The following is a 54509-nucleotide window of genomic DNA, read 5'->3' as shown; positions in this document are numbered from 1 at the left end:
CCGGTAATTTCATCGATTTTGGAGGTTAAATCAAATTCGGTAAATCCGAGTTGTTCTTCAGAGAAATCACATTCAGAAAAAAGTTCAGGCTCGTTAATTTGTGGGGGGATTAGGCTTTCAATTTCAAACTCACTTACCGCAAAACAATTGTCGTCAAATCTTCTTACAAAGAGGCTTTCTATGAGTTCGGTGGGGTTGTAATCTGCTGGGTTTTCAATGGGGTTTTCACCTTCCTCTGCATCTTCTTGGCTTAGGTGGAAACTTATTTCGTCTTCGGTGTCTTCAGCATTTTCCAGAGCTTCTTCTAAGTTGAAAAAAGATTCAGATAAGTTGGCGCATTGGGTGAGGTTTTGGGTGGTGAGAGGTTCGGGAGAAATAGGCAGGAAAAGTTCCTGCTCAAAATCGTTGTTGAGGATATTACTTTCGTTGATGGGGTTTGAGCCATCGGCAAGGGTGTTGACTTTGGCGATTAGTGTGGTGTTTTCAGGAATTTCATCAGGGATGCTAATGGTGAAAAATTGGGTTTCTGATTCATCGATGGCAATTTCAGCTTGGGTAAAAAAAGTTTCTAAAAAGACTTCTTCATCATTTTCGTCTAAAACAAAAAAGGAAATGGGCGTGTTGGCAGGCAAGATATCACTTGCATTAAAATTCCCAACCTGGGTTTCAATAGTAAAATCCCGTTCATCACAATCGGCTATTCCTGAAAAATTGATAAGCTCTACGGTAGCATCTGGTAACTCAGAGCGGATGACGGTGACTACGTTTTGGATATATCGATTGAAACCAGAGGTAAAAGTAATGTTAGCACTCGTATCTCCTTCTTCAATATAGTTAGAAATATCAAAAAAATCTAAATCCATATTCCATAAATCGGTAGCTCCTGTGTAAGAGTTGGTACCGTTAAATGGATTATCAACTGGATTTAATGGTGGATTGCTCAATAAATTTCCATTAAATGAAATACTTTCATTAAAGAATAAATTAGGGCTTCCATTCCAAGCTAAAAAGCCCATTCGAGCATCTTGTGTATCGACCACGTTTAAGCTACCTACTTCAATTGTGGCTGAGGAATTTAAACCAAAACCATAAACAGATGCAAATCCATTATAAACGTTTACCTGCTGTATTGGTAATGTATTGTCTTCATATATAACAAAAATTGACCAACCACTAAATTGTGTGCCACCAGAACAATCAGCTCCTATAATAGGGTTTAAATCTAAACCTGAAAAAATATATGTACCACTTCCATCTTCCTGAACAAGTTGAGTTATGTCTTTAAATGATCCATAATAAAAAAAGGAGCCAAATTGTTGCGGATCTACAACGTTAATTATATCTGCAAAGATGGTCTCTCCATTAAGTTGTATTTCAGGATCAAATAAACCATTTCCTACACCCGACCAGTATAAATAAGCTAAAACAATATTTTGATTATTTTCTAACTCTAGTACTGCAGATGATTGAGTCAGCATCTCACAAGGTGGAGGTGGATTAGAATTATTGTCAAATTCATTATGTGTGTTACCAAGAATCTTATAATCATACTGACCATTATATTGAGCAGACAGTTCAAAGGGAATTGTGGTTGGTTGAGCAAATGTTATATTTGACATTATAATAATCAAAAACAATATGCTTAAAAAATTGAAATTAGTTTTCATAATATCAAATTTAAAAGTAATTAATTTTGAGTTAAATAAACAATTGTTAAAAATATATTCATTAAACAAAAAAACTGATAATCAATGTTTTAAATTTGTAAACAGTTGTTTGATGTGTTTTAAGAAGAAATTTAGGTTTTAACTTTTATAGCTTAAGGTATTGATGATTTTTTTAATTCTTTCTTTATGGTTTTCCGAACTTTCTACTTCCTTTTGTCTTTCCGCACAAGAGCTCACTTCGATACAATTGAATGTTTTTTAATGAAACATTCAATCACTCAGTGACCACACTTTATCGATACAATTTCAACTCCACTCTCGATCGTTGAAATCACTCAGTGACCCCGCTTCGATACATTTTCTTTTCCCTTATTGCTCAAGAAAAAAACTCGAACTGACATAGGTTTTCATTACGGGGAGATTCCGCACTTCCCCTTCCTTTTGACATTCCGCACGAGCGATAACGAGACGCGGAATCTTATGATTTGGAATTCTGATCATGTCTTTGGTTAGGTAGTTTGTTTGTGTTTTCATAACGGTAAGATTCCGGATAAATTTCTTAGGAAATTTTCCGGAATGATAGTTCAATGAGCATGGGGGATTTTCCAGAATGACAGGTCGATGAGGGTATTGGAAAATTTTTTGCGGTATGACAGGTTAATGAGGGTGTTGGGGAATTTTCCGGAATGACAAGTTAATGAGGGTTTTGTCACACCGAGGGACGAGGTGTCCCCATCCAGCTAATCACGTCCTGTTTTTAAGCTCCCTTCCCACTTGTGCTGCTTGCACTGAGTATAATCGAAGTGAGCCAAGTCGAAGTATCGGGGAGATTTAGAGGGGCTTTTTTTTCTTCAAAAAATAAGCCACGGGACCAGCAATGACAATTCCCATAGAAACATTGAATAAAATACCGTTTTTAATATAGGCTTCTAAGCTGTGAAAGTTTTTGGCTTCGGCTTCTTTACCTCCGCTCATAAGGTAGCGATCTATGGCTAAATCAATAAAATCTGGTGATAAAAATCGGTTCATGTAATACACCACTGCTGGTGAAAGAGCTGCGATTAACAAAGCTAAAACTCCACCAGAAACAAAAAGTTGTTGCCAGTTGGCTTCGCCTTTAAAATAGTCATCACGTTTTGCTTTGATGCATAAATAAAAAAACACTACCTGCGGAATTATGATGAGCAAGGAATAAAAAGCATGTTGTTGAATAAGCTCATCATGCCAACCCAAAACTTTCTCTAAAGAAAGCCAAAGGGCATTGAATGCTGTAAAATACAGTGCCCACTTAAACTCAATTTCAAACTTACTCATAAGTGTATTATGCTTTTTTTGCTAAAACCCACTCGCCTTTTTCAATTAAGGGTTGAGCTTGCTTGAACTTTAAGGTTTTTTCTTCACCATTAGTTACATTTTTAACAACCACCTTGTCATTTCTGCCAATTTTTGGTTGCTCCCTAACAATGGTTTCAGTTACTTGAGGTTGTTGTCTTCCTGCTTGTTGACCAGCGGCTCTATTTTGTGCTGCTTGCTCGTCAAGGTTTCTCACCTCTTCTTTTTTGGTTTGTACACGTTCTTTTGGCCTTGTTTGGGAAGCTTCTTTAATACTTGAGGTATCGCGTTGAGGAATTTCACCTTTAAACAAGAAAGAAATCACATCTCTATTCACCTCATCTAACATCACTTTAAATAGCTCTAAAGCCTCAAACTTATAAATCAACAAAGGATCTTTCTGCTCGTGTACCGCCAACTGAACACTTTGCTTCAACTCATCCATTTTTCTAAGGTGGTTTTTCCAAGCTTCGTCAATAATGGCTAAGGTAATATTCTTTTCAAAATCGGTTACTAATTGTTTTCCTTGAGATTCGTAAGCCGATTTTAAATTAGTAGCTACTTGTAGGGTTTTTGTTCCATCGGTAAAAGGAACAGCAATACGCTCAAAACGTTCTCCGTGTTGTTCGTAAACTTGCTGAATTACAGGAAGAGCAACTTCTGCATTTCTGCTCATTTTATCTTCGTAGCTTTGGTAAGCCAATTGATATAGTTTTCCAACAATTTGTTGCTCATTCATCTTCTTGAATTCTGCATCATTAACAGGAGGTTCTACAGAGAAAAAGCGAATGCATTCAAACTCAAAGTTGTCAAAATCGTTGGTTAATTTATTGTTAGCAGTAATTGATTCAGAAATATCGTAAATCATATTAGCAATATCAATTCTTAATCGTTCACCAAAAAGTGCATTGTATCTACGTTTGTAAATCACCTCACGCTGGGCGTTCATTACATCATCATATTCTAAGAGACGTTTTCTTACCCCAAAGTTATTTTCTTCCACTTTTTTCTGTGCGCGTTCAATGGATTTTGAAATCATGGAATGCTGGATTACTTCGCCTTCTTCAAGTCCCATTCTGTCCATTAATTTGGCAATTCGTTCAGAGCCAAATAAACGCATTAAATTATCTTCTAAAGAAACATAAAACTGAGAACTTCCTGGATCTCCTTGACGTCCGGCACGACCTCTTAACTGTCTATCTACCCTTCTTGAATCGTGTCTTTCTGTGCCAATAATGGCTAAACCGCCAGCTTCTTTTACTTGTTTAGAAAGTTTAATATCCGTTCCACGTCCCGCCATATTGGTAGCAATGGTAACAATTCCTGCGTTTCCTGCTTCGGCTACAACATCAGCTTCTTTTTTATGCAATTTAGCATTCAAGACATTGTGCTTGATGTTCTTTATTTTTAACATTCTGCTTAAAAGTTCAGAAATATCTACGGATGTGGTACCAATTAAAACAGGTCTTCCTGCTTCAGAAAGTTGCACTACCTCATCAATGATGGCATTGTATTTTTCGCGTTTGGTTTTATACACCATATCTTGGCGATCGTCTCTAGCTATTGGGCGGTTGGTAGGGATTTCAACCACATCCAATTGATAGATTTCCCAAAATTCGCCTGCTTCTGTTACGGCTGTACCCGTCATTCCTGAAAGCTTGCGGTACATTCTAAAGTAATTCTGTAAAGTAACCGTAGCAAATGTTTGGGTAGCATCTTCTATCTTTACACTTTCTTTGGCTTCAATAGCTTGGTGAAGACCATCACTATATCTACGTCCGTCCATGATACGTCCAGTTTGTTCGTCAACAATTTTTACCTTGTTGTCCATCACTACGTATTCCGTATCTTTTTCAAATAAAGTATAAGCCTTTAAAAGCTGGCGTAAGGTGTGAATTCGTTCACTTTTCACGCTGAAATCTCGGTACAATTCTTCTTTTTTTGCTACTTCATCTTCTTTGGGAAGTTTTTGCTTTTCAATTTTTGCGATTTCCATTCCAATTTCAGGCATCACAAAGAAATCTGGGTCTTTCTCTCCAGATAAAAATTCTACTCCTTTATCGGTTAAATCAATTTGATTCGATTTTTCTTCAATTACAAAGAACAAGTCGGCATCTACCTTAGGCATTTCCCGATTATTATCTTGCATGTAAAAGTTTTCTGTTTTTTGAAGAATTTGTTTTACTCCATCTTCCGATAAAAACTTAATTAAAGCTTTATTTTTAGGAAGCCCTCTATAGACTCTTAAGAGTTGAAATCCACCTTCTTTAGTATCTCCTTCTTTAATTAATTTTTTTGCTTCAGCTAGCACGCCTGTTAAATATTTACGCTGTGCTTCCACAATTTGAGCTACTTGAGGTTTAAGCTGATCAAATTCGTGTACATCACCTTTTGGCACAGGACCAGAGATAATTAAAGGAGTACGAGCATCATCAATTAACACGGAATCTACCTCATCAACAATGGCGTAATTAGGTTTTCTTTGCACTAAATCATCAGGCGCGTGACTCATGTTATCACGCAAGTAATCAAAACCAAATTCATTGTTAGTTCCGTAAGTAATATCGGCATTGTAAGCGTTTCTACGTTCAGGCGAATTCGGTTTATAATAATCTACACAATCTACACGAAGTCCGTGAAATTCAAAGATGGGAGCCATCCAAAGGCTATCACGTTTAGCCAAATAATCATTTACGGTTACTAAATGCACTCCTTTTCCGGTAAGTGCGTTTAAGTAAACCGGTAAGGTAGCTACCAAAGTTTTACCTTCCCCCGTTTGCATTTCAGCAATTTTTCCTTGGTGCATGGCCACCCCGCCAATCAGCTGAACATCATAATGAATCATATCCCAAGTTACTTCTTTACCAGCGGCATCCCAAGAATTTTTCCAAAGGGCAAAATCACCATCTAGGCTAACGTAATCTTTTTGAGCTGAAAGTGTTCGGTCAAATTCAGTAGCTTTCACCTTCATTTCGCTATTATGAAAAAAGCGTTTGGCAGTTTCTTTTACAACGGCAAAAGCTTCAGGTAAAATAGTGTTTAAAACCGCTTCAGAAGCTTCATAAATTTTATCTTCTAAAGCGTCCATTTCTGCGTAAATGTCTTCCTTTAGGTTAATATCTTCTTCTTGTTCGGCTTTCTGGTTTAAACTTTCTTTTTCCTCTTCAAAAGCTTTGGTTGCTTCAAAAATATTTACTTTAAACGAATTCGTTTTTTCACGTAATTCATCTATAGTTAAGGCTTCAAATTCATTTTCAAACGACTTGATTTTATTAACTATAGGGGTAATTAATTTAATATCTTTTTTGGCTTTATCGCCAACAAATGCTTTTAGTACTGAATCTAATAATCCCATAATGGATACTTTATTATTTAAATGGCTAATTACTTAGCGTTAAATTTGTTTTTTTATTGTTTTTCAAGTCCAAAGGTAAGGAAAAAAAAAAGTCTCTAACCGAGACTTTTAAAAGCTTTTATAAGTGGAAGATGTTAATATTCATCTTCATTCCATAAATAATCCTCATCGGTTGGATAATCCGGCCAAATTTCTTCAATAGAATCATACGTATCTCCTTCGTCTTCAATAGATTGAAGATTCTCTACAACTTCTAAAGGCGCACCTGTTCTAATGGCATAATCAATTAATTCATCCTTTGTTGCAGGCCAAGGTGCATCGCTCAAATAAGAGGCTAATTCTAACGTCCAATACATATATATTCGTATTACAATTTTTGCAAAAGTATGTTTTTTGCCGAAATTTACAACTTATTTTTAATGAATTTAAAATTAATTTTTCTGCGCTTTGTGTTTGAGCGCTAAATAGTTGCTATGGCAAGTGTGTTTCTATGAGCTTCTAGAACAGCTTTGACTCTTATTCTTGTTTGCATACAATGTATAAATTTAGCTTATTAAGCACTGGCAGGGCTTTCTACTTGTTTATATTTGCATAAAAAAGCTAGTGCCTAACAACTTATATATTAAAGCTTTTGAAAGCATTTCCGCTTTGGGAAATTCGGCTGCAGCGATTTGGGAAAATTATAGCCAGGCGCAACCCTTATTTGCTGAAAAAAAAATAAATAATGAAAACTATTGGGTGAGTTCGTTAACTTTAGTCCAAGAAGAAAGTTTACGAGAACTTCAGCAATCAGATAAAAGATATAGGCTGTTAGACCCCTCAGTTTTACAAAGTTTGTACTTGGCTAAAAAATTACATCAAAATACCAAGATTAATTGGACTAATACTGGTGTAAATATAGGTTCTTCACGAGGAGCAACCACTACTTTTGAAGCCAGCCACCATGATTTTATAACCACCGGTAAAGTACCGAGTTTAACCTCTCCAATTACTACTTTAGGCAATATTTCTTCTTGGATAGCTCAGGAATTAAATACTGAAGGTCCTTGCATTTCTCATTCCATTACGTGCTCTACGGCTTTACACGCCTTACTCAATGCCAAAGCTTGGTTGCATTCTGGCATGGCAGAAAGTTTTGTGTTTGGCGGCACAGAGGCTCCGTTAACGCCCTACACTATTGCGCAAATGAAGGCTTTAAAATTATACAGTAAATCAACAAGTAAGTGGGCTTGTGAAAGTTTGGCTATGGATAAAAAATCAAATTCCTTAGTGCTTGGGCAAGCGGCAAGTCTTTTTGTTGTTGACACAAAGCCTGAAAATGCACTTGCCAAAATTGCTGGTGTTGGTTTTGCTACTGAAAAAATTCAACATAATATTGCGATTTCTAAAGAAGCTAAATGTTTTCAAAAATCCATGAAAATGGCTTTAAATGAAGCCAACTTAAAACAGGTAGATGCTATTGTAATGCATGCGCCTGGAACAGTAAAAGGCGATTTAGCAGAACTAAAAGCCATTGAAAAAAGCTTTGATCAACGGCCTTTTTTAACCACTAACAAATTTATGATAGGTCATAGCTTTGGCGCCTCTGGAGGCATGAGTCTAGAGATGGCCATTTTCATGTTACAACACCAACAACTCATTGAAAATCCGTTTTACAAAAATCAAAAATCTCCAAAAGAAATTAAAAACATTATGGTAAATGCCGTTGGTTTTGGAGGAAACGCTTGTAGTGTAATTGTGAGTTTATGAGAAAATTAATGCTGTTATTAACCTGAAGGTTATTAAAAATTTCTTTTTACCTCACTTAAGTGTAAACTCCGCAACACAATTTTTCCTTCTTGATTAAGCAAAAAATAAGTTGGAAAAGCTTCTAATTGAAGTTGTTTGATTTGTTTTTGGTCTTGGGTGGGGTGCAAGTGAAAGTTAGTCCATTCCATTTTCCTTCTTACTTGCATTCTGTGGGCAGCACCCGCATTTTCATCTACAGAAAAACCTAAAATGGCTACCTTAGAAGTGTCTATTTCTTTTAAATCCGGAACTTCTTTTAAGCTTCGCTTTTCTTCTAAAGACCAAAAATAAAGTAATTGAAATTCTTTTTCAGTGGAAGGGAAAGTGGTTTTTTCGCCTTGAAAATTAGCCACTTCATTCAGTGGAAAATAATTCCCCATTCTGCTGCCTATGGGATTTTCGTTTTTACCTAAATAATCCATACGTAATTCTTTTCCGTCTTCAGCAAGCCATTTAATCTTAAAATCGTAGTTGTTTAAATTTATGGTGTCTCCAATGGAATAAGGGCGCTTGTTTAAAGGTGTTTTTTCTTCTTCAGCAAGCTTAAAAAAATTGAATTTAGTGTCTTGCATTGTGTAAAATGCTTGCAAAAACTGATTGGCGACTTCTACCTGATAAGATTGATTGGCAACTTCAAAATTAGTTTTCATCACTTTGGGGAAACTCACGGCTATAAAATAATCTTCTTCGGCGGGGTTGTCTGCATAAAAACTCACCTCGGTTTCCATTTGATAAGGGTTTACAACCACAACTATTTCGCGCTCTTCAACTTGTTTTTTATTTACATAATCTATTTTGAAGTTGGTTTTGGGTAAAAATTGTTCTTGATTTTCTTCAAAAAACTCTTCGTCATCTTCATCAATAAATTCAAGTGGAAATTCAAATTGAAGCGGTTCATCATCAGAAAAATCAAAGTTTTGATTGCTGTCTGGAATGATTATTCGTTCTCCGCTTTGGTCTGTTCCCAATAAAAACAAAAGGTCGGTTTTAGGATTTTCCTCGCTTAAAGTTTCTACATCAATATTAAAAATTGTTTTAATCTGCTGAAAACGCTCTTCTGAAATTTCGCCTTTTTTAAACTGATTGTAGTAATGCTGATGCTTTTGAAGCACAAAAGACCGAACGACATAATTTTCTAAATTAGCTGGCACTCCTTGATAAGCAATAGTCCTATTTAAGGGAAACAAAATCTCTCTATTAGGCAAAAAGCTTCCGTAGCCCAGGTTACTTTGTAAGTCTAGGCTTAATGAATTTACTTCAACCGTTTTTTCAGGTTGATTTATTGTTTTCTTATCCTCATTACAAGATTGAAAGAGGATGAAACAACAACCCCAAAAGCCTATTAATTTTAACGATTTCAAATATTTTTTAATCCACTGCTGTTTCATGAAATTTCTCTATTTTCTTTTATTATTGAAAAATGCTTGTAATAAATCCTGCGCTTCTTTAGCCATAATTCCGTATTTGATTTTTATTTTTGGATGCATTTGTGTGCCCATTTTCCGAAAGCCTCTTTTGGGGTCTGAAGCGCCATAAATTACTTCATCAATTTGCGACCAATACAAGGCGCCTGCACACATTTGGCAAGGTTCTAAACTTACATATAACTTACATTTTTTCAGGTACTTTCCGCCAAGGTAATTGGCTGCTGAAGTAATAGCCAACATTTCGGCATGGGCGGTAACATCATTTAATTGCTCGGTAGAATTATGGGCTCGAGCAATAATTTGCTGATTACTCACCACCACTGCACCCACAGGAACTTCGCCTTTTTCAAAAGCTAGCTGAGCCTCTTCAAGGGCTTTCCTCATAAAATAAACATCATCAAAAACTTGCATCATTTTACAAAAATATTAATAAACTTCTATGCTGTTAGGTGTTTTCAAAAAAGTTTTGAGCATCAAAAAGGCAACTTTAATTGTTGTTCTTTGAGGTAATCTATTTTTTTGGGTGTTTCATTATTTAAATTAGATAAACTAATGCCTAACAAACGCACTGAGTCTTTCAGTTTCTCTTGGTACAATAGTAATTTCGCCTCCTCAAAAATAAGGGATTTACTAGCAATGAAAAAGGAAAGTGTCTTACTTCGAGTTTGTGTATTGAAATCGGAATACTTAATTTTTAAGGTAATGGTTTTTCCTGCAACTTTCGATTTTTTGAGTCGCTTTTCCACCTCTTCAGCAATTTGAAGTAACTTTTCTTCCATAAAAACTTCTGAACTAAAATTTTGAGAGAAGGTACGTTCTGCACCAAGCGATTTTCGAGTTCTGTTGGGTTTGACATCGCTTAAATGAATACCGCGTACAATTTGGTAATAATGTAAACCGCTTTTACCAAAGTTTTTTTCCAATTCATCAAGGCTCATTTTTTTTAAATCGGCTCCCGTGAAAATGGCCATGGCATACATTTTTTCTTGGGTTTTCTTACCAACGCCATAAAATTTTCGAACATCTAAATTTTCTAAAAATGAAATTACCTCATCCGGCGGAATAGTTTTTTGTCCGTTTGGTTTATTGATATCACTAGCAATTTTAGCCACAAACTTGTTAATGGAAATCCCTGCTGAAGCATTTAAACCTGTTTTTTCTTTTATTCGCTGCCTGATTTCGGTAGCCAGCAAAGTTGCGCTAGGATGATTTTTAGTGTTCTGCGTTACGTCTAAATAAGCTTCATCTAAAGAAAGTGGTTCAACTAAAGGCGTGTATTCAAAAAAAATACTTCTAATGCGTTGTGAAATTTCTTTATAGCGATCAAACCTAGTTTTCACAAAAATTAAATCGGGACAAAGACGTTTGGCTTGTCTTCCGCTCATAGCACTTTTCACTCCGAATTTTCGAGCTTCATAACTAGCGGCAGCTACTACTCCACGATCAGAGCTCCCGCCAACGGCAATTGGTTTTCCTTGCAATTCTGGAAAATCCAATTGCTCTACCGAGGCATAAAATGCATCCATATCTACATGAATGATTTTTCTGATGTGTTCTTTAAAATCTGTTACCGGTTGCATTTTTGTAATTCCTACTTCAAAATTAAGCAATAATACCGATTTGATTTTTTAAATGTCGTTAATAAATCAATAGCCACCATCTTCAGGGGGAAAATAATTCGGAAATTAATAGTCAAATGTTTTCATAAAAAAATCAATAGCCCCATCTTCAGATGGGGGAAAAATAATTCGGAATTCCGCATGGGCTTTAGCCCAATTCTTTGCTATGATGATTTCCAAAATTATTCATTAAAAAAAATTCGGCTAAAGCCTATTTGCGCTTTCGAGCTATGAACGGGATAAATCCCGTTCCTATTGAATTACGAAAATTAAATCCTAAATTCGGTTGAATCAATTAAAATTCAAAACCATAAACAGAATAAATTCCATTCCTATTGAATTATGAAAAAAATCAAAAATCGATGGTCAAGGTGTTTTCATAAAAAATTAATAGCCCCCATCTTCAGATGGGGGAATGATTCGGAATTCCGCATGGGCTTTAGCCCAATTCTTTGCTACGATGGTTTCCAAAATTATTCATTAAAAAATTCGGCTAAAGCCTTTTTACGCTTTCAAGCTATGAACGGTATAAATCTCGTTCCTATTGAATTACAAAAATTAAATTCTAAATTCGATGGTATTAATTAAAATTTAGAACCTTCAATAGTGCAAATTCAATTATTTAAAATGGGTTGTTCTTGATGAAGTTTGTGATTTCTTCTTCAAGTTTTAGTCCTAAATAGTAAGGTAAATTGAGTAGTTTGTATGTTTTTCCTCGTTTTGTTTTGCCTTCTTCAACCGAATATTTTCCAGCGTATAGTCTAACCGCATAAGGATGTTCAGATAAATCAATAAACTCATGCAAGGATTTAAGTGTGCCCTTTTTTCCTGATTTTATTTCTATAGGTATAAGTAGTTCATTAATACGTATAAGCAAGTCAACTTCAGCTGATGATTGCTTTTTGTCTCTTACCCAGAAATAGGGCAATTGATATGCATTTGTATTTTTAGAAATTAGCTCCTGTGTGATTAGATGCGGAATTATTGCTCCTCTGTAAGCATCACTTAAATCGTTTAGTTGAATTAATTGATCTTGAATTGATAGACAAAAATTTAAAATTCCGGTATCTAAAAACTGAAGTCTTGGTGACTTTCTCAATGATGGTATAATTGGAAAGTCAACTTTTGTACATGGATAAATTAATTGAATAATTTTAGCATCATTTAGCTGTTTAAAGGCTTCAGAGACTTCTCTTGATTTATAATTAGAATTTCCAAAATTTTGAAACTTTATTCGCTGGTCTGCATACAATGGAGCAGTATCCACTAAAAATTGAATTATTCTATTTTGACTCGTATTTTTTGCATATTTCAAAATGTCTTCTTTGTAGGTAGTCCATATACTTTCATAAATCCTTGGTAAACTTGAAAGTTGATTTGTTACAGCGTAATTAGTTACTACTTCCGGCATACCACCAATTATGGCATAACGGTTAAACCATTCTAAGGCTAATTCATGTAAGCTTACTTTCCAGTCCTTGTCTAAGATAGCACTAGCCAAGATTTTTTTATTATTCGCTATAAGAAACTCACGAAAATTAAATGGAAATAAATATAAAAACTCTACCCTCCCAACAGGAAAATTAGAAATATCCTTCATTTTATGTTCTAAGAGCGACCCCGCACCAATTATGCTTAATCCAGGATGGTCTTCATAAAAATACCGGAGTTGAGCAATTGCCCTTGGCTCTTCTTGGATTTCATCAATAAAGAGTAGCGTATTATCTATATTCTTACTATTAATATTGTTTCTCAAAAAAAGAATATCAATTAACTCGCTGGCTTCAAGATTCTGCTTAAAAAGAGAGGCGTCTTTACTTTTCTCTAAATTTAAATGAATAAAATAATCATACTCTTTTGAAAACTGCTTAATAAGCGTGGTTTTACCAACTTGTCTTGCTCCTCTTATAATTAATGGCTTCTTATTTTCTTGATTTTTCCAAACCAATAAATCAGCATATCTATCTCTTTTTGTTAACTGCATAACCTCAACTTTATCATTTAATGCGTAACTTCTTATAAATGATGCTAATATAAACTATTTTGCAACAAAGTCAGGGTTATTTTGTTTAAATTTTGTAATAAAGTCAGGGTAATTTTACTCAAATTTTGTAACAAAGTCAGGGTAGTTTTTGTTTTGAACATACTGAAAAACCCTTGGATCACCTCAAATACTTAGAAAAATCAAAAATATTTTTTTAAAAAAAACTCTTCTGTTCTATATTTGTATCTCATTTAATTTTAAATCGAAATATTTTAGCCCCCGTCTTCAGATGGGGAAAAATAATTCGGAATTCCGCATGGGCTTTAGAGCTATGAACGGGATAAATCCCGTTCCTATTGAATCAAAAAAATTAAATTCTAAATTCGGTTGGATCAATTAAAATTTAAAACCATAAACAGAATAAATTCCGTTTCTATTGAATTATGAAAAATTAAAAATCGATGGTCAAGGTGTTTTCATAAAAAATTAATAGCCCCCATCTTCAGATGGGGGAAAAATAATTCGGAATTCCGCATGGGCTTTAGCCAAATTCTTTGCAATACTGGTTTCAGCTTAATTCTACATTTGAAGCTATTTCCTGAGCTAAATCACCAAGTTCCTCTTGATTCATTTCAACCTTGTGCTGAAAGGTCATTTCCTTCATATCGTTTAAAGGAATTAAATGCACGTGCACATGAGGGACTTCTAACCCTACCACCGCCATCCCAACACGTTTGCAAGCAATGGTTTTTTCAAGAGCGTGAGCTACTTGCTTCGAAAATTTCATCAAGGCTAAATAGGTTTTTTCGTCTAAATCGAAAATTTTATTTACTTCCTTTTTTGGAATACACAAGGTATGTCCTTTGGCATTAGGATTAATATCCAAAAAAGCTAAAAAATCATCATTTTCTGCTATCTTATGCGCAGGAATTTCTCCGTTTATAATTTTTGTAAAAAGTGTAGGCATATTTTTAATTTTGGCTAAAGTTAGTGGATTTTTCAAAGCTATGAAAGCTATGCAATGCAAATTAGGCTTAGAGTTTTGATGTGATATTGAATATTCCTTTCCTTTGGAATCGTAATTTGTTCGGTCGGGATTAGCTAAAAACCTATGCCCCAAGCGGGGTCGAATTAATTCTGGATTTGCATTAAAAATACTAAACCAAAATCACGATTCTTAACCTAAAACACATCTCTAGGTACTCTGGGTAAGCAACTTTGCTAACTCTGCGTGAAAATGAACAAATCGATTTATTAAAATAAAAATTCAATCGATTTTCCTTATTTTCGCTTTCATTTATAACTGATGTGGTACCCCATAAAATCCTATTTGCCGTATTTGCTGAATTCTCAAAATCAGCATGGTTTGCATTCGCCTTTTGTGTATAAATTAGTGACCGAATGTTTTTATGATACTTCGCATCGAGAAGCATATTCCGTTTGGAAAAATCTTCAAAAGCAACTTTTTAAATCGCATGGAGTTATTCAGGTAAAAGATTTAGGTGCGGGTTCGCGAGTTTTTTCTTCCGCAGAGCGAAAAATTTCTTCCGTTGCTAAAAATGCAGGAACCACTTATAAACGAGCTAAATTTTTACATCGTTTAACCTATTATTTAAAAATTGAAAACGCTTTAGAATTGGGAACTTCCTTAGGTTTAGAAAGTGTAGCTATGGGCTTAAACAAACAAATACAACTAACTACCATTGAAGCCTGTCCAGCAACTGCTAAAGTAGCTCAAACTAATTTTAAGCAACTTAAGCTTAGCAACATCAATTCAAAAATCGACACATTTAATGCTTTTCTGAAGAATTTAAACCAAGACACTAAATTCGACTTAGTCTTTATTGATGGCCACCACGACGGAGAAGCCACTTATAATTACTTCCTTCAGCTATTGAAACATCAACATAACGAAAGTGTTTTTATTATTGATGATATTTATTGGAGCAAAGACATGCATCAAGCTTGGAAGAAAATTATACAACATCCAGAGGTCACTGTTAGCATCGACACATTTTTCTGGGGAATGATTTTTTTTAGAAAAGAACAAGCTAAACAAGATTTTAAAATTAGGTTGTAGAGGTTCCTCTAACCTTCTTGCCGCAGCGAGAGCATAACTATATTCTATCTGTGAACCAATGAAATACAATTTAAAGTCTTATATTCGTTTTATGAAAACGGTTTGGCTATGAACAGTGGCGTGCAAATAAGCACTTTCGTTATTGTTCAATCGTAAAATTAGTAAAAAAAACCGAACCTTTCATTTCAGCCCAAACCCAAGCCATTGTGTATAGCTATTGTTGGGTGTAGTTTTTATTATTCGGTTATTCTTTTTTCAAATCCATTCGCTCGTGTAAAATTCTCGTTATTTCGATTGGATTTAATTCTGATTTTCGATAAAATATTACGTGTCGATTTGCTTTCAGTCCGAAAAGGTCAGATTTAATTCCATCATAATTTTTTCCAAGTTCAGGATTGTCGGCAATATCTTGGCAAATATCCAAGAGCATATCGTAATATCTGTCAGCTTGGTTTTCAGACCAATTTTCGAGTGTATACTCCCAAATTCCGTTTAAGTCAGCTACAGCCTTATTGGTCAATTCGTATTTAGCCATTCTTTCTGCGTTTCGCTTTTAGTTCCTCAAGATTTTTTTTAGGGTCGAAATCGTGAGCAATTCCGCTATCAATTCCTTCTTGAATAGCATTCCTTAACGCAATAACTTTACTTTCTTCATTTTCCAATAGTCGAAGTCCAGCTCTGATAACTTCGCTTACGTTTTTGTAACGTCCAGCAGAAACCTGAGTTTGTACAAACTGGTCAAAATAATTTCCGAGTGATATTGATGTATTTTTCATTTCGTTTTAAATTTATTCAAATATACCAAATTTTGGTAAAATAGTCAAATTTGCAGATTTTCGCTCAAATTACACCCAACTTTATATTATGAAAAATAAACTTTATATATTCATCCTTTTATTCCTTATTTTAGGATGTAGTAGTGACGACGATAGCTGCGTTGGTATAGATTGCCTACCCGAAGCCACTCAAACCGGAGCAGGCACCTTTGGTTGCCTTGTTAATGGAGAACCTTTTGTTGATAACTCTGGTGATTTTAATTGCTTTTACCAACTGGTGGATGGGGAATATTATTTTTCAATTAGTGGTAGAAAAGAAGGATTTATACCACGAGGTATTAGACTAAGCACAACATCCCTTGAATTAGCCAATGGAGAAACTTATCAATTAGTAAATAATGAAGAGGGACAGGCTCATGCAGCAGTTATTTTTTATACTACTGGAAATTCGAATAATACAAACACAACCAATCAAAATTTCAATGGTAGCATAACCATAACAAATTTGGATTTTTCCGATAACATTGTCTCTGGATATTTTGAATTTAATATTCAAGATACACTAACAAGTGAAATCTATTCAATAAAAAATGGTCGATTCGACGCTCAATTTAATCAATAACTTTTAACCCAATAAATTACAATTATGAAAAAACTAATTTACTTGCTATTAGTAGCCCCAAGCTTTATGTTCTCTCAAATCAATCTGGATATGGGATGGGCAGCACAAATCAACCCAATATGTGATAACCTAGAAAAACAACGTATTGAATCGGGTATGTTGTTAGATTATGCCCCTGCATCCGACGACCAATAGGGAGAGGAATGCACGTTTACAGATGTTGCTGCTTACAATGGAAGAATCACTGACTCTACTTACATCAATGCCAATGTATTGGGAGATATTTATAAAACCTTATTTATGAGTAAAGTTGTGGCAGATGACTATTTAAACATGCTTTAATTCCACAAAACTCCTTTCTTTTGCTAAATTTGTATTTCAAAAAAAAGCGAAATGCACCACATAGAATTAGAAAATATTCGTTGCTTTACCAATCATGGATGTTTGGAAGAGGAGAAAAAAATTGGTAGTGAATACCGTGTCGATTTAAAAATAAAAGCCGATTTAAGCAAGTCGGCAGCAACAGACGATTTAAAAGATACGGTAGATTATGTTCACCTCAACACCATCGTTAAAGAAGAGATGTCCATACGCTCAAAACTATTGGAGCAAGTGGCTAACCGTATTTTGAATCGCATTGCAAATGAATTACCTCAAGTAGAAAATGCCAAAGTAAGCGTAGCAAAAATTAATCCTCCAATTGGTGGAGATGTGGCTTCGGTAAAGATTATCATGGAACGTGATTATAAATAGGAAATTAAATCTAGACTTATGCAGTAGTCCGTAAAGAATGAGCGGAACTATTTGTATTTGGTTGGGTTATACCATTTATCAATTGAAAATAGTATTTTTGTAAAAACACACAGCAACAGATTAAATACGCATGTATAAAAATTCTAAACACAGGGAAAATGAGTACACGTGTTATACCTGCCCGAGATGAGTTGATCAGGTGTGTCTGAAAGCTAAAAAACAAATCATATAAACACATGAAACCTGTAACCGACATCAACGAGTTGGATTTCAAAAAACAATATACTTATGCCGATTACCTAACGTGGCGGTTTAATGAGCGTGTAGAATTAATCAAGGGCTGGTTGTATAAAATGAGTCCAGCACCAAGGCGTTATCATCAAAAAATAGAGGGTATATTATTCTATGAATTCTTTAATTTTTTGAAATTAAACTCATGCGAAGTTTATCAATCACCTTTTGATGTTCGCCTTAAAAAAAATATAGAAAAAAACGATGAAATAGACACCGTAGTGCAACCCGATATTTGCATTATTTGCGATTTAGAAAAATTAGATGATGCTGGCTGCTTAGGTGCTCCAGTTTTAATTGTTGAGGTACTTTCAGTTTCAACCGCTAAAAAGGACTATAATGAAAAATTTAATCTTTACGAAGAAAATAGCGTAAAAGAATACTGGATAGCTGATCCTGCCAACAAAAGCATTGAGATTTTTAGCCTGATTAACAGTAAATATGAATCCTTAGGTTTGTTTAATGAAATAGAAGGAAAACAGGAAGTAGTAGGTAGTCTTTTTCCTGAGTTAAAAATCCCTTTAACTTCCATTTTTACAGAGTAAGGAGATGAGCAAATGTTTTAATGAATAACTTGGGATAAAGAAAGGTGTTGGGAAAACTAATTTGACAAATGCCCTTGGAATTCTGATTTTATTTTTAACTTTGCGCTTCCTAAGAAATGGTCTCGTGGCCGAGTGGCTAGGCAGTGGTCTGCAAAACCATGTACAGCGGTTCGAATCCGCTCGAGACCTCAAAATAAAACCCAAGTGCTTTATTTTTAAGTAGTTGGGTTTTTTTTGTTCGATGCCTAAATTTTATGAACTCGCTATATTATTAAGTTTAAAGTATGAAAATTCGTTTACTCAGACAGCATAAAATTTAACGGCTCTCTCACTTCAAATTTAACGATAAATTTTTGTAGTCCATTTTGAACTCCTTGTAAAATAGAGTAATTTTCCACTTATTGAAACACTAAACTTCCGTGGTCTCGAAATGAATTAGCCTCGTAATTTTAGATAAAAACCAATTCTTCATTTATTTTCAATACTTTTGTTGAAGAACTTGTTTGATTATTACATGTTGTTTAAAACAGCTTAATTGCTTATTTTAATGTAGGAAATTGTGCATATTTTCCCTAGCTATGCTTGGAAAATAACGAACAAAGAAAACAAAAAAATTGAATTAGATCTATACTCACCTATGAGTTTTAAATTGGAATTGTTGGAGCGTAAAAAAAACACAAATGAAAAAGAAACTTTTAGCACTAGTACTTGGAGGAGTAATTGCATTAGGCAGTTTAGGCTTTAATTACCGTTCAGACTTCTTTGAAATTGCCAAACAAATAGAAATTTTTACCAACCTCTACAAAGAGGTTAATATGAATTATGTAGATGAAATTAATTCGGCAGAATTAATGAACACGGCTATTGTTGCTATGTTGAAAGATTTAGACCCATACACACAATTTTATTCTGAGCAAGATGTACAACGTGCACGTATTCAGCAATCAGGTTCAGTTTCTAGCGTAGGGGCTAATTTTAAATTAATTAATGAACAGGTGGTTATTGCAAAAGTGAATCAAAATGGGCCAGCCGATAAAGCAGGCTTAAAAATTGGTGATGTAATTACCCATATAGACGGAATAGAACTAGCTAATTTTCAGCAAGATGCTTCAGAGTTGCTAAAAGGTGGAGCGGGAACAAAAGTTGAACTTCAGTTTATTCGTCAAGGAAAAGAAAAAGAATTGGAAGTAGAACGCGCTTCAGAAGAACAAAAAGCCGTTCCTTTTTACTCCCTTTTAGAAGACAAAACCGCTTACATTGCTTTAGCCAAATTTACTAAAACGGCCTCTAAAGAAGTTGGAGAAGCCTTGAAAAAATTGAAAGAACAAGGAGCTGAACAAGTTATTTTAGACCTTAGAGGTAACCCTGGCGGATTGCTTGGCGAGGCGGTGAATGTAACTAACTTGTTTGTTCCTAAAGATGTTTTAATCACTTTTACCAAATCGGCAATAGAAAAGTACAACCAAACTTACGTCACCCAAAATCGACCCATTGATGACCAACTACCTATGGCGGTTTTGATTAATGAACGTAGTGCTTCGGCAAGTGAAATTGTTTCTGGAAGCATTCAAGATTTAGACCGTGGTATAGTAATTGGCGCGCGAAGTTTTGGAAAAGGTTTGGTGCAACGACCTAAGAATTTGAATTATGGAACTTCAGCTAAAATTACTATTTCAAGGTATTACACTCCTAGTGGAAGGTGTATTCAAGCTTTAGATTACCAAGAAGGAAAAGCCATAAGAAAAAATAAAGAACAATACCAAGAATTTAAAACAAGAAACGGTAGAAGTGTTTTTGATGGCGGTGGAATTAGACCTGATATTGAAGTAGAAAGTGCACAAACTGAAGGTTTAACAAAGGCCTTATTAGAAAAAAATATGATTTTTGAGTTTGCAACTCAATTTTACTACACTCATTCGTTTGAGAACTTAAGTGATTTTAATTTAACTAATCAAGACTACAAGGCCTTTATCAAATTTGTTGAACAGTCTAATTTTAGTTATGAAACAGCTACAGAAAAACAACTTCAAACATTAAAAGAAGTAGCTGAAAATGAAAAACTAAACCAGCTATTTAAAAAAGATGTACTAACTATAGAAAAGTCAATAGACGCTTACAAAGAAGAATCATTTAACCAACGAAAAAAGGCGATTGAGCGTTTGCTTGAAGAAGAAGTGATTAGACGCTATTTTTATGACGAAGGAGTTTTTGAATTCGACACTAAAAATGCTGAAGAAGTAAAAGAAGCGCAAGAAATACTAAATAACAAAAAACGATACAAAGAGATTTTAAAGGCCTAATTATACCTAATTGAATATTAAAAATAGTAAATAGAGCACCATTTGATGGTAAAATTGATATTACAGCTTAAACAATTTTAAGATATTCATCTTCTGTACTAAAATCTCTTAAAATAGCTTTCGCTTGCTCAAGGTCGTTGGGGTGAACTTTCAGAAAAATCCCGCCTAAAGCGTTTGAATAAAAAGGAATCATACCAATAACGGTTTCATTTTGGAAGAAAAATCGGATGTTGTTTTTTTCTAAAACTAGCTTTAGCACCGTATATTCATGCGGATAAGTAAAAATAGCTATTTTAATAAAATCGGTCATGCTTTTATTTTAGTTCAAAAATAAACTTGTTTTCGTATGAATTATTTAAATTTTTGGTAAAAAATTAAACCTAGGCTAGTCTTAAACAGAAGTGCTTTTATAAGTTAAAAGGAAAAGTCGAAATTCAATTTATGATTTAAAAAACTAGTAAGATAAAGGTAAATCAATAACACCCCAATAGCTAGGATGCTTAAAAAGAAAATAAATATGGTTTTTGGCTTAAACACGCTTTTAAATTTAAAACAAAATTATAAAATTATTAACAAACTGAAAGCCAAAAAAGTTAATTTTTTAAGATTTAACACTCAGGTAATACTTGATTAAATAGCTGATTTTATATTGATTAAAGACATTAATTACAAATTCATCATTTTTTAAAGCACAAACTAAGAATTTAGTGGTATTGTTTCCAAATTAAGTGTTTTTTTAAGAATTATTGAATGTTGTAAATTGTGTGTGGTCACTGAGTGATTTCAACGAACGAGAGTGCAGTTGAAATTGTATCGAAGTGAGGTCACTGAGTGGTTTCGAACATAATTGGAAAATTAAATTCAATCAGCTTAAATTAGTATTAACCATTCAATAATACTTACTTGTCTTAAAAGCCTGTGTAGCTCCAATAAAAATACTTACATTTGAAGAGTTTAAAAAATATATGAGTAAAAAAAGAAATAACAATAGAAAAAGAAATAACGGAACTTCAAGCGCAAACTTTACGCATAAAATCCTAAGAATATTTAAATCTAACGAAAACGAATCCTTCAATTATAAAGAAATTGCTTCTCGCCTAAATGTAGATGATGCTAAAAGTAGAAATCGAATTATTCGAACCTTAGCTCAACAAACCGCTAAGGGTAAGCTCAAAGAAACTTCCAGAGGTAAGTTTCAATTTAATGGAAGTTCAGATTTTTATGAAGGAAGTATTGATATGACTTCCAAAGGTGATGCTTATGTTATTGTTGAAGGACTAGAAAACGATATTCACATTGCTAATGCTAACCTTAACAGTGCTTTAAATAGAGATAAAGTTCAGGTTTATGTGTTCAAAAACAGGCAACGATCAAGCGCTGAAGGCGAAGTTGTTGAGGTGCTTGAACGTCATACCACGCGTTTTGTTGGTGTTTTAGATCAGCAAAAAAACTTTGGCTTTGTGGTCATGCAAAATCCCAAAATGTACACCGATATTTTTGTTGCTCCAGAAAACATGAATGCTGCTAAAAATGGTGAAATGGTCTTGGTGGAAATGACTTCTTGGGGCAAAAATGACGATTCTCCCCGAGGGAAAATCATAGAAGTTTTAGGAATCCCGGGGGAACATCAAACCGAAATGCATGCTATTTTAGCACAATATGGCTTGCCAGAAAAATTCCCTAAAGAAGTAGAAGATTTCGCTAACCAATTAGATACTTCTATTCAAGCTTCAGAAATTGCTAAGCGAAGAGATATGCGGGATGTACTCACCTTTACCATAGACCCCGCCGATGCAAAAGATTTTGACGATGCTTTGAGTTTTAAGATGCTTGATAACGGAAATTATGAAATTGGTATTCATATTGCCGATGTTTCCTTTTACGTACAACCCGGAAGCGTTTTAGATGATGAAGCTTACCAAAGGGCTACTTCTATTTACTTAGTAGATCGCGTTGTCCCTATGCTTCCTGAAGTGCTTTCTAATAAGGCTTGTTCTTTAAGACCAAATGAAGAGAAATACACTTTTTCATCCGTCTTTGAAGTTACTCCTCAGGCAAAAGTGGTCAACGAATGGTTTGGAAGAACAGTTACTTATTCAGATGCGCGTTTTGCCTACGAAGAAGCTCAGTTTATTATTGATACAGAAAGTAATGAAATTGATGCTAGTGTTTCGCTTAGCGGAAAAACTTACCAAGTTGATAAGCGCATAAGTGATGCTGTTTTAAAATTGGATAAGTTGGCCAAAATGATGCGCCTAAAGCGAATGAAAAATGGCTCTATTTCGTTTGATAAAATTGAAGTGAAATTTGATTTAAACGAGGAAAATAATCCGGAGGGAGTCTTTTTCAAAACTTCTAAAGATGCCAATAAGTTAATTGAAGAATTTATGTTATTGGCCAATAAAAAAGTTTCTGAATTTATTGGTAAGCAAAAGCCTAAAAAGACCTTTGTTTATCGTTGTCATGACGAACCAGACCCAGAAAAACTAACTGCTTTAAATACCGTAGTTAACAAATTTGGATACCAACTGAACCTAAAAAGCAGAAAATCAACCATTAGTTCGTTAAATCAACTCTTGGAAGATGTGCAAGGCAAAGGCGAACAAAATTTAATTGATACCTTAGCTATACGTTCTATGTCTAAAGCTTATTATTCCACTCAGAATATTGGTCATTATGGATTGGCATTCGATTTTTACTCGCATTTTACTTCACCTATTAGAAGGTATCCTGATGTTATGGTCCATCGCTTGTTACAGCGTTACTTAGATGAAAAAGACAGCGTAAAACAAGAAGAATACGAAGAAAAGTGTAAGCATTCTTCTCAAATGGAAGGTTTGGCCACTAATGCTGAACGCGATTCAATTAAGTACATGCAAGTAAAATTCATGCAGCAGTATGAAGACCAAGAATTTACTGGAGTCATTTCTGGTGTAACCGACTTTGGAATGTTTGTTGAAATCATAGAAAACCGATGCGAAGGTATGGTGCGTTTAAGAGATATTGAAGGAGATCATTATTACTTTGATAAAGAGAATTATGCCATTGTTGGCAAGCGAAAAAAAATGACTTTTCAACTAGGTGATGAGGTTTTTGTGAAAGTAAAAAAAGCCGATTTAGTTAAGCGTAACATTGATTTTGAATTGGTTGGAAGCAAAGAAAACAAGTTTCTAGAAAAAGGCGAAGTAGTTTAGTTAACTAACTCATAATCACCTAACTAAATGACCTCTTCAGATTTTTCAATTGAACGGTATGCAATCTACTTGAAAGTATAATTAGCAGTAAACTCACTAAGTTCTGTAATCTAACTTAAGATTTCAGATTTAGCTTTAGGTGTAATTCTTTCAATTGAGCTTGGTCAAGTTTTGCCGGAGCATCAATCATCACATCTCTTCCTGAGTTATTTTTAGGGAAAGCTATGTAATCGCGAATACTTTCTTGACCGCCTAAAATAGCTACTAAACGATCAAATCCAAAGGCAATTCCACCATGTGGAGGTGCTCCATATTGAAAGGCATCCATCAGGAAGCCAAATTGAGCCTGAGCTTCTTCTGGTGTAAACCCAAGGTAATCAAACATCATGGCCTGGGTTTTCTGGTCGTGTATTCTGATAGATCCGCCGCCAATTTCATTACCATTCAATACCAGGTCATAAGCATTGGCTCTTACTTTTCCTGGAGCTGTGGCCAACAATGCAATGTCTTCTTTTTTAGGCGAAGTAAACGGGTGATGCATAGCGTGAAATCGTTCAGTTTCTTCATCCCACTCTAGTAGTGGAAAATCAACCACCCATAACGGAGCAAATTCATCAGATTTTCTTAAACCTAATTGTTCAGCTAGTTCCATTCGTAAAGCAGAAAGCTGAGCTCTTGTCTTATTTGCTTCACCAGAAAGCACACAAATTAAATCGCCTGCCTTTGCTTGTGTTTTTTCTGCCCAAGCTTGTAAATCTTCGTGGGTATAAAATTTATCTACAGAAGATTTAAAGCTTCCGTCTTCATTGCATTTTACATAAACCATCCCTTTGGCTCCAACTTGCGGACGCTGCACCCACTTAATAAGTTGGTCAATCTCTTTTCTGCTTTTAGAAGCACCACCAGGAACGGCAATACCTACTACCAATTCTGCTTCATTAAAAACTTTAAAATCTTTGTGTTGACTTACTTCATTCAATTCGCCAAACTTCATTCCAAACCTAATATCAGGTTTATCATTTCCGTAGGTTTTCATTGCCTCCTCATAAGTCATTCTAGGAAATTCAGCTACCTCTACATTATTCAATTGTTTAAGCAAGTGCTTAGTTAAACCTTCAAAGGTAGTTAAAATGTCTTCTTGTTCAACAAAAGCCATTTCGCAATCAATCTGCGTAAACTCGGGTTGTCTATCGGCGCGTAAATCCTCATCTCTAAAGCATTTTACAAGTTGAAAATACTTATCCATTCCCCCTACCATTAGAAGCTGTTTAAAGGTTTGTGGCGATTGAGGTAAGGCATAAAACTGCCCTTCATTCATTCTGCTAGGAACCACAAAATCTCTTGCTCCTTCAGGAGTTGATTTGATAAGATAAGGTGTTTCTACCTCTATAAATTCTTGATGTGTAAGGTAATTGCGTATTTCGGAAGCTACTTTACTTCTAAAGATAAGCTTGTTTTTTACCGGGTTTCTTCGAATGTCTAAATACCTATATTTCATTCTCAAATCCTCTCCTCCATCAGTTTTATCTTCAATGGTAAAAGGCGGGTTTTTGGCTTCGTTTAAAATCACCAAATCTTCTACTAAAACTTCAATTTCACCCGTTGGAATTGAGGTGTTTTTGGATTCACGTTCAATCACTTTACCCTTTACCTGAATCACAAACTCCCGGTGAAGTTTTCTAGCTTTTTCCATGATTTCATCAGCGGTGCGTTCCGTATCAAAAACTAACTGAGTAATTCCGTAGCGATCTCTTAAATCTACCCAAATTATAAATCCTTTGTCTCTTGACTTTTGGACCCATCCAGACAAAATTACCTCTTGATTGATATGTTGAGCATTTAGCGCTCCGTTGGTATGACTTCTAAACATGAAAACTTATTTTGAATGCGCAAAAATAGTAAGATATTAGTTTTAAGAATAACAAAAAAGGAATTCATTTAGTCGAAATATTTAATTTTAGCTTAAAAAATAATGTTTAGTGTTTTGAGGGATGATCCATTCTATTAGCTCCAGACCTAACCACTGATTGAATAAATGAAAGCAAAACACTAAATAATAAAGCCCACCAAAAACCATTCACGCTAAAACCATCAACTAAGGCATCGCACATTAAGATTATAGCTGCATTTATTACCAAAAGAAATAAACCAAAGGTAACTACCGTAACAGGAAGAGTAAATACCACTAAAATTGGTTTGACAAATATATTTAATAAGGCTAAAAGAGCCGCAACAACTAATGAAGTCATAAATCCATCTACGTTTACACCGGGTAACACAGTAGCTAGAGTAATGACAAAGATGGCCGTGACTACAAGTTGAATTAATACTTTCATAAGTGTTTGAATTTAAAAAAAATCGTCTTTTCAGATTGCAAAAATAGGAAATGCAAATTGAAAAGACGATTTTATAAGCTTATTCAACTAATAAATAATTACACCATTAGTTGTTACTTGGCTGTATAGTTCTAAAATCACCAGGATTTACTCTTGGCACACTAGAATTGTATTTTTCGTTAATAGCATCAATAGCTCTGTTGGCGACTACGGCATAGCCTCTAGGAGTTAAATGTACTCCATCTAAAGAAAACGCTCCCCCTGCTGCAAATTCTGAAGTTAAAACTCCTGAATCGGTTGGTAAGCCTTCCTCAACTTCTTGCAATAACATAGCTACATCTACAAAAGCTAGGTCATATTCATTAGCTAACGACTGAATAATGCTGTTGTAAGCTACTCTAGCCTGTTCAACCTCTGCTTGTTCTGAAGCGGTAAGCACCCATTGATCTGCTAGTGGAACACTCACGCCGTTAACTGCAGTAGAACCACCGCCAGGTACTGGAGAGCCAATAAAACTAGCCGCTGGTAAAACCACCAAATCAGTTTCATTGGCTTGTCTTAACTGACCAAGTAAGGCAGCTGTTTGCGGATCTAAATTGAAAGGAGGCCCTTGAAGAATTTGAGTTAAGTCAGTTAAATCTTCATCAATCATTGTTACCGCATTACCTTGTCCTGCGCTAAAACTTATTTGTCTTAAAGCCATTTCTTCTTCACTAATTACACCTTGTTGAACTAAACCAGGTAAAATTTGTTCATTATACCCTTGAAAGTTAGCATTTAAAATTACAGCTAAGTCCTCGCTTAAAGGAACAGGATTATGTGGAACAGTAGTAAAAAATGGAATTGTAGTAACATCTGGAATATTAAAAACTACACCACCTGAAGTTGAAGAAGCTAAAGTTTCGGTTAAGTCTGAATACACCGAACCAAAAACATTGATGTCTGTAATGTCATTTCCTCCATAAGTTGTTGGGTCTAAGTTTCCTTGTTGATTAACTCCAGCTCCACCGGCAGTGGCGTAGCCTAGAATATCATTGTTACCAATCCAAAGGCTGAAAAAGCTTGGGTTTTGTTCCATAGCATCACCTAAAACGGTAGTTTCATTAGAGCTAGCAAAGCGAACGAAATAAGGGTTAGCAGCTCCTGCTTGAACACCTGCCACATTTCCATACCCTGGTGCTACTAAGTGAAAACTCTTAGCACCTGGTACACCAAAATTATTCATTTGACCACCATAAACAGAATTTGTTACCTCTGTAGTTGGCGTTCCTGAAATATTTCTTGGCCCAGGGTTACCTTCTTCATCAACTCCTAAAACTAAACGTGTGTCCATAATTTGATTCCCTCCTAAAAGTAATCCTCCTAAATTATCATTCATTAAAGGTTGCACAAAGTCACCTCCGCCTAGCAACTCAAACTGCTTAGCCATAATATTTGGAAATGAATTTTCTTGTCCTTCAATATATAGTGCATTATCTGCAAAACCTGCAGTAAGTGAATTTCCTACACTAACAAAATTAGTGAAATCAGCTTCACCTGTAGAGTATAAATCGCCATCTTCAACAGAATCGTTAAACTCTGGGTCACAGCTTGTAAAAACAAAAGCCGTTATAGCTAAGTATGTAAAATATTTTTTCATTTGATTTCAGATTTAAAGTTTGTAAGTAATTCCGATTCCTGGTAAAAAAGCATTTGATTTAAAGGTACCTTCAAAAGGAACTTGTACTCCATCTTCTGTGTAAAAATCATAAGATTCATCTATCTCACTGAATCTTAGATACAAGAAGGAGGCATCAATAGCAAAATTATCATTAACCTCAAAAGAAAAGCCTCCAGTAAATCCTTGACCGTCGTTTCTTGGGGTCTCTGGAGCAAAGAAACCAGATTGTACAGGTGATTCGTCAAAATAATATCCTGCTCTTATGGTCCATTGTTCAGATGCCTTATACTGTGCTCCTACACGATAAACAGTTGAATTTTGATAGTTTCTAGGGTTAATAGCATCTGGAATTCCAGTTTCAGGGAAACTAATATCTAAAGATTCATACACCTCCCACAACGTACGATCTACTTGAACTGTAGCCATAAATTTTTCTGAAAACTCATAGGAAATTCCTAAGGACCATTCTGCCGGTAAAGGTAATGAAGCGTTGAAAGGGACAACACCGTTTTCGGAAGGGACAAGAGGTGAATTGGGCAAATTAGAAAAAGTAGCCTCACCTCCTTCAGCATCCATCATAATTTCTGAACGGTAATTAAAACCTACTTTAAGTTCTTCGGTTGGTGTAAACATTACACTTGCTCCCCAACCCCAATTGGTAATTCCAGAATCACTTATACCTACGTTGGCTCGGTTACCCTGTTCGTCAACTAAACTTCGTGTAAGGTTTCTGTTGAAATCTACACTTCCCGTAACAAAAATTGGGCCACCACCCACGCTTAAATAATCATTTACTTTTAATGAAATTAAAGGCTGTACAAAAATAGCCGCTAATTCAATTTCATTAACTAAGTGAGAACCTGGCCAATCTGTCTCCCACTCTACTCTACTTCCGTAAGGAGTAAAAACGCTTAATCCAGCAGCCAGCCATTCATTGACTTTGTATGAAGCATAAAAATAAAAAGGGGTGCTTACATTTCTTTCTGTTGAAGAAAACTGCCCTGTAGAAGAATTTTGCCAGGAAGTACTATTAAAAACTCCTGTAACACCAGCAGAAACATTAAGTTTATTTTCCAGTAAAATTAATCCTGCAGGATTAAAGAAAGCGGTTTCCGCGCTATTGACTACGGCCACACCAGAGTGCCCCATTGCTAATGCTCGCTGACCTTGAGTGGCTACGCGATAGCCTCCCGCATACACGGAATAAAAACTCAAAAGCAAGCCTAAACTGAGTAATAACTTTTTCATATAAAAATTTGTTTAAAATTTAGGTTTTCTTAATTTCATTCTCAAAAATAGTATAAATTGACAATTAGACAACAAAAAAACAAGAATATTATGCGTACATAGTATTTTTATTTTTAAAACAAGTATTTAAAAAGTCTTAAAAATAAAAAATTTAAGTCGTTAAAAAATGCTTGACCGTTTCAAAGAATTCTTCTTTTTTTTCTGCATGCACCCAATGTCCAGCTCCTTTTATCGTTATTATTTGAGCTTTAGGAAAATGTTTTCTTATTAAGTCTTTATCCGAATCGCTTTGAATGTAGTTTGATTTTTCACCGTCTATAAAAAGTACAGGTTGATTATAATTGGCTTGGTCTGGGAGGGCTACACCAATTTGATGAATATTAGCTTTTAAGGCTTCTAAATTCATTCTGAAACCTAGTTTGTTTTTTTCTTTCCAATATAAGTTTTTCAGCAAAAACTGTCTTATCCCCCATTCAGAAATATATTCTTTAAGCAATTCATCTGCTTTTCCGCGCGAATCTAATTCAGTTTCACTAAGCATAGTAAGTCCTTCTAAAATTGTTTGATGGTGGGGTTTGTAGTATTTTGGCGCAATATCTACCACAACTAATTGATCTACTAAATCAGGGTATTTAGTGGCGAAAAGCATAACATTTTTGCCGCCCATAGAATGACCAACTAACGTGGCTTTCTCAAGTTGAGTATGCTGCATGTAATCTTTGATATCTTCCGCCATTAAGTCATAACTAAATTGATCTGTGTGCGGACTTCTACCATGGTTTCTTTGGTCGATTAAGTGCACTTCAAAACCCAGTTCTGCAAACTCTTTTCCTAAGGTCTTCCAATTATCTCCCATGCCCAAAAAACCATGTAAAATTAATAGTGGTTGACCTTTGCCTATTATTTTAGAATATAATTTCATAATATGTTTTTAATTTTGTGACAGTGTTTTTGTTGCGAAAAAAACTTATTTCAACAATTCAAGATACTTTTTTACAACTGTTTCTAAGCCTTGGTATAAGGCTTCAGAAATAAGTGCATGACCAATAGAAACCTCATCTAAATAAGGCATATTTTGCTTAAAAAAACGAATATTATCTAAGGATAAATCGTGTCCTGCATTAATGCCTAAACCTAGTTCGTGGGCTAAATTAGCACATTCTTGATAAGGTTTAATAGCTTGTTGTTGTTTCCCTTTAGCATATCCCACAGCAAATTCTTCAGTATATAATTCAATTCTATCGGTGCCAGTTGCTTTAGCACCTTCAATCATTTGTATATCTGGATCAACAAAAATAGAAGTTCTAATTCCTTTCGATTTAAATTCGGCTATTACCTCTTTTAAATAAGACTGATGTTTAAGCGTATCCCAACCTGCATTTGAAGTTAATACCTCTGTAGAATCTGGAACTAAAGTGACTTGCGTGGGTTGATTTCTGAAAACTAAATCCTTAAAATTATCCATAGGATTACCTTCAATATTAAATTCAGTTTTAACCACTTTAGAAAGTTGGTCAACATCAGCGTACCTAATATGTCTTTCGTCTGGCCTTGGATGCACGGTAATACCTTCTGCTCCAAACGATTCAATATTTTTAGCAGCTTCAATAGGATTAGGCACATTGCCCCCGCGGGCATTTCTTAAAGTTGCTATCTTGTTTATATTTACGCTTAATCGGGTCATAATTATTCAAATTTTACACAAAAGTACAAGCAAATTTGAAATGAGTCGCTTAGTTTATGAATTTTCGTAGAAATTTTAATAGGCTTCACCTGAATTTCAAACTAAAAATAAATTCTGTTTATTTTCCTCCTGAAGATGGGAGCTAGTGAATTTTTGTTTGCCTCTTTTTATATAAATTAGGTAAGAACGGAATTTATCCCTTTCAAACATCGAAAATGTACAGGATTTAGCAGAGCTTTTTAATGAATAATTATGGCAACTAGCACCAAAAAGAATTGGGCTAAAGCCCTTTCTCAGCTTGCCTTTTTATACCCCCATCTGAAGATGGGGGCTATTGATTTATAGTGTTAATTAATAATGAAAGTTATTAAATTGAGGAAAATATTTTGGATTTCATTGCTTAAATTAAATATATCCCATTTTAATTTTATCTATTTGACATATTGATTAATTTGTTTTCCATCTTTATTAGGGGATATTTAATTTTCTAAAATTCATATTTTTTCAATAGGAACGGAATTTATCCCTTTCAAACATCGAAAATGTAGAGGATTTAGCAGAACTTTTTAATGAATAATTATGGCAACTAGCACCAAAAAGAATTGGGCTAAAGCCTATATAAAATTCCAAATTATTTTCCCCCATCTGAAGATGGGGGAATTGATAAAAGATGGAAATTCTTTACTTTCAATTATGCATATTTCTTTTTCATCACTACATAGTAAACCAAGGGAACAACCAATAATGTTAAAAAGGTTGAAACAATGGTTCCACCCATAAGCGATAGTGCTAATCCCTGAAAAATCGGGTCGAATAAAATCGCTACCGCACCAATAACTACAGTTCCTGCAGTCAACAAAATAGGCGTTGTTCGTACGGCTCCAGCTTCAATGATGGCTTGTTTGAAAGGGATGCCGTCGTTTAATCGTATTTCGATAAAATCGATGAGCAAGACCGAATTTCGAACCATAATTCCTGCAAGAGCAATCATCCCAATGAAGGAGGTAGCGGTAAAAAATGCACCAAATATCCAGTGGGCTAGAATTATTCCGACTAAAGAAAGCGGAATAGCAATCATCATCACGATAGGTGAACGGAAACTTTGGAACCAACCCACAATGAGCATGTAAATAATGAAAATTACTCCGATAAAAGCTATTCCTAAATCACGGAACACTTCTAAGGTAATTTGCCATTCGCCATCCCATTTCACTGAATAATCATCGGTATCCACAGGAATTTCTGTGTACAATTCTTCTATAGAATACCCTTCAGGTAGATAGATGTCTTTCAGGTATTTTTCCATGCCTAAAATAGCATACACCGGACTCTCAAGCTCGCCTGCCATTTCAGCGGTAACATAGACTACGCGGCGTTTATTTTTTCTGAAAATGCTTTTTTCAATGGGCTGTTCTACTACTTTTACTAGGTCGCCAATTTCTACGGCATTTCCTTGTTGAGCTATTACTTTTAATTGAAGCAGCTGGTCTAAATCGGCTTTATCTTCATTTTTAGTAGTAAAGACAATACCAACGTTTTGGTTAGAATTTTCACGATAAGCTTGAGCAATAGCGTGTTCGCCTAAGCTTAATTGCATAGCATTAACTAGTTGTGCTGGTGCAATACCCTCTAAACTGGCGCGTTCACGATCAATTTCAAAATGCAATTCTTTTTGGTCGGCTTCCACGCGCCAATCAATATCCACCACATCATTAGTTTCACTAAGGATTTTTTTGATGTTTCTAGCAATATTGATTTGTTCGTTGTAATCTGGGCCGTACACTTCAGCTACAATCGTAGAAAGTACAGGAGGACCTGGTGGAACTTCTACAATTTTAATGTTGGCACCATATACATCACCAATTTTTTGGACTTCTTCTCTAAAGGATTTGGCAATGTCGTGACTTTGCTCACTCCGGGAATCTTTGTGGGTAATATTCACTTGAATATCTGCCATTGTAACTTGGTTTCGCAAATCATAGTGCCTTACCAATCCGTTGAAGGTAATTGGAGAGGCGGTGCCTACATAGGTTTGGTAATTGACTACTTCTGGCCTGTTTTTTACGTAAGCGGCAATTTCCTGAGTTACTGCATTGGTTCGTTCAAGCGTGGTTCCTTCAGGTAAGTCGATCACAATTTGAAATTCGTTTTTATTGTCAAAAGGAAGCATTTTTACCAACACCGACTGGTTTAAAAACAAGAATACCGAAGCCAATAAAAGCAAGGTAATTCCGCCAATAAAACCCCAACGTTTTCTTCTGCTTTCTAGCATTGGACGCTGAATTTTATTGTAGAGTTTGTAGATTCTTGTTTGTTGTAAATCTTTGTCTTCCTCGCCAAAATTTGTACTTTCTGTTTCCTTCACTTCGTTTTCTTCCTCGCCTTCAACCGGTTGTTTTCCGTCTGCTTTTAAGAAATAATAGGCTAAATAAGGAACAATAGTAAGCGCAATAAACAAAGACAAAATCATGGTTATAGAAGCACCAATAGGCATCGGACTCATATAAGGTCCCATTAATCCGCTCACAAATGCCATAGGAAGTACGGAAGCAATGACGATAAATGCCGCTAAAATAGTAGGATTACCCACTTCATTAATGGCATAAATAGCTGCTTTACGCAAACTCATTTTTTTCTTTTTAAAATGCCTGTGCATGTTTTCAGTAATAATAATAGAATCATCTACCACAATACCTGTAATAAAAATCAGAGCAAAAAGAGTAATTCGATTTAAGGTGTAATCAAATAAATAATAGCTTAACATGGTTAAAGCGAAGGTGATAGGCACGGAAATAAACACAACTAATCCACCGCGCCAACCCATAGAAAGCATGACCACCAAGGTTACTGCAATAATGGCGCTTAACAAGTTGAAGAGTAAATCCGACACTTTATCGGAAGCGGTTTCTCCGTAATTTCTAGTAACTTCAAGTTGCACATCATCAGGAATAATATATTTTTCCCAACGTTCTTTTTGTGCAACAACAGCCTCCGCAACTTGCATAGCATCGGCGCCTTTTCTTTTGGCTACCGAAATAGTCACGGCAGGATAAGAAGAAAGCATTTCGCTTTGTAGATCAGAAGCGGCTCCATACCCAAAAGTAACGTAGTTTTTTGGCGTTTCTGGACCTTCGGTAATGTTGGAAATTTGATGTAAATAAACGGGTTGCTGTTGAAAAGTTCCTACAATTAATTGTTTTAAGTCTTCAGGGGTAGAAATAAAATTACCTGTTGAAATTCTAATTTCTTCATCATTTTTCTGAATATTTCCGCTGGAAGATTGACTATGGTTAGCCTGAATCATTTCGGTGACTTTCAAAATGTCTAATCCATAATTAGCCATTTTTTGGTGGTTCAATTCAATTTGAAGTTGCTTACTTCTTCCGCCAATGGTTTGTGTAGTTGAAACATTTTTTACTTTTTCAATTTCAACAATCAGCTCATTGGCTATTTGATGCAATTGGTAATCGTCATAAGTTTCGCTAAACAAACTTAATCCTAAAACAGGTACGTCGTCTATAGAACGTGTTTTAATTAAAGGTTGTGTTACGCCTTGAGGTATTTTATCCATGTGGCGCATGATTTCGTTGTGTAATTTCACGTAGGAACGTTCAATATCTTCCCCCACATAAAATTGAACAATTAACATCCCTTGTTCTTTCATGGAAGTAGAATATACATATTCAACACCGTCTATGTTAGAGATGATACGTTCTAAGGGAAGCATCACACGATTTTCAACTTCCTTAGGACTTGCGCCTGGATAGCCTACAAAAATATCGGCCATGGGCACATCTATTTGTGGCTCTTCTTCTCTTGGAATTAATAAGGATGCGTATATTCCAACTGCTAAAAACACCACCATCAATAAGAGGGTGATTTTTGAAGTTAAAAACGCATTGGCTAATTTTCCTGCTATACCATTTTTCATTTTTTCTTTATTTAGTATTTAGTACTAGGTACAAAGTATTAATTTTATTTCTCGATAGCTCTGCTGAGCGGTGTCGAAGTTCACTTTCAACGCTACTGTCGTTTGTTGAAACCACTACCCATGACGTTTATTCTTATTTCCTGTCATTGCGCACGAGCGATAGCGAGATGCGGAATCTTTTGCATTGGAGTTTTGAATATGTTTTTTAAAATAGTTTTTCCAACATCCTAAGAATTCTCGACTTTTCTAGGCCGTTTTTAAAATCCGAATTTAATATATGTTACTTCCTATTAAAAAAATTTTGCAAATTTTCGGGTGCTCTCAAAATGACAGAATTATTCATCACTTAAAAGAAACCTTAATTCCGTTATACAACTTTGAAGTGGCGGAGGTTATGATTTTTTCTTCATCATTTAACCCGCTTAAAACTTCAACTTGTTCTCCTGTGCTTTCGCCTACTCTTACCCAACGTAATAAAGCTGTTTGTTGCTGACTTACAATGTACAAACCCTTCAATTCACCTCGAGGTATAATTGCCGACTGAGGCACAAAAACTCCTTTTGAAGCTTGGTCCGTAGTTAGTTGTAAACTTGCATTCATTCCTGAAAACAAGACTTGATTTTCTGCTGAAATAATACTTGCTTTCACCCGGAATTGTCCGCCGGTTGTAGAAGACGAAGAGCTTACTTCAGAAACAATAGCCTTTAATTTGGCTGACGAATTTGCGAATTGAACAACAGCTGAGTCGTTTTGCTGAAAGTGTTGAATATCACGTTCAGAAACGGAAACTTCAAGTTCAAAACTACTTTTACCCTCCAACTGAAGCATGGCTTGTTGCGGATTAGCTAAATCGCCTTTTTCTACGTTTTTAGCGGTAATTACTCCATCAAATGGAGCTTTAATTTCAAAGTATTTTAATTCTGAACTTACTTCGTTCAACTGTTGTAAAGCGGTTTGTTTTTGGGCTTGTATAGAAGCCAATTGAAGTTCTATATTTTCCAATTCCTTTTCAGAAATACTCTGTTTTTCTCGGAGGTTTCGGTAGCGATCTACATCGCGTTCTGAATTCAATAATTGAGCATCTATTTGCTGTAATTGTGCTTCAACTTGAGCTTTTTTGGCTTGTAAATCGGCATTATTTAAACGAATAAGCAATTGTCCTTGCTTTACTTCATCGCCAATTTTTACAAATACCTCCTCTACAAAACTCGATCCGCGTGTACGAATGCTTGTTGATTTAGCCGATTTTATTTTTCCTTGAAAGTTCAAGGTTTTAGCTAGTTCAGTACTTGGTTTTGATACTTCTACCGCTATGCTCGCTTCAGCAGAAGCCTTTTCTTTAGTCTTTTTTCCGCAGCTTAATAGTAAGCTAGAAACAAAAACTAATATTCCAAAAGTATAGGTTATTTTATTCATTTTAAATGATATTAAGTATTGGGTAAATTGTTTTACTTCTATTTTGAGCCTTATTGCATTGTGTTTTTAGTTTCTTTTTTGTAAAAATAAAACCACGGAGACACCCAGGCTATTTTAGTTGACATTTCCTAAAAATTGAACTTGCAGTTGGGCTAGGTTAAATTCGAAAATCGACTGATTGTACATCAACTCTTGGTTGGCTAATTGCACCTCGGCGTTGAGTAAATCGGTAGTTCTTTCTAAACCTTCTTCAAAACGATTTTTTCGAATATCAAAAGCTTCTTGTGCTTGCTCTAATGAAAGGGTATTTCGGTTCATTTTTTGTTCAGCTTCAATTAGATTTCGCTTGGCTTTATCTAATTCAACTTCAGCATTAGCTTTATAATCTTCAGCTTCCAATTTGGCTTGTTGAAGTTGGGCTTTCATCTGTTGATTTTTTGCTATTCGGCTACCGCCTTCAAATAAATTCCAATTTAAGGTAGCTCCAACAAAAAAGTTTTGAGCGCCGGTACCAAAAACATCTTGATCAAAGTACTGCACATTTCCAAAGGCATTTAAGGTAGGCAAATACATCATGCCAGCAGATTTCTTCATCTTTTGGTAAGCTTCTACACTTAAATCCATGGCCACCACATCGCTTCGATTGGCTAAACTTGTTTCTTGGCTTTCTTCTGAAAGTTGAATTTCTAATTTGTTTTCTGGCGTAAGCATGCTTCCTTCTTCATTCATCATAAAGTACATGTAGTCAGAAATAGATACAAGTTCGTTTTCAGCTTTAGTAAGCGCATTTTCGACTTCATTTAAGCGGACTTTTGCGCTTAATACATCCGATTTCACCAGTAATCCTTCTTCATAAAAATCTTCAATGCTTTTCAAGTTGGCTTTAGCTGTAGCTTTTGATTTTTCGAGAACTTCAAGGCTTTTGTAAGCTAATTGAAGTTGCATGTATAAGCGGTCGGCTTGCAACAATAAAGCCTCTTTTTTAAAAGTGTTTTGTTGCATTTGGGCATTTGCACGGTCTTTTAAAGCCGAACGCATGACCCATTTGTCAAAATTTAGCAAAGGCTGTTGCACCTGAAAAGTAGTTACAAAGTTGCTTACTGCAGCGGGATTGTTGAGGTTATTGACGGCAAAATCGCTCTCGGCAAAAACCCCTTGATTTAGCAAAGTACCAAAAGCCATAACTGGATTATCGGTACGGTAGGCCGTATGCGAAGCGCTCAATTGCGGTAAAAAAGCCGCATTGGTTTCGTGGTATTCTGCCCTCATCTGCAAGTATTCCTGTTCGTTGGCTTGCAGGCTTCGGTTGTTTTGTTCTATCTTGTTTTTAAATTCTTCTAAACTGATTGATGTTGCTGTTTGAGCAAACCCAATGCTAGTAAAGAAGATTAAAAGAATAACTAGCTTGATTTTCATATCACATTAATTTATATTGCAAAATTAGTGTGATAGAATATTTCTATTGGTAACTTATGTTACGATGTGTCAATTATTATTTACAAAAATGACAAAAATCAAATTTTCATTCAATCGACTAGGAGAAAAACGGATTATTAGCTAAAAAAAAGGCTATACAATAAATTGAATAGCCTTTTTTAGTTGAGTTTAAAATAGATTTATCTAGTAAACAACATTTCTCTATATTTAGTTAGTGGCCATAATTCGTCGTCCACTAACAATTCTAGTTTATCACAATGGTAGCGTATGGTTTCAAAGTGGGGTTTTACTTCATCACAATAAGCAAAAGCTTTTTGCGTAGCATCTTCAAGGTTATTTGCTTTTTTTCTAGCTTCAATCATCTCTTCAATGCTAGCGTTGATGCGCTCAATATGAGTTGAAATAGCATCAATAATATTCATTTGCTCCTGTGCTTTGCTCATGAAAGATTCGCCATAAAGTTCTTTTAGGCCGCGTACATTTTTAATAAGCACATTTTGGTATTTGATAGCCGTTGGAATAACATGATTTCGGGCAATATCTCCTAAAGCTCTACCTTCAATCTGAATTTCTTTTGCATAATCTTCAATTTCAATTTCATAACGAGCAACAACCTCTCTTTCATTCATAATTTGAAGACCAGAGTAAAGTGTTTTGGCTTGATGAGAAATTTTTGGTTGCAATGCAATTGGCGTAGTTTTATTATTACTCAGCCCACGTTTAGCTGCTTCTTCTTCCCAAGCTTTTCCGTAACCATCGCCTTCAAATCTAATTTTCTTAGACGCCTTAATGTACTCTCTTAACACATTAAAAATAGCATCATCTTTTTTCATTTTTTTAGCAATCAATGCATCTACCTCAGCTTTAAATTCTTTCAACTGCTTAGCAACAATGGCATTTAAAAGCGTCATTGGGTCGGCACAATTAGCGGTTGAGCCTACGGCTCTTAATTCAAATTTATTACCTGTAAAAGCAAATGGAGAAGTACGGTTACGATCGGTATTATCTAATAAAATTTCAGGGATTTTACCTACTACGTTTAATTTTAAATCGGTTTTTTCTTCTGGCGAAAGTTTACCATCTGTTACTTTTTCAAGTTCATCTAAAACCTTGGTTAATTGAGAACCTATGAAGACCGACATAATAGCTGGTGGGGCTTCGTTAGCACCTAAACGATGATCATTAGATGCCGAAGCAATAGTAGCACGCATTAATTCTTCGTGATCGTGAAAAGCTTTTATGGTATTTACAAAAAAGGTTAAGAACTGAAGGTTTTTCATTGGTTTTTTGCTCGGGCTCAACAAGTTTGAACCTGTATCTGTTGCCAAAGACCAATTGTTGTGTTTACCGCTTCCGTTAACGTTGGCAAAAGGTTTCTCATGAAAAAGTACCGCAAAGTGATGACGTTCTGCAGTTTTGTGCATTACTTCCATCAATAATGAATTATGATCTACCGCTAAGTTAGCTTCTTCAAAAATTGGAGCTAACTCAAATTGGTTGGGAGCCACTTCATTATGCCTGGTTTTTACAGGAATACCCAAGTACATACACTGCGTTTCTAAATCGCGCATATAATTTAACACGCGGGTAGGAATTGATCCAAAATAATGATCATCTAATTGCTGACCTTTAGCTGGCGAGTGACCTAATAAAGTTCTTCCAGACATCAATAAATCTGGTCTTGAGGAAACTAAAGCCGAGTCAATGAGGAAATATTCTTGTTCCCAGCCTAAAGTGGCGGTAACTTTAGAAACTTTTTTATCGAAGTATTTAGCTACATCTGTAGCTGCTTTATCTAAAGCGCTTAACGAACGCAAAAGAGGAGTTTTGTAATCTAATGCTTCGCCTGTATAGGAAACAAAAATCGTTGGAATACAAAGTGTAGTACCCCAGATAAATGCAGGAGAAGTAGGATCCCAAGCAGTATAACCACGAGCTTCGAAGGTGTTTCTGATTCCTCCATGTGGTAAAGAAGAAGCATCTGGCTCTTGTTGAACTAATTGTCCTCCATTAAATTTTTCAATAGCTCTACCATCGCCTACTGTTTCAAAAAACGCGTCGTGTTTTTCAGCGGTTGATCCTGTTAGTGGCTGGAACCAATGCGTGTAATGCGTTGCTCCTTTACTAATAGCCCATTCTTTCATTCCTGTTGAAATATGATCGGCAAGATTACGATCAATTTTGGTGCCTTTATCAATTGCTTCCATCACAGAATTAAAAGAATCTTTGGTTAGGTATTGACGCATAGCCTGCTCTCCAAATACGTTTTTACCAAAAACTTCTGATCTTCTTTCTGGTTCAGAGACCTTAACTGGTTTTCGTTTTAAGGTCTGTTTGATTGCATTAAATCTAAGTGTTGCCATGATTTTTGTTTATATTTCTAGGCAAAAATATAAATTTTAGAAACACACCCCCTTTTTTTTAGGGGTAAAGTTTTTAAATTTAACATCTTTACATAAAAACCCCTAAAAAAATTACATCCATAAGAAAGAAGAGGTTATTGGTTTTTTATGGAAACACCAGGTCAATCGATTTGCGATTTTTGGTTCTTCTTTTTTAATTGGTGTCGTTAAAAATTTTCTTCGTATTTAACTTTTACCACAAAGACACAGAAGCCTCCTCCAGCCCCATCAAGTATTTCGATTGGACTCAGCATAAAGGAGGGGGTAATTTTTTTAAATAAAATTCATGTTTTAAGTATCTTTTTTCTCAAATTTAACTTACCATATCCAACATCTTACCCCCAACCTTCCAAACTTTTCGTTTAAATCATCACAGAAACACAAAACACACAGAGAAATTCATTTTTAATTTACAATTCACGAAACCTTAATTCTTTGTATGTGCTACTTAATTCTTTTTTTCCTCGCAAAGGCGCTAAGACGTAAAGTTGCCAAGCTCTCTTCTTTATTTCACGCAGAGAACATAGAGCTTAAAACGCAAAGCACACAGAGAAATTCATTTTTAATTTACAATTCACGAAATCTTAATTCTTTGTATGTGTTACTTAATTCTTTTTTTCCTCGCAAAGGCGCAAAGTTGCCAAGCTCTCTTCTTTATTTCACGCAAAGTCGCAAAGCTGTGTTCATTCTATAATCAAACTTCCCTACTCCCAACTACCAAATCACTTATTACAAAATTTCATTTTTTTATCTCATCTCCTATCTCTTGAATCACCACAGATACACAAAGCACACAGAGAGGTTCGATTTAAAATTTATAATTACTAAACTCCCCAAACTTCCAAACTTCCCTTAAAATTGTATCTTTACCCCAAAACCTAAACTTTAAACTAAAACCGTGTTTAAAAAACTTTTTCAACAAACTTTTATTTACGGACTTTCTACCGTGTTGCCGAGATTAATTTCGGTCTTGTTGTTACCACTTTATACAGGGATTTTAGAGAACAGTAACTTTGGGGATTATTCGCTTATTTTTGCCTACTTTGTTATTTTTAATGTGGTACTTTCTTACGGAATGGAAACTGCATTTTTTCGGTTTTACAATAAAGAGGAAAATCCTGAGCAGGTCATTCATACTTCCCATTGGTCCATTAGCCTTAGCACATTAATATTTGTGGTGTTGGGCTTCGTTTTTTTAGAGCCTATTCATCAATTTACAAGAATTGAAACTCCCATTTTAAAACTGGTCATAGGCATTCTTGCTTTAGATGCGCTTGCAGTCATTCCGTTTGCTTGGCTCAGAGCCAAAGGAAAACCCATTAAATATGCCGTAATTAAAACCCTAAATGTAAGTCTAAATTTAGGTTTAAATATCTTCTTTTTACTTTACCTCAAAGACTGGAGCAAAAAGTTTTCGGTGCTAGAGTCTATCTATATAGAAGATTACGAGGTGAATTATATTTTTATTTCGCTATTCATTTCAAGTGCGCTGACTTTACTGCTTTTGGTTGAATTTTTTAAGCAAGTGGAATTCCAATTCAACAAACAACTTTGGAAGCGTATGATGAATTACGCTTTACCTGTTTTAGTGGCAGGGTTGGCGTATAGCATTAATGAAGTGTTGGACCGAATTTTATTGGAGCGTTTGCTTCCGCAGGACATTGCCAAAGAGCAAGTGGGTATTTACTCAGCTTGTTATAAATTAGGAATGTTTATGACGCTTTTTGGAACGGCTTTTCGCTTAGGCGTAGAACCCTTCTTTTTTAGTCATGCAAAATCGGCCAACCCCACCAAAGCTTATGCTATTATTACTAAGTATTATTCCATTTTAGGAGGATTTATTTTATTGGTGGTCTTGGTTTTTGTCGATCTTTTTAAAGTAATTTTAATTCGTGACGAAAGTTACTATGAAGCCATGGACATTGTACCGGTTATTTTATTAGCCAACTTGTTTTTAGGTTTATATCACAATCTTTCAGTTTGGTATAAAGTCACCGATCGCACTAAATTTGGAGCTTATATTTCAAGTTTAGGTGCAATAGTTACTGTTGTTATTAATTTAACTTTGATTCCTGTTTATGGCTATTACGCTTCAGCCGGAGCTACACTTTTGGCTTATTTCTTAATGATGATACTTTCGTATTTCTTCGGTCAGAAATACTACAAAATCCCTTATTCAACTTCAAAAATTAGCTTGTATTTGTTGGTGGCTGTTGGTTTTTCGGCGTTAGCATTTTACGGATTTAGAGAAAATTATGCGGTAGGTACGCTACTTATTTTAATATTTGCAACAATTATTTATTTTGGCGAAAAAGCTGAACTTATTCAGTTACTAAAGCCATCAAACAATCAGAATTCAGATGAAACACGCACTTAAAAATTTTTGTACAAGCATAAGAATTATTATACGTGTTACATTTGACGTTTAGAAAATAATAGAAATAAACAAATGAAAGTAAAACTTATTAATAGGTCAGAAAACGCGCTACCCACTTATGAAACGGAGCTTTCGGCGGGAGTAGATTTACGTGCTCAAGTAGAAACGCCCGTAACTTTAAAACCATTTGAGCGAAAACTAATAAAAACAGGCTTGTTTATTGAGTTACCAAAAGGTACTGAAGCTCAAGTAAGGCCCCGAAGTGGATTAGCCCTTAAAAAAGGGATTAGCGTTCTTAATTCGCCAGGCACAATTGATGCTGATTACCGAGGCGAAATTGGCGTAATTTTGATTAATCTCTCTAATGAAGCTTTTGAAGTGAATCAAGGAGACCGAATTGCACAGCTTGTTTTTGCTAGCTATCAACAAGCTCAATTTATTGAAGTAGAACAACTTTCTGAAACCCAACGTGGTGAGGGCGGTTTTGGAAGTACTGGAAAATAAACTACTATAATACAAAAAATAAGAAAATGAAAATTATTGTACCCATGGCCGGAAGAGGCTCACGATTAAGACCACATACGCTAACCGTTCCTAAACCGCTTATTCCTATTGCCGGGAAGCCAATAGTGCAGCGCTTGGTTGAGGATATAGCTCAAGTTTTAAACGAACCTATTGATGAAATAGCCTTTATTATTGGAAAAGATTTTGGAAAAGAAATTGAAAATCAATTAACTAAAGTAGCTGAAAACCTTGGAGCAAAAGCTAGTATTTACGTACAAGACCAGCCCTTAGGAACAGGACACGCCATTATGTGTGCTAAAGATTCGTTAGAAGGACCTGCGGTAGTAGCTTATGCCGATACTTTATTTAAAGCCGATTTCAACTTAGATAAAGAGGCTGACGCAGTAATGTGGGTGAAACAAGTTGAAAATCCAAATGCTTATGGAGTAATAAAACTAAATGAAGCAGGAAATATTACCGATTTAGTTGAAAAACCTAGCGAATTTGTTAGCGATTTAGCGGTTATAGGAATTTACTATTTTAAAGATGTAGGGGTTTTAAAGGGCGAATTACAAAAGGTACTTGATGAAAATATTATTCGCGGTGGAGAATACCAAATTAATGATGGTATTGAAAAAATGAAGCAAAAAGGTGCTATCTTTAAACCCGGAAAAGTAGATGAATGGATGGACTGCGGAAACAAAAATGTAACCGTAGAAACCAATACTAGAATGTTAGGTTTTCTTCATAAAGACGAAGCAGAAATACTAATTTCTAATTCACATAAAAAAGAGAATTCAGAAATTATTCCTCCGTGTTTTATTGGCGAAAATGTGGTGTTAAAAAATGCTACTATTGGTCCTAATGTTTCCCTTGGAAATAACACCATAGTTGAAAACTCAAGCATTAAAAATTCGCTAATCCAAGAAAATAGCCATATAAAAAATGCTAATTTAGACGAAGCTATGATGGGTAATCATGCTAAATTTGATGGAAAATTTACCAAAATTAGCATTGGCGATTATTCGGTTTTGGAGTAGAAGTTGGGTTTGATAAATAATTTTGATCAAACTGGGAAAGATGTTGAAGTGATTTAAAGGCTGATTAGCAATTTGTAATCAATTTGAGCGGATGAAAAAGTGAAGGGAATTTAGGAAAATACGATTGAAAAGTGGTCTGAACAACAAGTTGATAAATAGGAGAACTTGCTATTCAACAATTTTCAAGACATTGCGTACAAGCTCGAATTAGAAAAACTATGATGGGATAACAAAAAATTAGTTGGACTAAAAACTAATCGGCATATTGTTTTTTATCGCAAACGAATGAAGCAGCCGATTGAACTTACGTGAATTTTGCACGAACAAATGGACTTGAAAAACAGACTTAGTGAATAAAAACTAGCTAAAATAGTGGTTTTGCATAATTGCGGGTTTGTTTATAATTTAAAGATTAGTGCTAAATTGAAAGTTCGGTTCTTGAAATCTGCAATTAAGCAAAGTCAAGAAACGTTTTAATATTGGAAAATTATACTAATGATGAAACATAAACCATTATTTTACTTGCTATTTTTACTTGGCTTTGTGCTAATGGCTCAACCACAAGAAGACCTTGCTAGCGCTGTAAATCAAGACGACTTAGGAAATGTTTCAGACCAATTTCAAGAACTTTTCTTTAAAGCTATTGCTCAACGAGCTATTGAAAATCAGGAACAAGCTATTGAAAACTTAGAAAAAATAAAGAAATTAGACCTTGAAGAAATGGTCATTTATCTAGAATTAGGGAAAAACCACTTGGATTTAAAAAATCACAAAGAAGCCGAAGAAAATTTTTTAAAAGCAATTGATTTAGCTAATGATAAACAAAAGTTTCACATTCAAGAAAACTTGCTAAAAGTATATAAGGCCCAAAAGAATTACAAAAAAGGGATTAAATTACTAGAAAGTTTAAGTAAAAATGATATTGATTATTTAGCGTTGAAAGTTAATTTACACCTCATCATTAATCAATACAAAGAAGCCGAAAAAAGCCTTAATCAATTGGTTGAAGTTAGAGGAAATTCAAATCAATTGTACAATTTACGAGATGTTATTTTTAAAGAATCAGAAGACTATAAATCGGCTATAAAGTTTTATCAAAATCAAATTAAACAAACACCTGAAAATCAAGATTTATATATTCGTTTAATCGGTTTTTATAAACTTCAGGGAAAGACCAAAAAAATTGAAGAAACTGCATTGCAATTAGAAAAAATTGCTCCAAATAATCAAGATTTACAAGTTGTATTAAGTCTTTTCTATATAAGTGAAGGAAAAGTAAATAAAGCTTTTCCTTATGCAGAAAAGGTGGTTAATAACAACCAAATTCCAGAAGAGCAAAAAGTACAAGTAATCAGTACTTTTAAAGAAATAGCTGAAAATAACCCCGCTTATAAATCGCAATTAATTAATTTATTAGATCAAGCTATAGAAGAAGGAAAAAGTTCTGCTAGTAATAGGGAATTAGGGAACTTTCAGTTAAAAAACAATCAACCAGAAAAGGCCTTGGCTAGTTATAAAAAAGCACTGGTAGATCAACCCAACAACTTTCAATTACTTAAGAAGATTATTCTCCTTGAAATTGATTTATTAAAGTTTGAAGACGCTGAAAAAAGCGCTACAGAGGCCTTAGACCAATTTCCTGCGCAAGCTGTTTTATATTTACTTAACGGAATAGCAAAAAACAATCTAGATCAGCCTGAAAAGGCAATTGAAATACTTGAAGAAGGTTTAAGCTATGTATTCGATCAACCTGAATTAGAAGTTGCTTTTTTTGAACAATTAAGTGAGGCACACAGCGTTTTAGGTAATGAAAAAGAAACAGAAAAATTTAAAAATAAAGCTTTAGATGTTAAAAAATAATGCCGTAAGATTTATTCTCCTAAGCTTAACTATATTATGTATAGGAGCTTGTAAAAGTAAAAAACCTATGGTTGGCGAAGATTTAAAACCACGGGCTATTAAAAATGTAATCAAAAGCCATGAAAAGAGCTTTCCAGGGTTTGAAAGCTTAAGTGGAAAAATGAAAGCTTCTTACAGAGACAAAAACATGAGTCAAACGGTAAATATTACCTATCGAATCCAAAAAGATGAAAAAATTTGGATGAGTGCCAAGGCTTTTGGATTAATAACCGTAGCTAAAATATATATAACTCCTAAGCGCGTTCAGTTTTACGAAAAAATTAATAATGAATACTTTGATGGAGATTTTGAATTAATAAGTAACTTACTTGGAGTTGATTTAAACTTTAATCAATTACAAAACTTGCTATTAGCACAAAGTTTAATTCAATTAAATAACCGACAAAGTTCTGCTAATTTTGAAGAAAATCAATATGCTTTTAAACATTCTACAAAAATGGGAATAAATGTAAATATGGATGTAGATGCTCAACATTTTCGACTTAAAAAACAAGAGATAATTTATCCTGAATTAAATCAATTTCTAACTATTACTTATCCTAGTTTTCAAACTAATAAGCAGTCTTTTTATCCAAAAAAAATTAATATTTTAGCTAAAAATAAAGAAGAAGAAGTAAATTTATCGCTAGAATTTAAAAGTCTAAATGTGGGTGAAGAGTTGTCATTTCCATTTGATATTCCAAGTAATTACAAAGAAATTAAATTATAATGAAGTTAGTCCAATCTTATTTACTTTTAGTTGTTGTTCTGCTGTTGTCAGTCTCTTCGGTAAATGCACAAACCAAAGAACAACTTGAAAAACAAAGAGATGAAATAGAAAAGGAAATGGCTAGCTTAGAGAAAATTTTAGGCAAAACAGAAAAAAGTGAAAAATCAGCGCTTCAAAAAGTAGATGAACTTAATCAACAAATAAAAACCACTGAAAAACTTATTCGCGTTAATAATCAAGAAGCTAATTTACTCTCTAATCAAATAGATGAAAACACCAGAAACATAGAGCAACTTAAGAAACAATTGCAAGCCTTAAAAAACGAATATGCTAAGATGATTAAAAAATCATACCAAAGTAATTCGCAACAAAATAGAATCATGTTTTTGTTTTCTTCTGAAAGTTTTCTTCAAGCTTACAAGCGAATTCAATACATGAATCAACATGCTAATTACCGCAAAAAACAAGGCCTTGAAATAGGAAAACAAACCAAAGAATTGCAGCGTTTAAATGAGACTTTATTTACGCAAAAAAAGGAAAAAGAAGCGGTTTTAGAAAGCAACAGAAAATCTAAATCTAAGTTGGTTGAAAAACAAAAAGAACAACAAGAGCTACTCAATGAAATTAAAAAAGACGAGAAAAAATACATTGCAGAAATAAAAGCTCAAGAAAAAGAAATCAATCGACTAGAAAAAGAAATTGACCGATTAATTAGAGAAGCAATTGCCGCCGAAAATAAAAAAAGAGGTTCATCGGCTAGAGCAAAATTTGATTTAACCCCAGAAGCTAAATTAATTGCAGCCGATTTTGCTAAAAACAAAGGAAGACTACCATGGCCGCTAAAAGCAGGTTTAGTAACAACTAAATTTGGTAAAAGAAGGCATCATTTAGTACCATCGGTTGTAGTAAACCGGAAAAACATACGAATAGACACCGAAGAAAACGCTGAAGCACTTTGTATATTTGATGGTGTTGTTTTACAAGTAAGCGTTGTTCGTGGAAGAAACAAATATGTACATGTAAGACACGGAAATTACATTACTACTTACAATAACCTTTCAGAAATTTATGTCAATAAAGGAGAAGATATTAAACGTGGCCAAAGTCTAGGAAAAGTAGCTACTGATAAGCAAACAGGGAAAACAACTTTAAGCTTTAGTATCCATAAAAATACCGATGCGTTAGACCCAGCCAAGTGGATTTACCAGATGAATTAAACTAACTATACATTTTAATTTCGCTTTTCTGCCTTCAAAAGAAAATAAAATAGAAATTGTTTCACTAAAGATTATGTTTTTTAAGAACTTGAAAAACCGTACTTTTGCCGAGTTTTAAAATTAGAATTTTACATGGATCCGTTTTTTATAAAAGCTATACAATTATTTTTAAGTCTTTCTATCTTAATTGTTTTACACGAATTTGGTCACTTTATCCCCGCTCGGTTATTTGGTACCCGCGTTGAAAAGTTTTACCTGTTTTTTGATGTTAAATTTTCACTGTTCAAGAAAAAAATAGGCGATACCGTTTACGGTATTGGTTGGTTACCCTTGGGCGGCTATGTCAAAATTGCCGGAATGATTGACGAGAGTATGGATAAAGAGCAAATGGCTCAACCTCCACAACCTTGGGAATTTAGAAGTAAACCCGCATGGCAACGTTTAATCATTATGTTAGGCGGTGTAACTGTAAATATTATACTTGGATTTTTAATTTATATGATGGTCCTCTTTGTTTGGGGTGAAGGCTATGTAGATAAAGACGGTGTAAAATATGGTTTTTCTGCTTCACCAATCATGCAAGAAGTTGGTTTTCAAGATGGAGATAAAATCTTATCTGTTGATGGAAAAGAACTAAATAACGTCTTAGAAATTCAGAAGATTTTATTAGTACGAAGTCCAGAACAAATTAGCGTTGAAAGAAATGGAAAAATAAAAGAAATTGATATACCAGAAGATTTAGGTATGCGTCTGTTTGAAGGTGGTGAAGTAGAAATTGCTTTGCAACCTATTTCTTACCCAGTTATGGATAGCGTGCTTCCTGAACAACCAGCCGGAAAAGCTGGTTTACAAAAAGGCGATTTAATTACTTCTGTAAATGGTAAAAAAGTAAATTTCTGGCACGAATTTTCTCGTGAAATTGCTGAAAATAAAGAACAAACATTAGAAATTGGCTTCATTCAAGGAAACAGTAATCAGTTAAGCAGTAAAGATTTTTCTATTAACAATTACAAAGGCGAAGAAAAAACGGTAGAATTGACTACTAATGAAGATGGATTTATTGGTGTAACTAATTTCAGAAATATTGAGGTTAGCAAAAGAGAATATAGTTTTTTAGAAAGTATTCCTGCTGGATTTGATTTAGGATATTGGACTTTACACGATTATGTAGCTCAGTTTAAATATGTATTCACTACCGCTGGAGCCTCTCAGTTAGGTGGATTTGGAGCTATTGGTGGTCTTTTTCCTGATGCTTGGAACTGGCAAGGCTTTTGGCTAACTACCGCTTTAATTTCAATTATTTTAGCTTTTATGAATATTCTTCCTATTCCAGCTTTAGATGGTGGTCATGTAATGTTTTTATTATACGAAATGATTTCAGGAAGAAAACCTAATGAAAAAGTACTGGAATACGCACAAATGATTGGTTTCTTTTTGCTTATTGCACTAGTGCTTTATGCTAATGGAAACGATGTGTATAGGTGGTTGTTTGAATAAAAAAAAATTAGTTTTCAATATAAACAATGCGGAGTTTTACTTCGCATTGTTTTTGTTTTTAAGCAGCTTACTTCCAAAGTAAAGGAAAAACAAACTAATTAGTGCACAAGGAATTAAACCTGTAGTAAATCCAATGGGTAATCCATGTAAGAAAACGAGGATAATCATGTATGAAATATAGCCAAAACCAAATTTCAACATGCGTTCCAAATCTGACATTTGAAGACTTAAATAAACAATAAAGAGAGGTATTAAAGTACTAAGCAAAACAGCCCCAACTAAACTATTAACATTAGCGTTTGAATCTAAAGTAAGAAAACCTAATATCCCTATTAAAATAAAATTAACAAAGAGCAAAAGGATAAACTGATTAGTTTGTTTTATAAGGAAATGCCAATCGGATGGTTTTGTTTCTGCGTTTAAGTCTTCAACGCTTAACCCTAAAACAGAAGCAATTAATTGTAAAGTTGTACCTCTAGGCTGGTTTTCTCCATTTTCTATGCGTTGAATAGTTCTTAAGTTAACACTAGCTTTTTCTGCTAATTCTTCCTGACTAAAACCTTTTGACTTCCTAATTTCTTTAATTTTACTAGCAATTGAATTCATAATTTAGTTTATTAATTTTATTCAAAAGTAAAAAATTAAAGCTTGTATCTACTTTAAACAAATATGACATTTTTACGGCAATAGCCAATTTTCTTAAGTATTTTAGAGTTTAAGTTATTTGACATAAATAATATATATAATACCCATATACATCATTTTTAAAAATTTCTCCTTTAACATTCAGTTTGAAATGTTTGCTAACTCTAACAAATCATTAAGTAAACTATATTCGTAGTTAGTTTTTTTAAAAAACAACTATGAAATTTGAGCCATAAAAAAACTGCGTTGTTTATAAACAACGCAGTTTTTTGTTTTCAATTTTATGAGCTTGATTTACTTAATTTTCTTTAACCAATATTTCATATTAACTTCCTGGTCTAAAATACCTTGTAAATCCTCAATTTTTACACGTTTTTGTTCCATCGTGTCGCGGTGTCTTATAGTTACAGTTCGATCTTCAATAGTATCGTGATCTACGGTAATACAAAAAGGAGTTCCAGCAGCATCTTGTCTTCGGTAACGCTTTCCAACAGCATCTTTTTCATCATAAATTACATTGAAATCCCATTTCAATTCATCTATAATTTCATGCGCTATTTCTGGGAGTCCATCTTTTTTTAAGAGTGGAAACACAGCTGCCTTTACAGGAGCTAAAACAGGAGGAATTTGCAAAACAGTACGTCTGCTTCCATCTTCTAGTGTTTCGTCTTTTAAAGCGCTTGAAAAAACGGCTAAGAACATTCTATCTAATCCAATTGAAGTTTCAATTACATAAGGCACATAAGATTTGTTTAATTCAGGATCAAAAAATTGTAATTTTTTACCTGATAGTTTTTCATGAGCACTTAAATCAAAATCGGTTCTAGAGTGAATTCCTTCTAATTCTTTAAATCCAAAAGGAAAATCAAATTCAATATCGGTAGCAGCATTGGCATAATGTGCTAATTTTTCATGGTCATGAAAACGATACAATTCCTGGTTAATTCCTAAAGATTGATGCCATTTTGCACGTAAATCTTTCCAGTATTCAAACCATTTTAATTCATCTCCTGGACGAACAAAATATTGCATTTCCATCTGTTCAAATTCACGCTGACGGAAAATAAACTGACGGGCTACAATTTCGTTTCTAAAAGCTTTACCAATTTGAGCAATACCAAACGGAATTTTCATTCTGCCGGTTTTTTGCACATTAGCAAAGTTGACAAAAATACCTTGTGCCGTTTCTGGACGAAGGTATAAATCGGTGGCTGTTTCTGCTGATGCCCCAAGTTTGGTAGCAAACATCAAATTAAATTGCTTAACATCAGTCCAATTTTTAGAACCTGAAGCTGGACAAGCAATTTCTAATTCTTCAATTAAGGCTTTTACATCATATAAATTACCATTATCTAATGATTTAGCCATACGTTGAAGAATTTCCTTTTGTTGTTGTTTGTATTTCACAACTCTTGGATGCGTACTTACAAACTGAGCTTCATCAAAATCATCTCCAAAACGTTTTTTTGCTTTTTTGATTTCCTTTTGTGCTTTTTGCTCTAATTTTTCACAATAGTCTTCAATTAAAACATCAGCCCGGTATCTTTTTTTTGAATCTTTATTATCAATTAATGGATCATTAAATGCCTCAGTGTGGCCCGAAGCTGTCCAAGTTTTTGGATGCATTAAAATTGCAGCATCTAAGCCTACAATTTCTTCATGCAATTGCACCATACTGCGCCACCAATATTCTTTAATATTCTTTTTAAGTTCAGCACCATTTTGACCGTAATCATATACCGCACTTAATCCATCATAAATTTCACTAGATGAAAATATATAGCCATACTCTTTGGCATGGGCTATAACTTGCTTAAATTTATCTTCTTGTTTTGCCATAGCTTGCAAAAATAGAAATTATTTTGGCTTAGTGTATCTTATCAAGACAAATTGAAAGTTAGCTTACTTTAGTTTTACTTTTTAAAAGTAGTTATCAACATATATAAGTAATACATATTTCTTTTTTTAAAAATTAAAATAAAACTTTGTTATATATATGTACTGTGAATATCGTGAAAACTTTTTGTAGAATCTCTTTTTTTTGTTAGAATCTCTTTTTTTTCCACTTGTTATTCACATTTCTTTTTAATGTTAAGTTATTGTAAATGAATTTTATTTTAGACTTATCAACAAGTTTTTAAAATCGGTTAATAGTACAATTTACTTAAAATTTACATTGACTTAACTTGTTGATAAACTTAAAAAAGTAGGGGATAACTTTTATTTAATTTTTCACTTATTAAAACCGAATATTCATTCAAATTTTTATCAGGAAATTTTATTGGTTCAACCAAATTTTTTATTTGTTTTTTAGCTTCAATTTATTCACATTACTGTTGATTTCTAATTGCTTTGTTTTGAAAAGTTTATCAAATCTTATTATTGAAGCTGTTGATAAAGCTAAATTCAATAAAACCAATTAGTTATTATGTAAACACCTTTTTAATTCAGTTGAAATATGATAAGAATCATTTTAGCATAAGATACTTTGTATATCGATGTACATTAACTTCAAATTAACCTAAATTGCTATGTTATTTTCTATATTTGAGAAAATCACTATTAAAACTATATAATTATGTCAGATAATACTGGAAATACATTAATTGCTTTATTAACAGGTGCTGTTGTTGGAGCCGGATTAGGAATTTTATATGCACCTCAAAGTGGAGATAAAACAAGAAAGCAAATTAAGAAAGAAGCAAAGAATGCAAAAAAATCATTAGAAAAAAAGTATGATGAAGCTTCAGATAAACTTTCAGAATTTGCTGAAGAAGCTAAATCTAAATTTGAAGAAAAATTAGATTCAACTATTCATCAAGCTCAAGGTAAATCAAATAACTTATTGGCTTCTATGGAAGAAGAATTAGCAGCTTTAAAAAAGAAAAACGATGAACTAATGAAAGATTTAAAAGCAGCTAAAAAATAACACATGCCTTTTAAATTACAAGATCATGTTGAACATCTTACTGAAGATTCTAAAAATTATTTAGAAGCCTTAGTTGAATATTATAAATTAGATGCTTATAAAAAATCTGCTAAAGCTAGTTCTGCTTTACTCCGTTTTATTGTTGTAAGCGGCGTTTTCTTATTATTCTTCGGTTTTTTGTCAGTAGGAGTAGCTATCTTACTGGGCGATTTACTTAATCAGTTATACCTAGGTTTTTTTATTGTTGCAGCTTTTAACTTATTACTTGTTTTATTTTTTGCAACAAAAGGCAGAAAACTTATCGATCGATTTGTATTGACTGTATTTGGTGAAATTTTTTCTTCTACAGAAGAGGAAAATACTAACGAAAATTGATATGAAAAAATATAAATCTTTCTCAGAAATTGATAAAGACCTGAAATTACTTCAGCTGCAAAAAGATATTCATCAACAAAAGGCTAAAATTAATTTTGTAAAAGTTCAACAAAGCTTAAGTCTTCAGAATCTTTTAGCTGAATTGACCGCTACTTTAACTCAAAAGTATCTTTATAAAAACATAGGATTGAAAATTTTAGAGCGTCTTGGACTTGGTAAAAAATACTAAGATTTCAATTTAATTCAATACAGCCAGCTAGTTTAAGATTAGCTGGTTTTTTAAATTTTGAATTCAGCTAATTTATATGAATTAAGAGCTAACCCTGCTCAGGTCTTTTGTACAGGCTTGTATTTTTCTTTGTTTTTTTAATTGGAAGGATGCATAGGCGTTTAGAAAAACCGATTGAATTAGGGTTTCAACCTAAGCAGAATCGTATGTATTTTATTTCCCAAAAATAGATTTTAAAGGTATTCTTAAATCAGGGAAGAGGTTGCCTTCTACTTCAGTAATTCCTTCGTTTTCAATATACAAGCCTAAAGACTCGTATTTTTCGTTCATAAGACTAAAAATTTCAATGCTTTTATTAGCTGGATCAGCAATCCAATATTCTTTAACACCGTTTTCTTCGTAAAGATTAAATTTTTCATTATAATCTTTTTTTGCTGTTGAAGCTGATAGAATTTCAACAATTAAATCGGGTGCACCCAAACAACCTGCCTCATCTAATTTTTCTAAATCGCAAACTAAACAAATATCCGGCTGAACAACCGTGTCAATTTCATCATCTTTTCCCCTACTTCTTTTTAGTCGAACATCAAAAGGAGATTGATAAACTTTACAAGGTTTATTTTCAAAAAAATTCCAAATTTTAGCGTGTAATACGCCTTCAATTTCTTGATGAAATCGTTTAGTTGCTGGACTCATCTTATAAATCCATCCTTTAATCAATTCTACCCGCTCGTTGAATCGCCAAGTAAGATAATCTGAATAGGTATATTGTTTCTTCAAATCCAATTCGTTGATGTTTAAGATGTATTTGGGTTTCATGGGTAATGAATTTATTACTACAAATATACAATTATTTTGGCATGATGTTTTAGCTCCGTAAGGATTCAACTAGTTATAGAAAAATCGAATTAATTCCAATATATGACTTCAGTGTACATTGTATGTTTTTTGCTTTCATTCAACATTCATAGGCTATAATACCAATTTAACGATCAAATGACGCTATTTAGCTTATTCATTTTTACATATATTTCCTTGTTCACAATTTCCATCCCGTACGTACGGGATGCAAATTACTCACAGCGTTATATATGAAAAAAGCAATTTCGCTCTCTTAACGACATTTAATAACCTGAGTTCGATCATAATCACAAAGTCAAAATCAATAAGGATATTCAGTTACAAGGCAATTTTTTGAAGGATAGCCTTAGCTATCGTGA

General features: G+C 34.2%; 43 protein-coding genes and 1 tRNA gene. 19 read left to right on the top strand and 25 right to left on the bottom strand.

Annotation, left to right across the window (positions count from 1 at the left end):
* From G7034_RS04410 to G7034_RS04395, 4 genes are all read right to left on the bottom strand, one after another.
* Positions 1-1619: hypothetical protein (locus G7034_RS04410; RefSeq protein ID WP_166399756.1), on the bottom strand; the 1619-nt coding region annotated here is incomplete at its 3' end.
* Between the two features lie 879 nt (positions 1620-2498).
* Entirely contained in the window at positions 2499-2981 is a 483-nt protein-coding gene (locus G7034_RS04405) for a DUF4199 domain-containing protein (RefSeq protein ID WP_166399755.1), read from the bottom strand.
* 7 nt (positions 2982-2988) lie between these two features.
* Positions 2989-6354 (bottom strand): preprotein translocase subunit SecA, encoded by a 3366-nt coding sequence (gene secA, locus G7034_RS04400; RefSeq protein ID WP_166399754.1) that lies wholly within the window; start codon positions 6352-6354, stop codon positions 2989-2991.
* A 134-nt stretch (positions 6355-6488) separates the two neighbouring features.
* Positions 6489-6710 carry a DUF2795 domain-containing protein gene (locus tag G7034_RS04395; RefSeq protein WP_073193496.1) on the bottom strand — a complete coding sequence of 74 codons (222 nt, stop codon included), beginning with the start codon at positions 6708-6710 and terminating at the stop codon, positions 6489-6491.
* Between the two features lie 247 nt (positions 6711-6957).
* Between G7034_RS04395 and G7034_RS04390 the strand changes: the two genes are divergently transcribed.
* Entirely contained in the window at positions 6958-8103 is a 1146-nt protein-coding gene (locus G7034_RS04390; RefSeq protein ID WP_166399753.1) for a beta-ketoacyl synthase N-terminal-like domain-containing protein, read from the top strand.
* A 32-nt stretch (positions 8104-8135) separates the two neighbouring features.
* On the opposite strand, the gene G7034_RS04385 is transcribed toward G7034_RS04390, so the two are convergent.
* From G7034_RS04385 to G7034_RS04365, 5 genes are all read right to left on the bottom strand, one after another.
* Positions 8136-9530 (bottom strand): TlpA family protein disulfide reductase, encoded by a 1395-nt coding sequence (locus G7034_RS04385; protein WP_166399752.1) that lies wholly within the window; start codon positions 9528-9530, stop codon positions 8136-8138.
* 9 nt (positions 9531-9539) lie between these two features.
* Complete coding sequence (locus G7034_RS04380) at positions 9540-9983, bottom strand: nucleoside deaminase (protein ID WP_166399751.1); 444 nt, start codon at positions 9981-9983, stop codon at positions 9540-9542.
* Positions 9984-10042: 59 nt separating this feature from the next.
* Positions 10043-11149: a DNA polymerase IV gene (dinB, locus tag G7034_RS04375; RefSeq protein ID WP_166399757.1), complete on the bottom strand. Its 1107-nt coding sequence runs from the start codon at positions 11147-11149 to the stop codon at positions 10043-10045.
* A 661-nt stretch (positions 11150-11810) separates the two neighbouring features.
* Positions 11811-13172 carry an ATP-binding protein gene (locus tag G7034_RS04370; RefSeq protein WP_166399750.1) on the bottom strand — a complete coding sequence of 454 codons (1362 nt, stop codon included), beginning with the start codon at positions 13170-13172 and terminating at the stop codon, positions 11811-11813.
* Positions 13173-13740: 568 nt separating this feature from the next.
* On the bottom strand, positions 13741-14139 hold the full coding sequence (locus G7034_RS04365; RefSeq protein WP_166399749.1) for an HIT family protein: 399 nt from the start codon (positions 14137-14139) through the stop codon (positions 13741-13743).
* A gap of 372 nt (positions 14140-14511) precedes the next feature.
* On the opposite strand from G7034_RS04365, the gene G7034_RS04360 reads away from it, so the two are divergent.
* Positions 14512-15252, top strand: coding sequence for an O-methyltransferase (locus tag G7034_RS04360; RefSeq protein ID WP_317163733.1), 741 nt, complete (start codon positions 14512-14514; stop codon positions 15250-15252).
* A gap of 244 nt (positions 15253-15496) precedes the next feature.
* Here the strand turns inward: G7034_RS04360 and G7034_RS04355 are convergent, their stop codons facing one another.
* Complete coding sequence (locus tag G7034_RS04355) at positions 15497-15787, bottom strand: type II toxin-antitoxin system RelE/ParE family toxin (RefSeq protein ID WP_166399747.1); 291 nt, start codon at positions 15785-15787, stop codon at positions 15497-15499.
* A complete protein-coding gene (locus tag G7034_RS04350; protein ID WP_041578750.1) occupies positions 15780-16028 on the bottom strand; it encodes a type II toxin-antitoxin system ParD family antitoxin in 249 nt (82 codons plus the stop codon). Before G7034_RS04350 ends, G7034_RS04355 begins: the two co-directional genes overlap by 8 nt.
* Before the next feature lie 88 nt (positions 16029-16116).
* On the opposite strand from G7034_RS04350, the gene G7034_RS04345 reads away from it, so the two are divergent.
* From G7034_RS04345 to G7034_RS04320, 6 genes are all read left to right on the top strand, one after another.
* On the top strand, positions 16117-16650 hold the full coding sequence (locus tag G7034_RS04345) for a hypothetical protein (RefSeq protein ID WP_166399746.1): 534 nt from the start codon (positions 16117-16119) through the stop codon (positions 16648-16650).
* Between the two features lie 24 nt (positions 16651-16674).
* Positions 16675-16845 carry a hypothetical protein gene (locus G7034_RS04340; protein WP_166399745.1) on the top strand — a complete coding sequence of 57 codons (171 nt, stop codon included), beginning with the start codon at positions 16675-16677 and terminating at the stop codon, positions 16843-16845.
* 198 nt (positions 16846-17043) lie between these two features.
* Positions 17044-17403, top strand: a complete 360-nt coding sequence (gene folB, locus G7034_RS04335; protein WP_166399744.1) for a dihydroneopterin aldolase — start codon at positions 17044-17046, stop codon at positions 17401-17403.
* A 236-nt stretch (positions 17404-17639) separates the two neighbouring features.
* Positions 17640-18239 carry a Uma2 family endonuclease gene (locus G7034_RS04330; RefSeq protein ID WP_166399743.1) on the top strand — a complete coding sequence of 200 codons (600 nt, stop codon included), beginning with the start codon at positions 17640-17642 and terminating at the stop codon, positions 18237-18239.
* A 118-nt stretch (positions 18240-18357) separates the two neighbouring features.
* Positions 18358-18428, top strand: a tRNA-Cys gene (locus G7034_RS04325).
* A 491-nt stretch (positions 18429-18919) separates the two neighbouring features.
* Entirely contained in the window at positions 18920-20539 is a 1620-nt protein-coding gene (locus G7034_RS04320; RefSeq protein ID WP_166399742.1) for a S41 family peptidase, read from the top strand.
* Positions 20540-20606: 67 nt separating this feature from the next.
* On the opposite strand, the gene G7034_RS04315 is transcribed toward G7034_RS04320, so the two are convergent.
* A complete protein-coding gene (locus G7034_RS04315; protein ID WP_166399741.1) occupies positions 20607-20849 on the bottom strand; it encodes a DUF2007 domain-containing protein in 243 nt (80 codons plus the stop codon).
* Positions 20850-21504: 655 nt separating this feature from the next.
* Between G7034_RS04315 and rnr the strand changes: the two genes are divergently transcribed.
* A complete protein-coding gene (gene rnr, locus G7034_RS04310) occupies positions 21505-23733 on the top strand; it encodes a ribonuclease R (protein WP_166399740.1) in 2229 nt (742 codons plus the stop codon).
* A gap of 115 nt (positions 23734-23848) precedes the next feature.
* Here rnr and aspS read toward each other — a convergent pair whose 3' ends face one another.
* From aspS to G7034_RS04260, 10 genes are all read right to left on the bottom strand, one after another.
* A complete protein-coding gene (gene aspS / locus G7034_RS04305; protein ID WP_166399739.1) occupies positions 23849-25603 on the bottom strand; it encodes an aspartate--tRNA ligase in 1755 nt (584 codons plus the stop codon).
* Between the two features lie 106 nt (positions 25604-25709).
* A complete protein-coding gene (locus G7034_RS04300) occupies positions 25710-26069 on the bottom strand; it encodes a phage holin family protein (RefSeq protein WP_166399738.1) in 360 nt (119 codons plus the stop codon).
* Positions 26070-26175: 106 nt separating this feature from the next.
* Positions 26176-27708: an SGNH/GDSL hydrolase family protein gene (locus tag G7034_RS04295; protein ID WP_166399737.1), complete on the bottom strand. Its 1533-nt coding sequence runs from the start codon at positions 27706-27708 to the stop codon at positions 26176-26178.
* A gap of 12 nt (positions 27709-27720) precedes the next feature.
* A complete protein-coding gene (locus G7034_RS04290; protein ID WP_166399736.1) occupies positions 27721-28977 on the bottom strand; it encodes an OmpP1/FadL family transporter in 1257 nt (418 codons plus the stop codon).
* Between the two features lie 151 nt (positions 28978-29128).
* Entirely contained in the window at positions 29129-29899 is a 771-nt protein-coding gene (locus G7034_RS04285) for an alpha/beta fold hydrolase (RefSeq protein ID WP_166399735.1), read from the bottom strand.
* Between the two features lie 45 nt (positions 29900-29944).
* A complete protein-coding gene (locus G7034_RS04280) occupies positions 29945-30661 on the bottom strand; it encodes a pyridoxine 5'-phosphate synthase (RefSeq protein ID WP_166399734.1) in 717 nt (238 codons plus the stop codon).
* A gap of 691 nt (positions 30662-31352) precedes the next feature.
* A complete protein-coding gene (locus tag G7034_RS04275; RefSeq protein WP_166399733.1) occupies positions 31353-34592 on the bottom strand; it encodes an efflux RND transporter permease subunit in 3240 nt (1079 codons plus the stop codon).
* 342 nt (positions 34593-34934) lie between these two features.
* Complete coding sequence (locus tag G7034_RS04270) at positions 34935-36008, bottom strand: efflux RND transporter periplasmic adaptor subunit (RefSeq protein WP_166399732.1); 1074 nt, start codon at positions 36006-36008, stop codon at positions 34935-34937.
* Positions 36009-36122: 114 nt separating this feature from the next.
* The gene (locus G7034_RS04265; RefSeq protein WP_166399731.1) at positions 36123-37424 is read right to left on the bottom strand and encodes a TolC family protein; all 1302 of its coding nucleotides are present in this window, start codon (positions 37422-37424) and stop codon (positions 36123-36125) included.
* Between the two features lie 200 nt (positions 37425-37624).
* Positions 37625-39808: a glutamine synthetase III family protein gene (locus G7034_RS04260; RefSeq protein WP_166399730.1), complete on the bottom strand. Its 2184-nt coding sequence runs from the start codon at positions 39806-39808 to the stop codon at positions 37625-37627.
* Positions 39809-40745: 937 nt separating this feature from the next.
* Between G7034_RS04260 and G7034_RS04255 the strand changes: the two genes are divergently transcribed.
* The 7 genes from G7034_RS04255 (at position 40746) to rseP (ending at position 49111) form a co-directional block, all read left to right on the top strand.
* Entirely contained in the window at positions 40746-42224 is a 1479-nt protein-coding gene (locus G7034_RS04255; protein WP_166399729.1) for an oligosaccharide flippase family protein, read from the top strand.
* 72 nt (positions 42225-42296) lie between these two features.
* Positions 42297-42728: a dUTP diphosphatase gene (gene dut / locus G7034_RS04250; protein WP_166399728.1), complete on the top strand. Its 432-nt coding sequence runs from the start codon at positions 42297-42299 to the stop codon at positions 42726-42728.
* Positions 42729-42754: 26 nt separating this feature from the next.
* Positions 42755-43768: a sugar phosphate nucleotidyltransferase gene (locus tag G7034_RS04245; protein ID WP_166399727.1), complete on the top strand. Its 1014-nt coding sequence runs from the start codon at positions 42755-42757 to the stop codon at positions 43766-43768.
* A gap of 495 nt (positions 43769-44263) precedes the next feature.
* Positions 44264-45628: a tetratricopeptide repeat protein gene (locus G7034_RS04240; RefSeq protein WP_166399726.1), complete on the top strand. Its 1365-nt coding sequence runs from the start codon at positions 44264-44266 to the stop codon at positions 45626-45628.
* Complete coding sequence (locus G7034_RS04235; RefSeq protein ID WP_166399725.1) at positions 45615-46397, top strand: DUF4292 domain-containing protein; 783 nt, start codon at positions 45615-45617, stop codon at positions 46395-46397. The genes G7034_RS04240 and G7034_RS04235 overlap by 14 nt, the downstream gene beginning before the upstream one ends.
* Complete coding sequence (locus tag G7034_RS04230) at positions 46397-47614, top strand: murein hydrolase activator EnvC family protein (RefSeq protein ID WP_166399724.1); 1218 nt, start codon at positions 46397-46399, stop codon at positions 47612-47614. The genes G7034_RS04235 and G7034_RS04230 overlap by 1 nt, the downstream gene beginning before the upstream one ends.
* 132 nt (positions 47615-47746) lie before the next feature.
* Positions 47747-49111 (top strand): RIP metalloprotease RseP, encoded by a 1365-nt coding sequence (gene rseP / locus G7034_RS04225; RefSeq protein WP_166399723.1) that lies wholly within the window; start codon positions 47747-47749, stop codon positions 49109-49111.
* A gap of 36 nt (positions 49112-49147) precedes the next feature.
* On the opposite strand, the gene G7034_RS04220 is transcribed toward rseP, so the two are convergent.
* Complete coding sequence (locus tag G7034_RS04220; RefSeq protein WP_166399722.1) at positions 49148-49717, bottom strand: helix-turn-helix domain-containing protein; 570 nt, start codon at positions 49715-49717, stop codon at positions 49148-49150.
* A 333-nt stretch (positions 49718-50050) separates the two neighbouring features.
* Positions 50051-51595, bottom strand: a complete 1545-nt coding sequence (locus G7034_RS04215; protein ID WP_166399721.1) for a glycine--tRNA ligase — start codon at positions 51593-51595, stop codon at positions 50051-50053.
* Positions 51596-52334: 739 nt separating this feature from the next.
* Between G7034_RS04215 and G7034_RS04210 the strand changes: the two genes are divergently transcribed.
* From G7034_RS04210 to G7034_RS04200, 3 genes are read left to right on the top strand one after another with little or no spacing between them, the layout of a single operon-like run.
* Positions 52335-52685 carry a YtxH domain-containing protein gene (locus G7034_RS04210; protein WP_166399720.1) on the top strand — a complete coding sequence of 117 codons (351 nt, stop codon included), beginning with the start codon at positions 52335-52337 and terminating at the stop codon, positions 52683-52685.
* A 3-nt stretch (positions 52686-52688) separates the two neighbouring features.
* Positions 52689-53060 carry a phage holin family protein gene (locus G7034_RS04205; protein WP_166399719.1) on the top strand — a complete coding sequence of 124 codons (372 nt, stop codon included), beginning with the start codon at positions 52689-52691 and terminating at the stop codon, positions 53058-53060.
* A 1-nt stretch (position 53061) separates the two neighbouring features.
* Complete coding sequence (locus G7034_RS04200) at positions 53062-53289, top strand: DUF6327 family protein (RefSeq protein ID WP_166399718.1); 228 nt, start codon at positions 53062-53064, stop codon at positions 53287-53289.
* 213 nt (positions 53290-53502) lie between these two features.
* Here G7034_RS04200 and G7034_RS04195 read toward each other — a convergent pair whose 3' ends face one another.
* Positions 53503-54108, bottom strand: coding sequence for a Uma2 family endonuclease (locus G7034_RS04195; RefSeq protein ID WP_166399717.1), 606 nt, complete (start codon positions 54106-54108; stop codon positions 53503-53505).
* Between the last annotated feature and the right edge of the window lie 401 nt (positions 54109-54509).

Origin of the sequence: Psychroflexus maritimus (genome assembly GCF_011089875.1) — a bacterium.
In the GTDB taxonomy this organism is placed as follows: domain Bacteria; phylum Bacteroidota; class Bacteroidia; order Flavobacteriales; family Flavobacteriaceae; genus Psychroflexus; species Psychroflexus maritimus.
This window is presented reverse-complemented; position numbering and strand designations above follow the sequence as displayed.

Bases quoted from the DNA above. Each gene is read 5' to 3' on its own strand.
- G7034_RS04405 (WP_166399755.1), bottom strand. From the start codon at position 2,981: ATGAGTAAGTTTGAAATTGAGTTTAAGTGGGCACTGTATTTTACAGCA.
- secA (WP_166399754.1), bottom strand. From the start codon at position 6,354: ATGGGATTATTAGATTCAGTACTAAAAGCATTTGTTGGCGATAAAGCC.
- G7034_RS04395 (WP_073193496.1), bottom strand. From the start codon at position 6,710: ATGTATTGGACGTTAGAATTAGCCTCTTATTTGAGCGATGCACCTTGG.
- G7034_RS04385 (WP_166399752.1), bottom strand. From the start codon at position 9,530: ATGAAACAGCAGTGGATTAAAAAATATTTGAAATCGTTAAAATTAATA.
- G7034_RS04380 (WP_166399751.1), bottom strand. From the start codon at position 9,983: ATGATGCAAGTTTTTGATGATGTTTATTTTATGAGGAAAGCCCTTGAA.
- dinB (WP_166399757.1), bottom strand. From the start codon at position 11,149: ATGCAACCGGTAACAGATTTTAAAGAACACATCAGAAAAATCATTCAT.
- G7034_RS04370 (WP_166399750.1), bottom strand. From the start codon at position 13,172: ATGCAGTTAACAAAAAGAGATAGATATGCTGATTTATTGGTTTGGAAA.
- G7034_RS04365 (WP_166399749.1), bottom strand. From the start codon at position 14,139: ATGCCTACACTTTTTACAAAAATTATAAACGGAGAAATTCCTGCGCAT.
- G7034_RS04355 (WP_166399747.1), bottom strand. From the start codon at position 15,787: ATGGCTAAATACGAATTGACCAATAAGGCTGTAGCTGACTTAAACGGA.
- G7034_RS04350 (WP_041578750.1), bottom strand. From the start codon at position 16,028: ATGAAAAATACATCAATATCACTCGGAAATTATTTTGACCAGTTTGTA.
- G7034_RS04345 (WP_166399746.1), top strand. From the start codon at position 16,117: ATGAAAAATAAACTTTATATATTCATCCTTTTATTCCTTATTTTAGGA.
- G7034_RS04340 (WP_166399745.1), top strand. From the start codon at position 16,675: ATGAAAAAACTAATTTACTTGCTATTAGTAGCCCCAAGCTTTATGTTC.
- folB (WP_166399744.1), top strand. From the start codon at position 17,044: ATGCACCACATAGAATTAGAAAATATTCGTTGCTTTACCAATCATGGA.
- G7034_RS04330 (WP_166399743.1), top strand. From the start codon at position 17,640: ATGAAACCTGTAACCGACATCAACGAGTTGGATTTCAAAAAACAATAT.
- G7034_RS04320 (WP_166399742.1), top strand. From the start codon at position 18,920: ATGAAAAAGAAACTTTTAGCACTAGTACTTGGAGGAGTAATTGCATTA.
- G7034_RS04315 (WP_166399741.1), bottom strand. From the start codon at position 20,849: ATGACCGATTTTATTAAAATAGCTATTTTTACTTATCCGCATGAATAT.
- rnr (WP_166399740.1), top strand. From the start codon at position 21,505: ATGAGTAAAAAAAGAAATAACAATAGAAAAAGAAATAACGGAACTTCA.
- aspS (WP_166399739.1), bottom strand. From the start codon at position 25,603: ATGTTTAGAAGTCATACCAACGGAGCGCTAAATGCTCAACATATCAAT.
- G7034_RS04300 (WP_166399738.1), bottom strand. From the start codon at position 26,069: ATGAAAGTATTAATTCAACTTGTAGTCACGGCCATCTTTGTCATTACT.
- G7034_RS04295 (WP_166399737.1), bottom strand. From the start codon at position 27,708: ATGAAAAAATATTTTACATACTTAGCTATAACGGCTTTTGTTTTTACA.
- G7034_RS04290 (WP_166399736.1), bottom strand. From the start codon at position 28,977: ATGAAAAAGTTATTACTCAGTTTAGGCTTGCTTTTGAGTTTTTATTCC.
- G7034_RS04285 (WP_166399735.1), bottom strand. From the start codon at position 29,899: ATGAAATTATATTCTAAAATAATAGGCAAAGGTCAACCACTATTAATT.
- G7034_RS04280 (WP_166399734.1), bottom strand. From the start codon at position 30,661: ATGACCCGATTAAGCGTAAATATAAACAAGATAGCAACTTTAAGAAAT.
- G7034_RS04275 (WP_166399733.1), bottom strand. From the start codon at position 34,592: ATGAAAAATGGTATAGCAGGAAAATTAGCCAATGCGTTTTTAACTTCA.
- G7034_RS04270 (WP_166399732.1), bottom strand. From the start codon at position 36,008: ATGAATAAAATAACCTATACTTTTGGAATATTAGTTTTTGTTTCTAGC.
- G7034_RS04265 (WP_166399731.1), bottom strand. From the start codon at position 37,424: ATGAAAATCAAGCTAGTTATTCTTTTAATCTTCTTTACTAGCATTGGG.
- G7034_RS04260 (WP_166399730.1), bottom strand. From the start codon at position 39,808: ATGGCAACACTTAGATTTAATGCAATCAAACAGACCTTAAAACGAAAA.
- dut (WP_166399728.1), top strand. From the start codon at position 42,297: ATGAAAGTAAAACTTATTAATAGGTCAGAAAACGCGCTACCCACTTAT.
- G7034_RS04245 (WP_166399727.1), top strand. From the start codon at position 42,755: ATGAAAATTATTGTACCCATGGCCGGAAGAGGCTCACGATTAAGACCA.
- G7034_RS04240 (WP_166399726.1), top strand. From the start codon at position 44,264: ATGATGAAACATAAACCATTATTTTACTTGCTATTTTTACTTGGCTTT.
- G7034_RS04235 (WP_166399725.1), top strand. From the start codon at position 45,615: ATGTTAAAAAATAATGCCGTAAGATTTATTCTCCTAAGCTTAACTATA.
- G7034_RS04230 (WP_166399724.1), top strand. From the start codon at position 46,397: ATGAAGTTAGTCCAATCTTATTTACTTTTAGTTGTTGTTCTGCTGTTG.
- rseP (WP_166399723.1), top strand. From the start codon at position 47,747: ATGGATCCGTTTTTTATAAAAGCTATACAATTATTTTTAAGTCTTTCT.
- G7034_RS04220 (WP_166399722.1), bottom strand. From the start codon at position 49,717: ATGAATTCAATTGCTAGTAAAATTAAAGAAATTAGGAAGTCAAAAGGT.
- G7034_RS04215 (WP_166399721.1), bottom strand. From the start codon at position 51,595: ATGGCAAAACAAGAAGATAAATTTAAGCAAGTTATAGCCCATGCCAAA.
- G7034_RS04210 (WP_166399720.1), top strand. From the start codon at position 52,335: ATGTCAGATAATACTGGAAATACATTAATTGCTTTATTAACAGGTGCT.
- G7034_RS04205 (WP_166399719.1), top strand. From the start codon at position 52,689: ATGCCTTTTAAATTACAAGATCATGTTGAACATCTTACTGAAGATTCT.
- G7034_RS04200 (WP_166399718.1), top strand. From the start codon at position 53,062: ATGAAAAAATATAAATCTTTCTCAGAAATTGATAAAGACCTGAAATTA.
- G7034_RS04195 (WP_166399717.1), bottom strand. From the start codon at position 54,108: ATGAAACCCAAATACATCTTAAACATCAACGAATTGGATTTGAAGAAA.